Consider the following 57671-nt stretch of genomic DNA (forward strand, 5'->3'; position numbering starts at 1 on the left):
TCATTCCGACTATGGAAGGTGTTTTAAGAATTTTTGATCGTTATGGCGAACGTAAAAGTCGTGCCAAAGCACGTATGAAATTCTTAATTAAAGACATCGGTTTGGATGCTTTTAAAGAATTGGTGGAAACGGAGCAAAAAGCGATTGAGTTTAAAACGGTTGCTATTAATGCTGATGCTTATGAAGTTTCAAAACCAGTGTCCGTTGAAATTCCTAAAGTAGATATTAAAGACCAAAAAGCATTCGATTTGTGGAAATCAACAAACTTGATTCCGCAAAAACAAGCAGGCTATCTCGCTATTGGAATTAAAGTGTTATTAGGAGACTTTTATACAGATAAAGCACGTTTATTAGCCGATTTAGTTGAGAAATATGCTGCAGGAGAAATACGCTTATCATTACGTCAAAATATCGTAATTCCATTTGTTAAAGAAGACTTAGTACCTTTCTTCTACAATGAATTGGAGAAATTGGGATTTGTAGAAGCTGGTTATAATAAAGCAGTCGATATTACGGCTTGTCCGGGGACAGATACTTGTAATTTAGGTATTGCGAGTAGTACTGGAATCGCTGATGAGTTGGAGCGTGTTATAAAAACTGAATATCCACACTATTTAACGAAAGACGATTTAGTCATCAAAATTAGTGGTTGTATGAATGCTTGCGGGCAACATAATATGGCGAATATTGGTTTTCAAGGGATGTCCGTTCGTACACCAGATAAATTAGTGGCACCTGCTTTGCAAGTGTTGTTAGGTGGAAGTAATTTAAAAAATGGAAAAGGCGCTTTTGCCGATAAGGTTGTGAAAGTACCCAGTAAAAGAGGACCAGAAGCGTTGCGAAGAATTTTAAATGATTTTGAAGCGAATGCTAACGGAAAAACATTTTATGAGTATTACCAAGTAACTGGTGAGCGCTATTTTTATGATTTGTTGAATGACCTTCAAGATGTAACCAATTTAACCCAAGACGATTTTATTGACTGGGGAACCAATGAAGAATATGTTAAAGAAATTGGTATTGGTGAGTGTGCTGGAGTGGTAATTGATTTAATTGCAACGTTATTTTATGAAAGTGAAGAAAAAATAGCAAATGCCAAAGAATCATTCCATAACAAAGTGTATTCAAATGCTATTTACCATGCCTATAGTTCGATGGTTAATTCTGCAAAAGCATTATTGCTTGCTGAAAATAAAAGCACCAATACACATGCGGGTATTATCCGTCAGTTTGATGAACTGTTTGTTGAAAGCGAAAAAATAGATTTAGGAGTTTCTTTTTCGGAATTGATCTATCAAATAAATAACAATGCTCCATCACAAGATTTTGCTGCAAAATATATTGAGAATGCTAATCAGTTTTTAGAAAAAGTAAGAGTCTTTAGAGAGGAAGAAAATAACATTGAAAAGAAAGCTGTCTAAGCTATGGGTATAAATACTCCAAAATTAACGGTAGTAGGTGCAGGGCCAGGTGATGTGGATTTAATTACGATTAAAGCCATTAAAGCGATAGCATCTGCCGATGTCATATTATATGACGCACTCATTAATGAGGAGTTGTTAAAATATGCTTCTGAGCGTACAGAAATTATTTTTGTTGGAAAACGAAAAGGCTGTTATGCCTTTCAACAAGAACAAATCAATGAACTTATTGTTGCTAAAGCTAAAGAAAAAGGACATGTCGTGCGCTTAAAAGGTGGTGACCCTTTTATATTTGGTAGGGGTGCCGAGGAAATAGATTATGTACAAGCTTTTGGTTTAGAAACCTATATGGTACCTGGCATCTCATCTGCAATTGCTGTGCCAGCATATCAAGGAATTCCCTTAACAAAAAGAAACGCTGCCGAAAGTTTTTGGGTGATAACAGGAACGACTAAAAAACATCAATTGTCATCAGATGTTCATCTGGCAGCAAAGTCAACAGCTACGGTTGTTATATTGATGGGAATGGGGAAATTGGATGAAATTGTAGAAGTTTTTTCAGCAGAAAACAAGCAAGATATATCGGTTGCCATTATTCAAGAAGGCACAACGGAAAATGAAAAAATAGGAATTGGAACCATTGCGACCATTCAAAAAGTGGTTGAGGAGAAACAATTAACATCTCCCGCAATTATTGTGATTGGTGAAGTTGTGAAAGAACGTATGGAGCTGTCATCCTTGGTAGAGAATTTAAATAAAAATTTATTTTAGCATCGATGGAAGAAAGAAATAATTTATATCCTATTTTCTTAAAAATGAACCATCTAAAGGTGCTTATAGTTGGTGGTGGCAATGTGGCTGAAGAAAAACTGACTTTCATTTTAAAATCCAGTCCTGATGCTTCTGTAACAATAGTGTCACCAATGTTTAGGGAAGGTACTGTATCTTTGTCTAAACAAGGTGATGTTAAGTTAATAAAGAGTAGGTATAGTAAACGTTTTTTAAAAGGAAAACACATTGTGATAGTTACTACAGATGTCCCTGCTATCAATGTGAAAGTTTATAAACATTGTAGAAGACGCAGTATTTTAGTAAATGTAGCCGATAATCCCCCGTATTGCGATTTTTATATGGGAGGTATTGTCACAAAAGGGCATGTAAAAGTAGCTATTTCAACTAATGGACAGTCACCTACCATAGCCAAACGTTTACGTCAGTTTTTCGAGGATGTCATTCCAGAAAATGTGGACGATTTGGTTAAAAATTTGAATGAATATAGAAAAACAATAAAAGGTGACTTTGAACAAAAAGTGGAAACACTAAACGAATTTACCAAAGGATTAATTGAAAAAAAAGAGTAAAAGAGTCATAACATGATTAAAACAGATATACTAATTATCGGGGCAGGTCCAACAGGATTATTCGCTGTTTTTGAAGCAGGATTATTAAAATTAAAATGTCATTTAATTGATGCGTTGCCACAACCAGGTGGACAATGCTCAGAAATATATCCAAAGAAACCTATTTATGATATTCCTGGATTTCCAGAAATATTAGCGGGAGATTTAACCAGAAACTTATTAGAACAAGGTAAACAATTTGAGCCTGGTTTTACATTAGGGGAGCGTGCAGAAACGATTGAAAAACAAGATGACGGTTCGTTTATTGTAACAACTAATAAAGGCACTAAACATCAAGCTCCAGTAGTTGCTATTGCTGGCGGATTAGGTTCTTTCGAACCAAGAAAACCAGCGATTGATGGTATCGAGAATTATGAAGATAAAGGTGTAGAATACTTTATAAAAGATCCAGAAATTTATAGAAATAAACGCGTAGTTATTTCCGGGGGTGGTGACTCTGCTTTAGATTGGAGTATATTTTTAGCTGATGTGGCTTCAGAAGTCACATTAATTCATAGAAGAAATGAATTTAGAGGAGCTTTAGATTCTGTTGAAAAAGTAGGCGAATTAAGAGCTTTAGGAAAAATCAATTTAATTACCCCATCAGAAGTAACTGGTTTGATTGGTAAAGATAAATTGGAAGCCGTTGTTGTCACTACAGAAGGGGATGAGACTATATTGGAAACAGATCATTTTATTCCTTTATTCGGATTATCTCCCAAATTAGGACCTATAGCTGATTGGGGACTCGAAATTGAAAAGAATGCCATTAAAGTAGATAACTCATTAAATTATCAAACAAACATTCCTGGGATTTTTGCAATTGGTGATGTGAACATATATCCAGAAAAATTGAAGTTAATATTATGTGGATTCCATGAAGCTACTTTAATGTGTCAAGCAGCTTACAGAATTATCAATCCAGGCAAAAGGTATGTTTTAAAATACACAACGGTTAGCGGTATTGATGGTTTTGATGGTACTAGAAAAGAAGCACCGAAAGCTGTTGTACAATCCATTCAATAAAAAAGATTTTATCTAAATCTATTATTGTTGTAAATTTCAAGATTGAATAACGACAATCATTTAGATAATTAAAAGTATTTGATATGGATCCATGTAAAGAATTGAATGACAAATTGATTCAAAAAAAATATAATGTTCGTTTAAAAGATGTTGTTAAAACATTTACCAAGCGATTGTTTTATTACATTTTTGATGAACATGACAATGAGCTTCAGTCTTTAAAGAAAACCTTTTTAGAAATTGCCGATAATTTAAACATTGAAAATAGCGATGCCGTTTGGGGTGAGTTTAAAGGCAATTTTCAGTCTATTAGAGTAAAATTAGATATGGATGCAGTTGCTGTTATGAACTTTGACCCGGCAACAAAAAGCCTAGAGGAGGTGTATATGGCATGTCCGGGCTTTTATGCGATTTCTATCTACCGCTTAAGTCATCAATTGTATGTGCAAAAAGTGCCTATTCTCCCAAGAATGATGAGTGAATATGTACATGGTATTACAGGTATTGATATTCACCCAGGCGCGACTATTGGTGAATCATTTTTTGTTGACCACGGAACAGGAATTGTTATTGGAGAAACCTCCATCATCAAAAATAACGTAAAGATTTTTCAAGGGGTTACTTTGGGAGGGGTACAAGTTAAAAAGAGCATGGAATCTACAAAGCGTCACCCAACGATTGAGGATAACGTGATTATTTATGCCAATGCGACTATTTTAGGTGGCGATATTGTTATAGGAGCAAACAGTACTATTGGAGCGAACGTTTGGATAACTGAATCGGTTCCAGAAAATTCATTAGTTACGTATCAAACCGAAATAAAAATCAGACCCAAAAAAAATGGCATCCGTTAAAGGAATTTTAAATCAGATAGGAAATACACCACTAGTTGAGGCAAGTCATTTAATTTCAAAAAAAAGGGTTAAACTTTATTTGAAATTAGAAGGCGATAACCCAGGAGGCAGCGTTAAAGACCGTGCTGCTTTTAATATGATTAGTGAGGCCTTAAAACGTGGTGATCTTAAGAAGGGGGATTATTTAGTGGAGGCAACCAGTGGTAATACAGGTATTGCTTTAGCATTTATAGCCAATTTGTTGGGTTTGAATATGGTTTTAATAATGCCCGAAAACTCTACAGAAGAACGTGTTAAAACCATGCGAGCTTATGGTGCTGAGGTCATTTTAACGCCTGCTGATGTTGGTATAGAAGGTTCAAGAGATTTAGCGTTTCAATTAAGAGATGAAAAAGGGTATACCCTTTTAAATCAGTTTGAGAATGATGATAATTGGAAAGCGCATTACAAAACCACAGGGCCTGAAATTTGGAGAGATACAGACGGTGAAGTGACTCACTTTGTGTCTGCTATGGGAACTACGGGAACCATAATGGGAGTTTCAACATTTTTAAAAGAAAAAAATAAACATATTACTATAGTAGGTGCGCAACCGGCAGATGGTGCAAAAATTCCAGGAATAAGAAAATGGTCGCCAGATTATGTGCCAAAGTTTTTCGATCGTTCTAAAGTGGATATTGTGGTTGATGTTAATGAAGAAAACGCTAAAACTACGACACAAAGATTAGCTAAGGAAGAAGGTGTTTTTGCAGGAATGAGTAGTGGGGGGGCGGTTTATTGTGCCTTGCAAATTGCAGAAACCCTAGATGAGGGTGTTATTGTTGCCATTATTTGTGATAGAGGAGATAGATATTTGTCTTCAACTTTGTTTGAATAATAACAATGAATTTTCATCAAAATAATGTGAAATCGCCCATTGAAAAGAAGTTTCTTTAAGCAAATAAAAACAAAGGCGATTGCATATGACCAAAAAATAATCAATTTTGCTTATGAATTTAAAAAAATGTGAGGTATTTTTGCCCGCTAGTTCATAAACGTATTAATTGTGTTATCAAGAAAGGTAGAGGGAATAGACCCGTTGAAGCCTTGGCAACCCTTTATCTTTTAAAGAAGGTGCTACGTTCTACTGTTAGTCCTGAATTTTTTTCAGGAGCTATACAGAAAGATAACGAAAAGTGTTTTTTTACTTTTCTTGATGACATGCAGATATAAATTATCAAAGATGTCAAACATACAACAAGCTTTACAGCAACGTATTTTAGTGCTAGATGGTGCCATGGGAACCATGCTTCAGCAATATAAATTTACTGAAGACGATTTTAGAGGCGAACGCTTTAAGGACTATCCAACACCTTTACAGGGGAATAACGATTTATTGTCCATCACCCAACCTGAGGCTATTAAAACCATTCATGCCAAATATTTTGAAGCCGGAGCAGATATTGTTGAAACCAATACATTTTCGGGAACAACCATTGCTATGGCCGATTATCAAATGGAAGATTTGGTGTATGAACTCAATTACCAATCCGCTAAAATAGCAAAAGAAGTGGCGAATGAATTTACATCCAAAGAACCAAATAAACCTCGTTTTGTTGCGGGATCTATTGGGCCTACTAACCGTACGGCTAGTATGTCGCCAGACGTCAATGACCCCGGTTATAGAGCTGTGACGTTTGATGAATTGCGAATCGCATACAAACAGCAAGTGGAAGCGTTAATGGACGGAGGAGTTGATTTGCTTTTGGTTGAAACGGTGTTTGACACTTTGAATGCAAAAGCCGCATTGTTTGCCATAGAGCAAGTAAAGGAAGAACGGAATATTGATATTCCAATCATGTTAAGTGGAACGATTACCGATGCCTCAGGTAGAACCTTGTCTGGTCAAACAGCTGAAGCTTTTTTAATTTCAGTATCTCATATTCCATTATTATCCATTGGATTTAATTGTGCTTTAGGGGCAAATTTATTGCAACCCCATTTAGAAGCTATCGCCAATAAAACAGATTTTGCTATTTCAGCCCATCCCAATGCTGGTTTGCCAAATGCATTTGGCGAATACGATGAATCCCCAGAAGAAATGGGAGAACAAATTGAAGAATATTTAAAAAAGAATTTAATTAATATTATTGGAGGGTGTTGTGGAACAACGCCAGAGCATATAAAAGTGATTGCCAATATTGCCGCAAAGTATAAACCAAGAGAATTTGTTATTTCTGCGAAGGCAGTAATCTAATAAAAGAAGTAAAATGATTCTAGAAGTTGCTGTATTAAATATTAAAAAAGGATTTTCAAAAGACTTTGAAAATAGCTTTGAGGAAGCACAAAAAATCATTTCATCAATGAAAGGCTATGTATCTCATGAATTGAAGAAATCAATAGAACATGAAGATAAATATATATTATTAGTGAATTGGGAATCTATTGAAGACCATGAAATAGGATTTAGAAAGTCAGAAGAATATCAACAATGGAAAACATTATTGCATCATTTTTATGAACCCTTTCCCATCGTAGAGCATTATAGGTAGATGATAGTTTATGGTTTTTGGTTGATAGTTTTTAGGATTGAATAGATAATTTAAAAATGAATTATACAGAATTAGATGTTTGGATATGTTCTAGAAAATTGGTTAGGTTGATTTATAAATTAACAAAATCATATCCTCAAGAAGAGCTGTATGGTTTAATAAACCAAATAAGGCGAAGTGCTGTTTCTATACCATCCAACATTGCTGAAGGAGTGGGTAGACAATCAAATAAAGAAACTATTCATTTCCTTTTCATGGCTAAAGGTTCACTTAATGAAGTGGAAACCCAATTGTATTTGTCTTTTGATTTAGGATACATTTCAGAACAAGAACTAAAAGATATATTAGGAAAAGTGATTTCAAACAAAAAACTGTTATACGGTTTTATTAATTATTATAAAAAATTATGATTACTGAAACCAACAACCAACAATCAACAACCAACAACCAAAGAAAATACATGCGTTTGTCGGGATTAGAACCATTAATCCTGAATGAAAACAGTAATTTTATAAACGTTGGAGAACGTACGAACGTGGCTGGTTCACGTATGTTTTTGCGATTGATTAAAGAAGAAAAATTTGATGAAGCTTTAGCTGTCGCTCGTCATCAAGTGGATGGTGGAGCGCAAATAATTGACATTAATATGGACGACGGACTTATAGACGGCAAAGAGTCTATGGTGCGTTTTTTAAACTTAATTGCCTCCGAACCAGATATTTCTAGAGTTCCTATTATGATTGATAGTTCGAAGTGGGAGATCATTGAAGCTGGTTTACAAGTAGTACAAGGTAAATGCGTGGTGAATTCCATTTCACTAAAAGAAGGAGAAGAGAAATTTATTTGGGAAGCTAAACAAATAAAAAGGTATGGTGCAGCTGTCGTTGTCATGGCGTTTGATGAAGTGGGACAAGCCGATAATTACGAACGAAGATTAGAAATTAGTAAACGCTCGTATGATATTTTAGTCAACCAAGTAGGCTTTCCTTCCGAAGACATCATTTTTGATTTAAACATATTTCCTGTAGCAACGGGTATGGAAGAACACCGTAGAAATGCTATTGATTTTATTGAAGCCACCCGTTGGGTGCGTGAAAATTTACCAAACGTCAGCGTGAGTGGAGGTGTGAGCAATGTATCCTTTTCTTTTAGAGGCAATGATGGGGTTCGCGAAGCCATGCACTCTGTGTTTTTATATTATGCCATTCAAGCGGGCATGAATATGGGTATTGTAAATCCAGCACTTTTAGAAGTCTATGATAACATCCCAAAAGATTTATTAGATCGTGTTGAAGATGTTATTTTAGATAGAAGAGACGATGCTACCGAACGTTTATTGGACTTTGCAGAAACTGTAAAAGGCTCAAAAAAAGAAGTTGGTGTCGATTTATCATGGCGTGAAAATCCCGTTCAGGAAAGAATCACACATGCGCTTGTAAAAGGTATCGATGCGTTTATTATTGAAGATGTGGAGACTGCCAGATTGCAAGCAGAAAAGCCTATTGATGTAATTGAAGGCCATTTAATGATAGGGATGAACGTTGTGGGCGACTTGTTTGGCGCAGGAAAAATGTTCTTGCCGCAAGTGGTAAAATCAGCTCGAGTTATGAAAAAAGCAGTAGCTTATTTAAATCCGTTTATAGAAGCTGAAAAAGGGGATCTTCAAGAACCTGTTGGTAAAATATTAATGGCCACTGTAAAAGGGGATGTGCATGATATTGGTAAAAATATTGTAAGTGTTGTTTTAGCTTGTAATAATTATGAAATAGTCGATTTGGGGGTCATGGTACCACCAGAAAAGATTATTGAAACCGCCATACGAGAACGTGTTGATGCCATCGGTTTATCTGGTTTAATTACCCCATCACTTGATGAAATGGTGTATTTAGCTAAAGAAATGCAACGTAATAATTTAGAAATTCCGTTGTTAATTGGAGGTGCTACAACATCAAAAGCACACACGGCCGTTAAGATTGACACGCAATATAAAAATGCTGTAATTCACGTGAATGATGCATCTAGAGCAGTTACCGTTGTAGGCGATTTATTGAACAAAAAGACGGTGAATGAATATGTTCTTAATTTAAAGAAGGATTATGACGAATTTCGTACTAAGTTTTTAAAGCGAGGAAAGGAAAAATCATATATATCCATTATTGAGGCTCGTAAAAGAAAGTTCAAAATTGATTGGAATACTACTGAAATTGTAAAGCCTAAAGAACTAGGCATACAGATGTTGAAACAGTTAAGTCTAAAAGAGTTGGTGCCTTTTATAGATTGGAGTCCGTTTTTTAGAAGTTGGGATTTACATGGGAAATATCCAGATATTTTGACAGATGAGGTTATTGGTGAACAAGCGACCATCATGTTTAATGAAGCTCAAAAAATGATCGAAGATATCATTGCAAAACAGTTATTAAAACCAAGAGCTGTTTTCGGATTGTTTGAAGCTAATACCATCAATCAAGATGATATTTCTATTCAGAAGAAAGGAAAAGAAATCGCTGTTTTTAGAACCTTACGTCAGCAATTAAGCAAACGTGAAGGGATTCCAAATATAGCGTTAGCAGATTTTATTGCGCCAAAGGAAACAGGAAAAACTGATTATATGGGTGCTTTTGCTGTAGCTATTTTTGGAGCGCAAGAATTAGCCGATAGTTACAGAAAAAAAGAGGATGACTATAACGCCATTATGGCGCAAGCTATTGCCGATCGTTTTGCTGAAGCCTTAGCGGAGTATTTGCATAAGCAAGTAAGAATGAAACATTGGGGCTATGCTGAAAATGAAGATTTAACTAACGATGATTTAATTAAGGAAAGTTATAAAGGCATTCGTCCAGCTCCTGGCTATCCAGCATGTCCAGATCATTTGGAAAAAGAAACGATTTGGGAATTATTAGACGTTGAAAAAATTATAGGTGTCATATTGACCGAAGGTTTAGCGATGTGGCCAGCAGCTGCGGTTTCAGGGTATTATTTTGCAAATCCAGAAGCTAAGTATTTTGGTTTAGGAAAAATTACCGATGACCAAGTAACGGATTATGCTGTTAGAAAAGGCATCACAAAAGAAAAGGCAAGAAAGTGGTTGCATCCAACCATTGCAGATGAATAATAAGTCCACCTAACCTCTAAAAAGGGAAGGGGTAAGGTGTGATTCTCTTCTTTTAGATGGGACAGGGCAGGGAAAAATATATATAAAATGAAAGATAAATTTATAGAATTAACATTGGGCAGTTACATCATTTCCCATGGATATAATTCCAAAAATAAAGAGATGATGGAGCCTATTCCTTCTGACAATTTTTCAAAAAAAATCATACCTATTTCCAGAATAAAGTCGGTTAGTGAGAAATATATTTTAACCGATTATGTAGATGGACGATGGATTTATTGGGAATACCAAGAAGATTATGAAACCATTAAAAAGTTATTGCTTTAATTTGCGTAAGGGATTGAAGTGTCATCCTTTTTATGTGTCAGTTCGAGTGAATTTGTGAAGAATGAACAAATTTGTATCGAGAACAAACATAAAAAGATATAGAGAAAAGCCCGACCCTTGTGGTAACACCCAGAAATAATAAATAAAAGATACTGAAATAAATTCAGCATAGATGAAAGTAACAGATCACATAAAAAAAGCCAACGGAAAGACATTATTTTCTTTTGAAGTGATTCCACCTCAAAAAGGAAAAAATATTCAAGAATTGTATGATAATATAGATCCGTTAATGGAGTTTAAACCGCCGTTTATTGATGTCACCACTTCTAGGGAAGAATATGTTTATATTGATAAAGGTAACGGGCTTTTGGATAAACGCATGACACGTATGCGGCCAGGAACGGTTGGTATTTGTGCCTCTATTATGTATAAATATGGTGTGGATGCCATTCCGCATTTACTTTGTGGTGGCTTTACCAAAGAAGAAACCGAGTATGTTTTGGTGGATTGTCATTATTTAGGCTTGGATAATGTGATGGCTTTGCGAGGTGATTCTATGAAAGATGAAGCTTATTTTAAACCTGTTCAAGGAGGGAATGCCTATGCTAGTGAATTGGTGGAGCAAATAGCTAATTTGAACAAGGGTAAATATTTACATGATGATGTTATAGTAGAGCATAATTCCGATTTTTGTATTGGGGTAGCTGGATATCCAGAAAAACATATGGAAGCACCATCTATGGTAACAGATTTAAAACGGCTAAAGGCCAAAGTAGATGCAGGAGCAGATTATGTGGTAACGCAAATGTTCTTTGATAACAATAAGTTTTTTGAGTTTGTAGAGAAAGCCAGGGTTGCGGGTATTATAGTGCCTATTATTCCAGGTATTAAACCAATAGCTGTAAAACGACATTTGCAATTATTGCCACAAGTTTTTAAAATAGATTTGCCACAAGAACTTATTGATGCTGTTGAGGGTTGTAAAGATAATAATGCGGTTAGGCAAGTGGGCATTGAGTTTGCTATACAACAATCTAAAGAGTTGAGAGACTTTGGTGTACCCGTATTACATTATTATTCTATGGGTAAAAGTGATAATATAAAAGCTATAGCGTCTGCGTTGTTTTAATAGAAAACTTGCTGAAAAGTTTTTTAAAAGACTTTATTAAAAACCGTCTTCTATAACTTGATTTAGTTTTAAAGATAATTTTTTTGCACCTATTTTATTTAAATGAACACCGTCAAAATAATCTTTTGAATTAAAACCAATCCCTTTTGAATAATCTAAATAGATACATTTTTCGTAAGTTTTAGCTAGATCTTTACTTGAGTTAATAGAATTAATTAAAATATCTTTATCTATTTTGTCATAGTAGGTTTTATAAGTGGGAGCTGAAAAAAGCACTAAATTAATATTGTTTTTTCTACAAATATTTATTATTGAGTTTAAATTAGATAAATTTTCTGAAATTAATTTTTCATTTTTTTTGACTGTAGAGTTGTCTTCTATAGCTTGATCAAGACTTACGGCATCTATATCTGATATGTCTTTATTTAATGCGCTTGAAGTTTTACACCAACCTAATTCTGTGCAAAATATTAATGGATTATTAGGATCACGCTTGATGTAGTAAGAATACAAATATCCCTTATTAATAGAAAAATGAGTATTTAAAAGCTCACTGTTATATTTCAATTCAGAAAGTGTGTTTGCTTTTATACCAAAATATATTTTGTAATTTTTGAGAAGAGATTGAAAATCTAGTTCTATATTATCATATAAAGTTATATATGAAATGGGTAAAATTATTGTTTTCAAGTTTTTTAACTTATTCTCAAACTTTTTTAAAATTAATAAATCATAATTTAAATCTTGAGCAAAATAACTTGAATTAAAAGTATTGCTGATAAAATATTTAGGATCGAGCCCAAATGTTGCTTCAGAACTTCCCAAAATTAATGTTTCAATTTCAGTGGCGTGCTCAGTTAAATATTTATTTTTTACAGAATAATCATTAGGAATATTTCTTAATGCTATTTCCAGAATAATTCCTAGAATAATTATCGGAATTGACAAAAAGAAAATTTTCAATAGAATTTTTTTCATACACTTAAAATTTTAAATAAATAAAATTCTGGGAGCTTTTGCTAAAATTAATTATTAAAACAAAAATTAAGTAATATAATGACCAACGTAAATATTTATTATAACTATCAATTTGGAAATCATGTGTTTTATTTTTATTTATCCATTCAATTATAAAGAAAAAGACAAGAATACCTGTTGTTTTTATAAGTTGACCAGAAGAAATAATTTCAGAATTGTAACTAATAGTATTATTAATTTTGAAAATATTTATAATATACTCAAAAGCACCTATGATATTATCTGATCTAAAAAAAACATCGGTAAGTGCTATCAACAAAAATAGGGCAGCCATACTAATTAGTTCTTTTAGGGTTGGGAAATTTCTTCCTTTGGATAAAACCTGTGAAGTGTTCATCTTTCCAGAATATACTAAAGGGATAAAATACAGCCCATGAAATAGACCATAAACTATAAAAGTCCAGTTCGGTCCGTGCCAAAAACCAACCAAAATAAAAGTAGATACAATTGAAATTACGAGTCCCTTTTTCTTATAAGATCTTAAGCTAAAGGATAATGGTGTGAATACAAAATCCATCATCCATGTGGTTAGGGATATATGCCATTTTCTCCAATAATCACTAATGTTTGTAGAGAAAAATGGAGTTGAAAAATTACGCATTAGTTGAATTCCAAATAATTTTGATATACCTATGGCCATATTAGAATATCCTGAAAAATCAGCATACAACTGAACAGCATAAAATAAAGCTCCTATTAGTAAGGTAACGCCAGCTTCATTTTCATAATTATTAAATATTGGATCCACAATTACAGCGCAATTTTCTGCAATAACAATTTTAGCAAATAAGCCCCATAATATCTGTCTGAGGCCATCAACAAAAATGTTATACGAAAGATTTCTTTTTTCTTGAAGTTGAGGCATCATCTTTGATGCTCTTTCAATGGGGCCGGAGAGAATTTTAGGAAAGTAACTTACAAACACAGAAAATTCTAAAATGTTATTACTTGGTTCAATCTCTTCATTATAAACATCAATAAGATAACCTAATGTTTGAAATGTGAAAAAACTAATTCCTAAAGGGATTAATATAGTAAGTGTATTATAACTGGATGAACCACCAAAAATATTTAAAAGTTGTACAAAGCCTTCATAGAAAAAATTGAAGTACTTAAAATAAATTAAAAGACCAATATTGAATATTAGACCTAGGTATAGAAACCTCTTCTGTATTTTCTCTTTTTTTGCATTTCGTATATTTAATCCTAAATAATAATTAAGCAAAATGCTGGTAATTAGTAAAAATAAAAAACGCCAATCGGCAAAAGCATAAAAAAATAGACTGGAGATTAGCAGAAGTATGTTTTGAGAAATCTTATTTTTATTAAAAACGTACCAATATAGAAATAGTATGGGAATAATAAAATAAACAAAACTTAAGGAGTTAAATATCACGTATAATTAGATTTTACTTTGTATAACTGAAACCAGAGACCCCATATTTTTTAATTTATTTAAATCTCTAAGTTTAAATTTAATATTAAATGTCTCTTCTATGTTTGTAAGTATAATCATATGAGATAAAGAGTCCCACCCATCAACATCATTTGCAGTTAATTCATCATGCATCTCAAAATTATTATGCCCTAGTACAGAAATTAGAACATGGTTTATTTTTTCTTTAATTATATTAATTTCCATTTTACGCAGCTTTAATTGAATTAAATAATTCTTTTAGTTTATTTCTATCTGTTTTTCCATTGGTGTTTAAAGGAAAGGTATTTAGAAATCTGACCTGAGTAGGAATCATATAATTTGGGAGTTTACTTTTTAAATTATCTAATAGTTTTTTTGTGTCAAAAGTGTCAGATTCTAAGACTAAACCTATTTCCGAATTTTTGTTATTATTACTAACTGCTAAAGCTACCGCATTTATTTTATTTAAAGTAGTCTTGACATGAAATTCTATTTCTGATAATTCTACTCTAAAGCCTTGTATCTTTGCTTGAAAATCAATACGCCCTATGTAAAGGATATTGCCATCTTTTTCAGCACAACATAAATCCCCGGTTCTATAAAATCTAGTTTTTTTTCCTTTGTGCTTTTTATAGAAAAAGACTTCTCTGTTTTTGTCTTCGTTATTCCAATAACCGGTAGTTAGTTGCAAGCCACTAAGGCACAATTCTCCTTGCTCACCTACTTTTACTTCATTATTGTTTTTATCTACAATTATAGTTGATGTGTTGAGCATTTCTTTGCCAATAGTTAGAATCCCATTGCGATTTTTGTTTTCAGCATTTCTTTTATAGGTATATTCTGTGCAGTAAATAGTACATTCGGTTGGGCCATATACATTAACAATTGTTGCATTAGGTACACATTTACTCCACTCTTCGGTAATGTCTAATGGTAATGCTTCACCACAGAATAAACTATATTTCATAGAAGGGCAATTAATTTCATCAAAATATGGCCTTAAATATTGTAAAATAGACGGAACCATTAAAGCATAAGTTAGGTTGTAGTCTTCCATAAGCTGAAAAATATAACTATATTTAATCTCGTTTTTTGGTATAGTATATACACAGGCACCTTTAAGCAAAGGAACTAAATATGAAACCACAGATAAATCAAATGTTAACTCAAACATTTGCAAACATCTATCTTCTTTTGTTATTGTATAATCTAATGACCCATGTGCTTCAATAAATGCAGATAAATTGCCAAAATTAATTGGTACTCCTTTTGGAATTCCTGTTGTACCCGATGTAAAGAATATGTAGGCTAAGGTATCATTAGATATTTTAGCAGGAAATAAGTTGTTCTCTGTATTGCTTAAATTTTTAGTAAGTATTGAATTGTATGAATTAATGACTTTTTTATTTGAAGAATCGAGAATAGACCTTAAACTGGCTTGGTCAATTATATTTATATTTCTTTCAATGGGGAATTCAGGATTTATTGGCACATAAGCTTTTCCTTCAAACCACAAAGCTATTATAGAAGCGTAAGTCTCTATGTCATCATTAGTGATTAGACCAACAGCAGTTTCATCTTCATTGACTGAAGTTTTAATAACGGCTCTTATGTTACTTATTTTTTGTAATAATTCTTTATAAGTATAAAATCTGTTGTCTATACAAAAAGCATTATTATTTAAGTTGGTGGAGATAGAATTTAATAAGTTGTCAAGTATTTTCATTATTATTTAATTTCCATTAGTCTATAGTTATAGGCAAATTCAATATAAAAAATCACAAAATAAGCCTATTGAATTTATTTCAGGAGGGAATGAAATAATAATGGCGCAAATATATAATAATAAGGAAATGGAATGTTTAATAATCTATGAATTAATAATAAATTCGTTATAATGTTATTTTGGATAAGAGACTCCTATTTGTTTTATTTGACCGATTTGAATTTTTTATATCTTATAGATTGAATGGTTATTATATAATAATTCCTCTACATTTGTGAAATAAATAAAACCTTTAATGAGGCCATTTTTAACCTATGTATTTTGTTTTTTCTATGCGATATCTTTTTCACAGGAAAAACAATATACTTCTTATTTTGACATTAATTATTTCAAAGGAAATATTGCATTACACAATAATGATATTCTTCATTTAATCAAGGGGCATCCAGAAGGCGTGATTGTAAGTTGGAATAAAAAAACTTATGGATTTAATGATTGGGAACAACGTTATAATTACCCTGATTATGGGGTTTCTTTTATTTATCAGAATTTAAAGAATGATGTTCTAGGTAATAATTATTCACTTTATGGACATTACAATTTCTATTTTTTCAAACGGAATCTAATGATGCGTATTGGTCAAGGTTTGGCTTTAACAACAAATCCTTACGACAAAGAAACAAACTACAGAAACAATGCTTTTGGTTCTAAACTATTGAGTAGTACGTATGTGATGCTTAATTATAAGAAGGAAAAGATTATAGGTGATTTTGGCTTGCAAGCAGGACTGTCTTTAATACATTATTCTAATGCAAACGTAAAAGCACCAAATACCAGCATCAATTCCATGACATTTAATTTAGGTGTGACCTATAATTTAGATGAGGAAGAACCAGAATATGTCACCACGTTGTCTGAAATAGGAAAAGAAAAATTTACTGAACCATTAAAATATAATGTGGTTTTTAGAACGGGTATTAATGAAAGTGATGTTGTTGGCAGTGGTCAATTTCCATTTTATATATTTTCTAGTTATGTAGATAAAAGAATCAATAGAAAAAGTGCGTTTCAGTTGGGTGCTGATGTGTTTTTTTCGAATTTTTTAAAAGAATATATTTATTATAGATCGGTGTCTTTTCCTGAAGAATCCACAACAGGACATGAAGATTATAAACGGGTTGGAGTGTTTGTAGGTCATGAGTTGTTTGTAAACAAAACCTCATTAATCACACAATTTGGGTGTTATGTATATTATCCATTCGATTTTGAGGGGAGAACCTATATTAGAGCGGGTTTAAAACGGTATATTAATGATAAGTGGTTTGGTGCTTTAACGCTAAAATCGCATGGAGCAAAAGCAGAAGCTGTTGAATTTGGTATCGGAATAAGGTTATGAAAAAAATAATTTATATAATAATATTAATAGTTTTGTTTTCTTGCAATACCGAAAACACTGGTGATTGTTTCCAAACGACAGGAGCTATCATTCAGCAAGAAGTAACACTTTCGACATTTGATAAAATTTTAGTAAATCGAGATATTGAATTAATAGTAAAAGAAGGATCTGAACAAAAAGTTATTGTTGAAACAGGTGAGAATTTATTAAATGATGTTAAGGTGGTTATTACAGATGGAAAGCTTATCCTGACAGATAATAATAGTTGTAATTATGTTCGCAATTATGGGGTTACAAAAGTATATGTGACATCTCCAAATATTACTGAAATTAGAAGTTCTACACAGTATGATGTGCGTTCTGATGGTGTTTTAACGTATCCAACTTTGACTATTTTGTCTGAAGATTACAGTGCGCCAGATTCCTTTACGGTCGGAAACTTTCATCTACAATTAAATAATAATGCTTTCAACGTCGTATTTAATAATTTATCTAATTGTTATATTTCAGGAAATACAAATAGCTTAAATATCACTTTTGCATCAGGATTGTCAAGGTTTGAAGGAGAAAATCTTATTGCCCAAAATATAACGTTTTGGAACCGAAGTTCAAACGATATGATTTTAAATCCGCAACAATCCATCAGTGGAAAAATTTCAGGAACAGGCAATGTTATTTGTGTAAATCAACCACCTATTGTGAATGTTGAAGAACACTATAAAGGACGATTAATTTTTAATTAACTGCATCGCTTGTTTAGCAATTTCCAATTCTTCGTTAGTGGGAATTACCAAAATTTTCACTTTTGAATCTTTACTGTGAATAGCCCGAAGTTCTTTAGAGTTGGCTGCATTTTTTTCTGAATCTAAATGAATCCCTAGAAAATCTAAATCTTTACAGATCAACTCCCTTATTAAAACGGAATTTTCACCAATTCCAGCAGTAAATATGATAGCGTCCAATCCGTTTAATATAGCGGCATAACTGCCAAGATATTTTTTTATTCGATAGGCATTCATTTCGAGTGCCAACTGGCAATTTTTATTGCCTTTTTCGGCATGGTATTGTATATCCCTTAAATCGCTAAATCCGGTAAGCCCCAACATACCACTTTCTTTTTGTAATAACACATTTATGTCTTTTAATTTGTAATTTAGCTTATCTTTTAAATAAAAAATCACAGAAGGATCGATATCGCCAGAACGCGTTCCCATTATCAATCCACTAGCAGGCGAAAATCCCATAGAATGATCGATGCTTTTTCCGTTTTTTATGGCGGTCATGCTACAACCATTTCCCAAATGTAGGGTAATGATTTTCGATTTTTCTTTTCCTAAAAATGCAGTGGCTTTTTCAGAAACATATTTATGACTGGTGCCATGAAATCCATATAAACGAATATTGTGTTCGGTTAAGAGTTCATTAGGAATGGCATATTTATAAGCATGTTCAGGAATCGTTTGATGAAAAGCAGTATCAAAAATCGCAACCTGTTTAGCCTTAGGGAATATTTCTTCAGCAACTTGGATACCATCTAAATTAGGAGGATTGTGAAGTGGTGCTAAAGATGATAATGCTCTTATTTTTTCTTTGGCATCTTCAGTTATCAGTGTTGTCGAACTGAAATAGTTTCCACCATGTACGACTCGGTGTCCAACAGCAATAATGTCTTCTGGAGATTTAATAACGCCTGTTTGTTTATCTAAAAGTTGTTTGGCTAGGAGTTTCAATCCCGTTTTGTGGCTTATCATGCCCGTTTCAACTTCAATGGTATGATGATCCGATTTGTATATGAAATTAGCATCACTAAAACCAATCCGTTCTATGATGCCAGAACACATGATGGTTTCTTGTGGCATGTTGAACAATTGGAATTTTATGGAAGAACTTCCTGAATTTAAAACGAGTATTTGCATAATATATTAAATGTCTTGTGCTTGAATGGCTGTTATAATTACGGTACTGTAAATATCGTCTACGGTACAACCTCTACTTAAATCGTTTACGGGTTTATTTAATCCTTGTAAAACGGGGCCAATAGCCAATGCACCGGTTTCACGTTGTACGGCTTTGTAAGTATTGTTACCCGTGTTTAGATCTGGAAAAATCAACACACTAGCATGTCCTGCTACTTCAGAATCTGGCATTTTGCTTTTTCCAATGCGTATATCTACTGCGGCATCGTATTGAATTGGACCTTCGATTTTTATACTAGGATCTAACTTTTTGACTATCTCTGTAGCTTCTCTAACTTTTTCAACTTCGGCTCCTTTTCCTGATTCACCAGAAGAATAAGAAAGCATAGCTACTTTGGGTTCTATGCCAAAATCTTTTGAGGTTTGGGCAGATGAAATAGCTATTTCCGCTAGTTCTTGAGCGTTTGGGTTTGGATTGATAGCACAGTCACCAAAAACGGAAATACGGTCTTCTAAGCACATAAAGAAAATAGAAGACACAATATTAACGCCTGGTTTTGTTTTTATAAATTGTAATGCAGGTCTCAAAGTATGTTGTGTAGTATGTACGGCACCAGACACCATACCATCGGCATGACCTTTGTAAATCATCATGGTTCCAAAATAAGAAACGTCGGCCATAGTATCTCTAGCGATATCCAAATTGACATCTTTGTGCTTTCTAAGTTCATAAAACGTATTAACGTAATCCTCAAAATATGGGGATTTTGTAGGAGAGATAATATTTACTTTGTTTAAATCCAATGAAATATCAAGTTTTTCGATGCGTTCTTTTATTTTATCTGCTTCTCCAATCAGTGTTAAATTTACAACACGTGAATCAATTAATCTTGCTGCAGCACGTAAAACACGTTCATCATAACCTTCTGGTAAAACAATATGTTTCTTGTTTTTTAAAGCTCGTTGTAATAAGTTGTACTGAAACATTCTTGGAGTAAATATTTCCGACTGAAAAGTAATCAATTTATCTGCAAGTTTATCAGTGTCTACATGCTTTTCAAAAGTGGAAATGGATGTTGTTATTTTTTCGGTATGATCAGCATATATTTTTGGCTTAATAGTGCCAATACTATTAGTGACAGAATAGGTGCCACCTTTAACACTAATTATAGGAACAATGCTAGACAAACCTTCAATAAGTTTTAATATGGATTCTTCAGGAATAAGTCCGCCGGTTAAAATAATACCAGCAATTTTAGGGTAGTTTTTTGAGATGTTGGCTTGTAAAGCACCAAGAATAATATCGGCACGATCTCCAGGAGTTATTACCAAAGCGTTGTCTTTTAAATGCGTTAAATAATTACGCAGTTGCATAGCACCAACACTGAAATTTTCCGAAAGATTGTGTAACATATCATTTCCAAAAAGCACTTGTCCGTCTAATGATTTTACAATTTCCTTTATGGTTGGACTTGATAAACTATGAATTATAGGGATAACTGTAATATCTGTATCGTTGTTTATGCGTTCTTTTAATAAATGTTTTAATTCTTTAAGATTGTCAACATTAACTTTGTTGGTCATTATAGAAAGTACATCTGCTTCTTGTTTAAAAGTGTCGTAAGCCAATTGTACATTGTCAACAATTTCCTTTAAGTCATTTTTATCGCCTCTTGTTACGATAATTACAGGGAGTCCCAAATTTTTTGAAATCAGCATATTAATATCTAATTCCAAGCTTGAGTTTTCGTGAGAAAAGTCTGTACCTTCAACTAAAACAATATCAAATAAATCTTCTAAATATTTATATTTTCTAATTATTTCGTCAATAACGTCGCCTGCTTTACCTTGATTGTATAGGTTAAGAACTTCATTTCTAGTAAAAGCAAACGTTTTTTTGTAATCAATATTAATTTCAAAGTATGAGAGTACGGTGTTGATATGATTATCCATGTCACCCTCATCTGGATCATCAATGATGGGCCTAAAATATCCTACTTTTGCAGTTTTGCCTAAGAGCATACGCATTAAGCCCAAAACAACGACAGATTTACCACTTCTTGGTTCAATGGTAGTAACGTAAATTCCTTTACTCATAGTTTTATATGTTTAAAATATGCTGCAAAATTAGTATCTTCATATATTTGTAAATCTGATTTATATCATAACTTTAAAAAAAATCAAGAAGAAAAGCTCATTATTTCGAAGTTAAATCTCTAAAAAGAGACTCTAAACTAGCATTTTTTTGATTGAGTTGTAAAATTTTCAATTCATTATCATGTGCAAAATCAAACACATGAGAGCGCATGTCTTCTGAAGTCGAAAAGGTGATTTCATATATAAAATCTTTAGTGTTTATTACGCTTTTTACTTTAGGTAATTTTAATAAAAAAGCATCTTCAACTCTATAATCAAATTCAACAACAACAATTTGTTCTTTGGTTTCCCGAAGTTCCTGTAATTTTTTGTCGGCAACAATCTCTCCTTTATTAATTATGATAACGCGGTCGCACATAGCTTCTACTTCTTGCATGATATGTGTAGAAAGAAAAACAGTTTTTTTCTTGCCAATAGTTTTAATTAAGTTTCTAATGTCTACCAATTGGTTAGGGTCTAAGCCAGTTGTAGGTTCATCAAGTATTAAAACTTCCGGGTCATGCAACAAGGCGTTTGCCAAACCCACACGTTGACGATACCCTTTAGATAATTGGCCTATCTTCTTATGAGCTTCGGATGTTAATCCAGTTTGTTCAATAACTTCATTAATTCTGCTTTTGGAAATTTTAAAGATATTGGCATTAAAGGTTAAATATTCTTTTACATACATCTCCAGATATAATGGATTGTTTTCAGGTAAATAACCAACACTTTTTTGAACACCTTCAATATCGCTAACAATATCAAATCCATTAACTTTAGCAGAACCAGAATCTTTATGAAGAAAGGTTGTTAAAATTTTCATCATAGTGGATTTTCCAGCGCCATTCGGACCCAAAAAGCCAACTATTTCTGGGTTTTTTACTTTAAATGATACATTGTTTAAAGCTTTTTGGCTTCCATAAAGCTTAGAAATGCCCTCAACTTCTATAGACATACTTAAATTGTTTGTTCAAAAATAATGATTATATAGTGTAAAGTTATATTTGCTGTAAAATCTTTAAAATTTTTAATAAAAATGAAAAAAACTAAATATTCAATTTTGATTTATTAAAATATTAATTACTTTAGCGGCTCAATTATGAAGCCTTCATAGCTATTTTTTAACACCTAACGGAATGATTAAATGAAGGTTGCATGTGATAACTGAGAAAACAGTAAACAGATCAAATGAAAACAGCAGTATATTATACATATTTTAAAAACTTTTATTTCTTTTTTAGCAAAGGAATCGAGGCGTTGTATGTATAATTTATAAGTTATAAATTTAATATAAGTCTCGATGAAAATCGGGACTTTTTTTATGTATGATAAAAACGGTTGCCATACAAGGAATTAAAGGATCATTTCATCATATTGTTTCATTACAATATTTTGAAAAACCTGTGGATGTTATAGAATGCATGACTTTTGATGGATTAGTTAATTCTTTAGTCACTAAGGAAAGTGATGCAGGTATTATGGCTTTAGAAAACTCTATTGCTGGATCTATCCTTCCTAATTATGCTTTAATAGATAATAATGGATTGCATGTCGTGGGAGAGCATTATTTAGATATTCAACACAATTTAATGGCGTTGCATAATCAAAGTATGGAGGATATTAAAGAAGTGTATTCGCACCCCATGGCATTGTTACAATGTAAAGAATTCTTTAGGGATTATCCACATATAAAACTTATTGAAGATAAAGATACTGCAGAGGTTTCTGAACGTATTCAAAAACAACAACTTAAAGGTGTTGGAGCTATTGCTAGTGGGATGGCTGCCGAAATTTTCCAGTTAAATATTTTGGCACATAGTATTCAAACTATAAAGCATAATGAAACCAGATTTGCTATCGTAAAAAGAACAAATTCTGAGGTTTCAGAAAAAGACATAAATAAAGCTTCCATAAAATTTGAAGCAGACCATAAGCGAGGAAGTTTGGCAACTTTGTTGAATGTGATGAGCGATTGTAAATTGAGTTTAACAAAAATTCAATCTATGCCAATCATAGAAACGCCTTGGAAATATGCGTTTTTTGTTGATATAACTTTTGAAATGTATGAAGATTTTAAAAAAGCGAAATCTATAATGGATATTATGGCGATTAATTTTAAAGTATTGGGTGAATATAAAAATGCCAAATTATGATTGAGGTAGCAGACAGATTAAATACCGTTGAAGAATACTATTTCTCAAAAAAGCTAAGAGAAGTTGGTTTGCTTATTGCTAGTGGAAAGCCAGTAATAAATCTAGGTATTGGCAGTCCAGATATGCAACCCCCACAAAAGGTTGTTGATGCTTTAATAGATGGGATGTTAGATGCTAAGGCGCATCAATATCAAAGTTATCAAGGGCTTCCTGCTTTAAGGGAAGGTATGGCCAAATTTTATAAACAATATTTTAATGTGTCTTTAAGTCCGACCTCAGAGATTTTACCTTTGATGGGAAGTAAGGAAGGCATTATGCATATTTCTATGGCCTATTTAAATGAAGGTGATGGTGTGTTAATTCCAAATCCAGGATATCCAACATACCAATCTGTTTCAAACTTAGTAGGAGCTAAAACAGTGCTTTATGAATTAGATGAGGCGAATAATTGGTTGCCAGATTTAAAAGCTATTGAAAAACAAGATTTAAGTAATGTAAAGTTAATGTGGATAAATTATCCACACATGCCAACAGGCGCAGGGGCAACAGAACAGCTTTTTAAAGATTTAATAGCATTTGCTAAAAAGCACAATATATTGATTGTAAATGACAATCCTTATAGTTTTGTGCTGAATGATTCACCAAAAAGTATCATGAGTATTCGAGGTGCAAAAGATGTTTGTTTAGAGCTTAACTCGTTAAGTAAAACCTTTAATATGGCTGGATGGCGTGTTGGGATGGTTGTGGGCGATCCTAATTATATCAACAATATTTTAAAGGTTAAAAGTAATATGGATTCTGGGATGTTTTATGGCATTCAAAAAGGAGCTATTGAGGCTTTAAAATGTTCAAGTATGTGGTTTAGTACATTAAATAATGTTTATAAACAGCGTAGAGATTTGGTTTGGAAATTGGCTAAAGCATTAAACTGTACCTATGATGAAGAAGCCACAGGCCTTTTTGTTTGGGCGAAATTACCATCCCATGTCAAGTCGGAAGAATTTATAGACATGGTGTTAAAAAACAATCACATATTTATTACGCCAGGAACTATTTTTGGAAGTAAAGGAGAAGGCTACATCAGGTTTTCTTTATGTGCCACAGCCGAAGAATTAGAAGAGGCCATAGCAAGAGTAAAATAATAAAAGTTCTTCCAGTAGGGAAGATGTCTTGGAAAAGATACATGGTAATGAAGAATATATACATCATAGGGGTTGGATTAATAGGCGGAAGTTTAGCTTTAGAACTTAAAAAACTAAATCCTAGCGTAACTATTTATGGTATAAGTAGAAAAGAGACAACACTTGATGAAGCATTGTCACTTAATTTAATTGATAAAAAAGCAACCATAGATGATATTCCTAATGCAGATTTAGTGATTTTATCCATTCCAGTGGATGCAACAGTTAAGCTGCTGCCAACACTTTTAGATAAGATCTCGGAAACAGGATTGGTGATTGATGTAGGTTCAACCAAACAAGCTATTTGTAAAGCGGTTGAGAATCATCCAAAAAGAAAGCATTTTTTAGCGATGCATCCTATTGCAGGAACAGAATATTCAGGGCCTAAAGCGGCTATTTATAATTTGTTTAAAAACAAAACGAACATCATTTGTGAAGAAGAAAAAACAGATGAAAAACTAAAAAATGAAGTTTTGGGTTTTTTCACTACTATCGGCATGAAATTGAGACGTATGAATCCTGAATCTCATGACAAACATATTGCCTATGTGTCTCATTTGTCGCACATAAGTTCATTTATGCTGGGTAAAACGGTTATTGAAAAGGAAAAAAATGAACGCAATATTTTTGACATGGCTGGTAGTGGATTTGCTTCTACAGTAAGGCTTGCAAAAAGTTCACCAGAAATGTGGACTCCTATTTTTAAAGAAAATAAAGACAATGTTATTGAGTCTTTAGAAGAGTATATTATAAATCTCACTCATTTTAGGGATATGATGAAACAAGATGATTTTGAAACCATCTATAATGAGATGAAAAACACCAATCATATAAAAGACATTTTAAACGGAATTAGTTAAGTATTAATATTATGGAAAACAAGAAAGAATTAAGAAACTGGTTAGATGATTTAAAATTAGATCATCCATTGGTAATTGCAGGTCCTTGTAGTGCTGAGACAGAAGAACAAGTTTTAAGAATAGCTCACGAGCTTAAAGATACAGACGTAAATTATTTTAGAGCAGGTATTTGGAAGCCAAGAACTCGACCAGGGATGTTTGAAGGAGTTGGTGCTTTAGGTTTAAAATGGTTACAAAAAGTAAAAGCTGAAACAGGGATGAAAACAGCAACAGAAGTTGCTAACGCTGCCCACGTTAAATTAGCTTTAGAACATGATATTGATTTATTATGGGTTGGTGCACGTTCTACTGTAAGTCCTTTCATTATGCAAGAAATCGCAGATGCTTTACAAGGAACAGATAAGCCCGTACTTATTAAAAATCCTGTAAACCCAGATTTAGCGTTATGGCTAGGTGGAATAGAAAGAATATATAAATCTGGAGTTAAAAATATTGGAGCCATCCATAGAGGATTTTCAACCTATGAAAAAACTAAATATAGAAACAATCCAGAATGGCAGTTGGCTATAGAATTTCAAAATAAATATCCAGATATTCCTTTCATTAATGATCCATCGCATATTACAGGCAAACGTGATATGATTTTTGATGTATCTCAAACGGCATTGGATTTGAATTTTGATGGATTAATGATTGAAACACATTTCGATCCAGATAATGCGTGGAGTGATGCCTCTCAGCAAGTAACGCCTAAAACACTTATTCAAATTATGAAAGATTTAAAAATAAGAAAAGAGAGCGATCCTGAAGCAGATTACAATAAATCACTAGATAATTTAAGAGCACAAATTGATGTGATTGATAATCAGATTATTGATTTGTTAGGTAAGCGTATGAAAGCTGCTGATGGAATTGGAGCGCTTAAAAAACAAAAGAACGTAGCTGTTTTACAATCTAAGCGTTGGAACGAAATTTTAGGTAAAATGGTGCTTGAAGGAGAATCGAAAGGTTTAAGCGAAGAGTTTATTTTAAAAATGTTTAAAGCAATTCATCAAGAATCTATTAACCATCAAGAGAAGATTATAAATAGTTAAAAAAAAGAGCCTCATATTGAGGCTCTTTTTTTTATTTGTTTCTTTTAAAAATATATCGCGTAATAAAAATACCCTGACCATCACCTTTGCCAGCATCACTTTCAACTGCACTAGTAACAAATGCTAGTTCCCAACCTTCTTCAATCATAGTATTGATTTTAGAGGTTATTAAAGCATCATTGGCAGCTATATTCTGAAAACGAATTCCGGCAATATTGTAAAAATTCAACAATTTTGTTTCGTCAAAATCCTTGACTCTTATATCTGAGCGGTCAGATTTATTGCGTTCATTATCATCTTCTGTTTGTGTACTCGTATAATCTTTATAATTTTTTACTTCATTCGCACTAATAAGTCTTGAACGTCCTAAGCCGTTTGGAACAATAGATTCTACACTTGTAATAACTTTATATTCAACTTGAGCTTGAGCATCAATAAAAGATACTAATGACAAAATAGATACTAATAAAATTTTTTTCATGTTGTTGTTGATTTTTGTTTATAATCGCAATATATGGTTTTTTCTCACGCTATATTATATCTAAATGTTGTTAATTTGTATAAGTAATTATTAAATCTTTAATGACAGGACTTGTTTATAAATCTACTGGGAGTTGGTACACCGTTAAAACCGATTTGGGTGACACTTACGAGTGCAGAATAAAAGGTAAATTCCGAATCAAAGGAATTAAAAGTACCAATCCAATTGCTGTTGGAGATATAGTGGATTTTGAATTGGAAACCGATAATAACCAAGTGTCTGGTATTATTAATTATATTCATGATAGGAAAAATTATATCATAAGAAAATCGGTTAACCTATCCAAGCAAACGCATATTATTGCCGCTAATATTGATCAAGTTTTTTTATTGATTACTATAAACAATCCGCCCACTTTATCTAGTTTTATTGATAGGTTTTTGGTTACTGCCAATGCCTACCAGATAAAAACCATTTTACTTTTCAATAAAATAGATACTTATGATGAAGAAACCCTAAATGAGGTGAAATATTTGGCTCATGTATATAGAAAGATAGGTTATGAGTGTATTGGAGTTTCGGCTAAAACAGGTAAGAACGTAGATAAGGTAAAGGCATTAATGCACGATAAAGTAAGTATGTTTTCTGGGCATTCTGGTGTTGGAAAATCGACGCTTGTTAATGCTATTGAACCAACATTAGATATAAAAACTAAAGAAATATCAACCTTGCATATGCAGGGTCAACATACTACCACATTTGCTGAAATGTTCGATTTAAGTTTTAAGGCAAAAATTATAGATACCCCGGGGATTAAGGGTTTTGGTATTGTTGATATGGATAAAGAAGAAGTTGGAGACTATTTTCCTGAATTTTTTGCTCTTAAGCAACAATGTAAATTTAATAATTGCTTACACGTACAAGAGCCGCATTGTGCTGTTAAAAAAGCTTTGGATAATGACGAGATAGCATTTTCGCGTTACCGTAGCTATATTCAAATACTGGAAGGTGAAGATGAACATTATAGAACCGATAATTGGGATAAAGAATGAAGGTTGTAATTCAAAGAGTTTCAATAGCAAGTGTCACTATTGAAGGGGAAAAAGTAGCTTCTATAGAAAATGGACTTTTAATCCTTTTAGGAATTGTTGATGAAGACACCACAGAAGATATTGTTTGGTTGTCTAATAAAATCACTAATCTTCGGATTTTTGAAGATGAAAATGGTGTTATGAATAAATCTATTATGGAGAGTAATGGCGATGTTATTGTGGTGAGCCAGTTTACTTTGCATGCTTTAACCAAAAAAGGAAATCGCCCAAGTTATATAAAAGCGGCTAAGCCAAATGTAGCTATTCCTCTATATGAAGCTTTTATAAATCAAGTAGAGTTAGATTTAAATAAAAAAATACAAACAGGTCAATTTGGTGCAGATATGAAAGTAGCATTGGTTAATGACGGTCCTGTAACAATTATCATAGATTCAAAAAATAAGGAATAATATAATGGACATAAAAAACGCACAAATAATAGTAGATAATTGGATTAAAGACCACGGGGTTCGTTATTTTAATGAGCTAACAAATATGGCGCAACTTACAGAAGAAGTAGGTGAGGTGGCAAGAATTATAGCACGCCGCTATGGCGAGCAAAGCGAAAAAGAAAGTGATAAAGACAAAGATTTGGGGGAGGAATTAGCAGATGTTTTGTTTGTAGTGTTGTGCTTATCTAACCAGACTGGGGTCGATTTACAAGATGCTTTTGATAAAAGAATGGACAAGAAAACAAAACGAGATCATGATAGGCATCATAATAATGAAAAATTAAAATAATTTATAAGTATCTTTGAACGCTTCTTTTAAGAAGCGTTTTTTAATACATTATAATGGATATTACACTTCACAAATCCCAAATAGAAAATAAAAAATCGAAAGTTATAATAACAGGTTCTAAAAGTGAATCTAATAGGTTGCTGTTATTAAAAGCTTTATACCCAGAGTTTATTTTAGAAAATATATCAAATTCAGATGACAGTAATTTGATGACCCAAGCATTAATATCAAGTTCGGATATTATAGATATTCATCATGCTGGAACCGCCATGCGTTTTTTAACTGCTTTTTTATCAATTCAAGACGGAAAGGAAGTCATCATTACAGGTTCTCAACGCATGAAAGAACGACCTATTAAAATTTTGGTTGATGCATTAAATGAGCTGGGGGCCGATATAAGCTATACCGAAAACGAAGGTTTTCCGCCATTAAAAATAAAAGGGAAGATACTAACGAAAAGCAAAGTATCCCTTCAAGCAAATGTAAGTAGTCAATATATTTCTGCTTTATTGTTAATAGCTTCTAAACTTGAAAATGGTTTGGAATTGACTTTAGAAGGAGAAATTACGTCTATTCCATACATAAAAATGACATTGGCACTTTTGGACGATATTGGAATTGAAACATCTTTTATTGGACATACCATTAAGGTAAAGACATCAGCCCAAAACCAACAACCAAAAACTTTAACGGTGGAATCTGATTGGTCTTCAGCATCCTATTATTTTAGTATTGTTGCTTTATGTGAAGCTGGTACAGAAATCACATTGTCTTCTTATAAAGAAAACTCATTACAAGGGGATTCTGTTTTGGTAGATATTTATAAACACTTTGGAGTTGTTTCAACGTTTGAAAATAATTCGGTTACTTTAAAAAAGGAATCTAAAAAGTTAGAACCTTTAACTTTAAATCTTCAAAATGCACCAGATATAGCCCAAACTATAGCTGTAACTTGTTTTGGTTTAGGGTTGGCTTGCGATTTGACAGGACTTCATACATTGAAAATAAAAGAGACAGATAGATTAGTGGCTTTAAAAACTGAAATTGAAAAACTTGGGGGTGACGTTAAAATCACTAATGAATCTTTGCATCTATCCCCTTCAGATAAAATGAATAAAAATGTACCTATTGCGACTTACCATGACCATAGAATGGCTATGGCATTTGCACCTTTGGCTTTAAAGACATCTATTATAATTGAAGATTTTAATGTGGTTTCAAAATCTTATCCAGCCTTTTGGGAAGACTTGCAATCTATTGGTTTTAAAATAACTAAATAATAAACCCCCATTTACTTGACAAGGCCTATCTTAAGATTGTATATTTGCTGCCTTGTGAAAAACAATAAAAAGGAACAAATGAACCATTCAATAAGACTATAGTTTATTTTTTATCTAGATTACACTATTGAATGCAACATTTGACAATTAAAAAACAATAAAAACGAACAAATGAACCATTCAATACCACTATAATTTATTTTTATCTAGATTAACCTATTGAATGCAACATTTGACAATTAAAAAACAATAAAAACGAACAAATGAAATTATCACACTTTGGTTTCAATTTACCAGATGAATTATTGGCAGAATATCCAGCAGAGAATAGAGATGAATCTCGTTTAATGGTTTTAAACAGAAAAACTCAAACTATAGAGCATAGAATGTTTAAAGATATTCTGGATTATTTTGATGAAGGTGATGTCATGATTATCAATAACACAAAAGTATTTCCAGCGAGGCTTTATGGGAATAAAGAGAAAACAGGTGCTAGAATTGAAGTGTTTTTGTTGAGGGAATTAAATGAGGAGCAACGTCTTTGGGATGTTTTGGTAGATCCTGCTAGAAAAATAAGGATAGGTAACAAATTATATTTTGGTGATGATGATACACTTGTTGCTGAGGTTATAGATAACACAACATCAAGAGGACGTACCTTGCGTTTTTTATATGATGGTTCTTATAAGGAATTTAGAAATAAACTAACTGAATTAGGAGAAACACCACTTCCTAAATATATTAGAAGAGAAGTACAGCCAGAAGATGAAGAGCGTTATCAAACTATTTATGCCAAAAATGAAGGAGCCGTTGCGGCACCAACAGCCGGGCTTCACTTTTCTAAACAACTTTTAAAACGATTGGAAATTAAAGGAATTAATTTTGCTGAAGTTACTTTACATGTTGGCTTAGGAACATTCAATCCAGTAGAGGTTGAGGATCTGTCTAAGCATAAAATGGATAGTGAAGAGTTAATTATTGATTCTAAAGCGGTGGAAGTTGTTAATACTGGTATTAAAAACAAAAAACGTATTTGTGCCGTTGGAACGACTGCTATGAGAGCTATTGAAAGTTCGGTATCTTCTAATGGTATGTTAAACGAAATGGAAGGTTGGACTAATAAATTTATTTTCCCTCCATACGATTTTAGTATTGCTAATTGTATGATTACAAACTTTCACACACCAAAATCTACTTTGCTAATGATGGCATCCGCTTTTGGAGGTGTCGATTTCGTTAAAAAAGCATATCAAGAAGCCATTAAAGAAAAATACAAATTCTACAGTTATGGTGACGCCATGCTAATTATATAAATTTCAAAGCCTTGTTTTTAACAAGGCTTTTTTTTCATTCCTGCGAAACCGGAGATTCACAAATATATGTCCTAAAACAAGAATCAAAGAGTAAAGCAGAAATCTATTTTTAAAAATTTCAGTGATTTTTTAGATAAGAGTTTCTCTCATTTGGAGAGATTAAGGGAAGATATTTTCCCTATTTTTGCAAAACTTATGGCAACAACTAAAAAAGACATTCGAGCTTTATCAAAAGAAGATCTTAGAGATTTCTTTGTAAAACAAGGGGATAAAGCCTTTAGAGGTAATCAGGTTTATGAATGGCTTTGGCAAAAATCTGCTTATACTTTTGAGAGCATGACCAATCTTTCAAAAGAAACCAGAGAACTTTTACAAAACAATTTTGTTATCAATCATATTGAGGTTGATACCATGCAACGTAGCAAAGATGGGACGGTTAAAAATGCGGTTAAATTGCATGATGGTTTAATAGTAGAATCTGTTTTAATACCAACAGCAACTAGAACTACTGCGTGTGTTTCCAGCCAGGTTGGGTGTAGCTTAGACTGTAAATTTTGTGCTACCGCAAGATTAAAACGTATGCGTAATTTAAATCCTGATGAGATTTACGACCAAGTTGTTGCAATAGATCGAGAAAGTAAATTATATTTTAACAGACCCCTTAGTAATATTGTTTTTATGGGTATGGGCGAACCACTCATGAACTATAACAATGTGATTAAAGCCATTGATAAAATTACCTCGCCAGAAGGTTTGGGCATGTCTCCAAAACGCATTACATTATCGACATCTGGAGTGCCAAAAATGATTAAAAAAATGGCAGATGACGACGTTAAATTTAATTTAGCAGTTTCATTACATTCAGCGATAGATGAGGTTAGGAACTCCATTATGCCTTTTAACGAAACGTTTCCGTTACAAGATTTAAAGGAAGCTTTAGAATATTGGTACATGAAGACCAATAGAAAAATCAGTTATGAATATGTAGTTTGGAAAGACATTAATGATAGCCAAAAAGATATAGATGCGTTTGTGAAATTTTGTAAGTATGTGCCTTGTAAAGTGAATATTATAGAATACAACCCCATTGATGATGGCGATTTTCAGCAAGCATCAAGCGACGCCATAGATAATTATATTTATCATTTAGAAAAAAATAGAATTGTAGTGAATGTTCGTCGAAGTAGGGGCAAGGATATTGATGCCGCTTGCGGACAGCTAGCTAATAAATCTTAAAATAATGTTTTTGTTATTTCTAAAAAGCCAGGGTAATCCGCTTTAAATAATAATAAACTTTTAATTTAATTGATTTGAAATAGAATATTTAAATTTTTAATGAAAATAGTAGAGCAAATAAAACAACCCATAGCTTATGAAATGGATCTTTTCGAGCAAAAGTTCCTGTTGTCTATGTCTAGTAAAGTGGCTTTGCTGAATAGAATTACCACCTATATTGTCAATAGAAAGGGTAAACAAATGCGCCCTATGTTTGTATTTTTGGTTGCCAAAATGGTGTCCAATGGAGAGGTTAGCGAACGGACATATCGAGGTGCTTCGGTCATTGAATTGATACATACTGCTACTTTAGTGCATGACGATGTGGTTGATGATAGTAATCGTAGACGTGGTTTTTTCTCGGTAAATGCCTTATGGAAAAATAAAATAGCGGTTTTAATAGGAGATTATTTATTATCAAAAGGATTGTTGTTGTCTATTGATAATAATGATTTTGACTTACTTAAAATCATTTCAATTGCGGTGCGTGAAATGAGTGAGGGCGAATTACTTCAAATTGAAAAAGCTAGAAAGCTAGATATTACTGAGGATATTTATTACGAAATCATCCGTCAAAAAACAGCAACGCTCATTGCCGCTTGTTGTAGTTTAGGAGCCGCTTCTGTTAAACCGGAATCAAACCATGTAGAAGACATGCGTAAGTTTGGTGAATTGATTGGAATGGCATTTCAAATTAAAGACGATTTGTTTGATTATGGTAATACCCAAATTGGTAAACCAACAGGTATAGATATCAAAGAACAGAAAATGACATTGCCTTTAATTTATGTGCTTAATCGCGTATCTAAAGAAGATAAAAAATGGCTGATTAATTCTATTAAAAATCATAATAAAAATAGTAAACGAGTTAAAGAAGTTATTTCCTTTGTAAAAAACAATGGTGGTTTAGATTATGCCATTGATAAAATGAACCAATTTCAAGAAGAAGCTCTAAAATTACTCGATAATTTCCCAGATTCAGAATACAAAAAGTCCCTCATATTAATGGTGAATTATGTGATTGATAGGAAAAAGTAATTAGGTCATTTTAAACGTTCTAATCTCCCTTTTCGCTTTACCATATTTTTATAATCCCATTGGATATTTCGTGCTTTTTCAATCCAGCGTTCTAAATCAATATGGTTTATTTGTTCCAAAGATGTGTAAAGTATGGAAGCGTCTTTAAATTTACCAGTGCCTAATTCTAGTTGTTCTTCATTAAAACTTGCACCGCTCCAAAACATTAGCCGAATGCCTTTTTTTAATTTACTGTAACCTACAATAGGATTTTCTTCTATAAACCAAACGGGATGTTTGTGACAAATTTTGCTTTCTACTTCGGGCAATTGTCTGTAAATAAAAACGGCTAAAAAATCACATATTTGGCATTCTTCAAATTCCAGAAGGTCATTATATGCAGCAATTTCTTGATTCATATTACTTTTGATTATTCTCATTAACTCGGAAAATAACAATATCTGTTATCAAGTCCATGGGCAGTGCTTCCTTTAATGGAAATTGAACAGAACCTTTCCCTTGTTTGTATTTAGAAAGTTGAGATTTGAATTTTTCATATCCCGTAGGTGTGGCATAAAACCCAATATGTTTGGAAAATCCTCCAAAATAAACTAGCGGTTTTTTATTCAATTTATAAGCAGGCATGGCATAAGAGATATTTTCTATGGCATGGGGTGCGTGTTTTAAAACACTGTTCCGTACTAGACGTAATTTATTCTGTATGTCTTTAGGGAATTCAGCAATATATTCATTAACAGTAATAATTTCCTTTTTCATAATTCATATATAATATTGCTATCTAAGAGGAACGACATGATTAATTTATTACTTAATTCGAATAGCTTTTGTAGTAAAAGAGAGTCCTTGCTGACCCATTGTTGAATTCATAACGCCTTCAAATAAAGGTTCAGAGGATCCTTTGGGGATATACCATTCAAATAAAAAATTAGAACCTGTTCCACCAGTTGTATCAAATTCATCTATAATGATTTCGGCTGTCTCCATAGGTGATAAAAATATAGGATGTTCGAAATATTTCCTAATTAACTTGCCGTGGGTGTCATAATATTCAGCTTTTGTAATATAAATAGTGTCTAAATCACTGGTATTTCTCAAGCTAACCATAGCAGTTAAGTTGTGGGTTTTGTGTTCAGATAAGCTATAGATCTGGGAATAAATTGAAAGATATGATTTGCCAATTTCAAGACTGTCTTTTAGACTAATATCTATCATTCTTTTAGACCAATTTTCTGTATTTATGGAGCTAACTTCTTTTTGCTCGTTGTTACAGTTTAATAAGCTTAAGGCAACTATTGTTAATATGAAATTGTATCTCATTATCTAATTTTTGTTTAAAAAAATATCTTACTAAGATAATGAAATTTCATAAAAAGAGTTTACCCTTTATTGCTGTTGTTGCTGTTGTTGCTGTTGTTGATGCTGAATGATTTCTAGATTTTGTAAATAGCTATTAGTTGTTGTTGGTACAAAATCTTTTGTAGATGGATAATCTAAATAATTGTTTTTTGTGGTGCTAACCTCTACTTTAACGAACAAAGATTCTTCGACATTCCCTTTAAAAACACCTTTAACGGGGGCACAGTCGTCATAACTTCTTCCAACAGCTAAGCGCACATGGTTTTCGTTTGCAATGGCATTGTTTGTTGGGTCTACACCAAACCAGCCATAAAAAGGAATATAAGCTTCAATCCATGCATGTGTAGCGCCTTCTCCTCGTGTTATAGCTTCGCTTGGGCATATATACCCACTCACATAGCGAGCAGGAATTCCAATAAGTCTAACTAGTTGCAATAAAACATTGGTGAAATCTTGGCAAACGCCTGCTTTTAAGTTCCAAACTTCATCTAAAGTAGAGTTTACCGTAGTAATTCCTTGAATGTATTTAAAGTTTTTATATACATATTCGCAAAGCTGTAAAACCACTTTATAAGGGGAATGATTAGTAGTGTCAATAGTTTCTATTAAATTTAAAACATCTTGAGTATTAGCAAAAGCTTTATTATGTAAGATGAAATCAATAAAATCTATTTGCTTTTGCATGGGTTTTAATGCTTCCCATTGTTTGTCGATGGCTACGTTGTCGTCTGGAAAAATTTTATCAAAAGTTACCACTTCAACTTCAGATTCAATAAGAAGTTCTTTATGAGGTTCGGCTATCATAAAAGTTCCGAACGTATTATTATAAAAATCTTTAAATGTTTGAATATAAGCATTATTGGTAACGGCTATGGTATGAGACAATACTTTTTGATAGTCATCATTTATAGGATGAAGCCTGACTAAATTTGCAGCGTCAATTACGTTATCACTATAGGTGTATTTGGTAAGATGTTTAATATAGAACTTTGCCATAATTTATTGAATCAATTATTTTGTGAAAAATAGACGGCATTAATATTTAACGATATATCACGAATATCAGTTTTAATATCGTTTATAAAGTTTTGTAAACCTTGCTTGTTAATGTTTTCAATAGTCGTGTATTTAATAGTACTCTCTAATTTTCCAAGTAAAAATTCAATATTATTTTTTTCGAGTTCACCGCTTTCAATAAGTTGGTTAATGTGCCTGTTTAATTTGTTTACACAATAATAGACCGATCTAGGGAACAATTTATCTTGAAATACCATTCTAATCACATGATCTTCATTAAAAGTAGATTTATGGGTCTTTAAATATAACTGATAACCACCAATGGATAACAATAAATTTTTCCAATAAAAGCTTTGTTCTAAACTATCAGATGTTTTTCCAATTTCAACAAGCTTAATGGCTGTAAAATCTGAAATTTGAATAACACGCTCTAAAAATTTCCCAACATTCATGAAATAATAAGAAGCACCTCTTTCTTGGGTAATATCGGAAGTTCCATTATATATTAAATGATAATTTCTAAGATCTTCCAAAAATTCTATAGGATCATCTTCTCGAAGTTTTTTAGGTAAATCTTTATTGGTTAGATATAGGTAATAATTATTTATACATAGCCATAATTCCCGAGAAATATGTTCTTGAACGCTTCGTGCATTTTCTCTGGCTTTGGTGATAATGTTTATAATAGAGTTTGAATTTTCATAACTAAACACCATAAATTCAATACACTCTATGGCATCTTCGGTGTAAAACTCATTATCTGAAGTTGTAAAATTTTTAATGATTGGTGTCCAGGAAAAAAGCTCAGGAGAGTCTTGATTGGCATAAAAATTCACTTTAAGTAAATTTAAAATACCGCTTCCACGTTCCATATACCTGTCCAACCAAATAAGATTATTCGCTACTCTACTTAACATATGTATGTTTTTCTAATTTTTATTGAATTACCCAAGTGTCTTTACTGCCGCCTCCTTGAGAACTATTTACTACTAACGAGCCTTTTTTTAAGGCGACCCTCGTAAGACCTCCAGGGCAAATATCTATCCCGTCTCGACCAGATAAAGCAAAGGGCCTTAAATCGATACAGCGCGGAGATAATTGACCATTTATGTAGCATGGTGCTGTAGATAATCTTAATATAGGCTGTGCTATAAAGTTTCCAGGTTTTTTCTTGACATTATCTAGATAGTCTTTTATTTCTTCGTCAGACGCTTCATGCCCCATTAGCATGCCATAGCCACCACTACCATCCGTTTTTTTAATAACCATGTCTTTTATGTTTTTTGTGACATATTCGAGTTCATCTGGTCGTCCTAATTGATAGGTTTCTATATTTTTTAAAATGGGCTCTTCACCTAAATAATATTTTATCATATCTGGTACATAGATATAGATGGCTTTATCATCTGCTATGCCTGTTCCTGGAGCATTTACTATATTAACATTGCCTTTTCTGTAAACATCCATAATACCAGCAACTCCTAAAACACTTTTGGCGTTAAACTCTAAAGGGTCTAAAAAATCGTCATCTACACGCCTGTAAATAACATCTACTTGTTTTAGTCCATTAGTGGTTTTCATGTAGACAAAATGATTCTTAACAACCAAATCGCTGCCCTCAACCAATTCGATACCCATAAGTCTGGCTAACGTGGTGTGTTCGTAATATGCTGAATTATAAATACCTGGAGTTAAAAGGACAATGTTAGGGTTTAAATTATTGGAAAGTTCCTTTAATTTTTTGTAAAGCATGTTAGGGTAATTAGATACCGATCGTACACCACTTTTTGGTAAAATGCCAGGAAATAAGCGCTTAGATATTTCCCTGTTTTCTAGCATATAGCTAACCCCAGAAGGTGTGCGTAAATTATCTTCAAGCACATAGAACTCACCATCATTATTACGAATTAAATCGACACCAGATATATGTACATACACATCATAAGGAACTTTCACGCCTTTCATTTCACGTAAAAAATTGGGGCAAGAATAAATTAATTCTCCGGGTATAATACCGTCTTTAATAATGAACTGTTCGTTGTATATATCCTTAATAAAAAGGTTTAAAGCTTTAAGACGTTGTTTTATGCCTTTTTCTATTTTATCCCACTCATTAGCCGTTATAATTCTTGGAACAATGTCAAAAGGAAATATTTTTTCTATACCTTCATTGTCACTGTATACCGTAAAGGTAACACCTTGACTCATGAATAAGTGCTTAGAGAGTTCTTCTTTTTTGGTTAGTTTTTCGGGAGATGTGTTTTTTAAATATTCAATAAACCCCTCATATTGAGCTCGTAATTTTGAATCTGTGCAGTACATCTCATCCCAGGTGCTTGGTAGTTGGTTGTATGATGAAAAAAGATTGTTGTTTTCCATAAGTTTTTATGTCTCTAAACAAATGTAAAAAAATGCTGAAAAATATTCAATGAATCAGCATTTTAAGTAAATAAAATTCAGTATTTATTTGTTTTTGTTAAAAATATCGTCACTAAAAAATTAAATATATAGATTTAGCATAACTTAATTGATTACTTCATAATGTATGTGAAAAGTTAAGGAAATAAATTTTCTTTAATTTATAATATTGCGCTATTATTTTACATGATTATTTTTTTTTAAACATCAGGCAACCTTTTAAACACTATTAGCGTCTTTATAAATAGAACACATATGAAGCCACTTTTGAAAGTCATTCAACTTTATAAAAACGAAACCACCCTCATTAAAAAAGCTGCGGATAATAACCGTGAAGCCCAGCAGGCATTATTTGAAATACATGCACCCAAAATGCTCAGTGTTTGCCGGTATTATATTACCGATTTACAATATGCTGAAGACACCATGTTAAATGGGTTTTTTAAAGTATTTGCCCATTTAAAGAGTTTTAAAAATGAAGGCAGTTTTGAAGGTTGGATACGGCGTATTATGGTTAGAGAAAGCATATCGTTTTTACGCCAACAAAAACAAATTGAATTTTCAATTGAAGACGTTGCATATGAAAATGATTATGACGATAGCATAAACACAACTATTGAAGTAGCGGAGATACAAAAACTTATAGATGAATTACCAGAAGGTTATAAAATAGTATTTGTTATGTATGCTATAGAAGGCTATAAGCACCATGAAATTGCAAGTATGCTTAAGATTACTGAAGGCACATCAAAATCGCAATTATTTAAAGCTAGAAAATTATTGCAAGAAAAAATTAAAAAGATAAATACTACAAGTTATGGCACCAAATAAATTTGAAGAACATATAAAAGAAAAGTTAGAGAATAGAACACTGCAGCCATCTCAAGATGCATGGAAAGCATTATCTGAACGCTTAGATAACCAATCCCAAAAAAACAAAAACACATCTTATTGGTGGTTAGGTTTAGCTGCGAGTATGGTTGGCATTTTATTAGTTACAACGTTATTTTATAAAAAAGATGTAGACGCTAATCCTGTTATAGTTAATAATCCGAATAGCATTGAACAAAATGATAGTGAAAAAGAATTTAAGATTAAAGTTGTAACACGTGATTCTAATAAAAGCCTAGAGCCAGAATTAAAAAAAGAAATAATAAATAACAAGAAGGTTGTTGTAGCAAATAATAGTGATACACAATATAAAGAGTTAAAAAAAGAACCGGTTAAACTTGCTGAAGTAGCCACAAATGAATTGACATTTGAAGAAGAAAAAATCAATGCAGTTGTTGCACAAATTAAATCATTAAAGGATAATAATTTAGAGGTTACAGATTCAGAAATTGATATCTTATTGCTCAAAGCACAAAAAGAAATCAATTTACATAAATTAATCGACAAAACCACAGGCGTGGTTGATGCCAGATTGTTACTTCAAGAGGTTGAAACAGATATCGATCAATCATTCAGAAGGAAAGTTTTTGAAGCTTTAAAAGAAGGGCTTGGTACTGTGAAATCGGCTGTAGCCAATCGGAATAATTAAAATTCATCATTAATCAAAATTAAATCAAAAAACGAACAGTTATGCAAACAATTACAAAGAATTTAGTACTGTTGGTACTTATATTCAGCATGCAATTAATCAATGCGCAGGACACCATTCCAACAATTAAAAATCAACGAGATATAGAATTGCTGGAAAAAACTAAAATCAATATTCAAGAAGAGGAGAAACAAAAATTAAAAGTTGAAGTAGAAGCTATTAATAAGAAACTTGATAATGGGGATATTACAGGTCAAGAGGCTGAGAATCTAAAAATGGAGGCTGCAAAAAAAACCACTATGAATATTGAAAACAGAATAGCAATAGTTGATAATACAATAGCGCTTTTAGAAAGAAATCAAAAGATTGATAATGATATTAGAGAAGATAAGTTAACATTTAGAATTGGAGGAAGTGAAGGTGGCGATGTTGGTTTTATTTATTTAGGGAAAGAGGAAAATGACAAGCCTAAAATAAGAAAATATGATAGACGTACTTCAAGCGATTTTGTATTAGCTTTCGGTTTCAACAATGCCATTATAGAAGGTGAGAGCTTAAATGATTCGCCTTATAAGTTTGGGGGCTCACGTTTTTTTGAAATGGGTTGGGCTTGGAAAACTCGTGTGTTTGATAATAGTAATTTTATGAGGTTGAAGTATGGTGTGTCCCTTCAAATAAACGGATTAAAGCCAAATGACAATAATTATTTTGTTCAACAAGGCAATCAAACCGTTCTTGAAAACTTTCCTTATGAATTGAAAAAAGCAAAATTATCTGTTTCTAACTTAGTATTTCCAGTTCATTTTGAGTTTGGGCCTTCCAAAAAAATAGAAAAAGATGATTATATGAGATATTCCACTAACAATAAATTTAAAATAGGCTTGGGCGGTTATGGTGGGTTTAATATAGGGACACGCCAAAAATTAAAATATGAAATTGATGGGGAGCGCACAAAGGAAAAACAAAAACGAGGTTTTAACACCACTAATTTAGTATATGGAGTTAGTGGCTATATAGCTTTTGGTGATACAGCATTATATGTTAAATATGATTTATCACCCATTTTTAACAATCAAGCTATTAAACAAAATAATATTTCTATTGGAGTAAGATTTGATATGGATTAAATGAACTCATAAATGAAGAAGCAAAAAAGCGATGGAATTTTTTCCATCGCTTTTTTTACTAAAAAAAACATCCTAAAAACTTTATGAAAAAAGAGGTTTGTACTTTTTACTATTATTGATTAGTAGTATAATATTTAAAAAGGCAACAACTACAGCTGGCCAAAATTTACTAATATCATTGTTAGTCATATTGAAAATCAAGAACGATACTGTTAAAGGAAATAATACAATCACTATAAATGGGGTCCATTTATTTGTAACCAGAAGTAAACCAATTACCATTTCAAAAATATATAAATAAGGTAAGTACATGGCAATGGCATCAATAAAATACCTCGAGTCTTCTGGCATTTGTCCGTAGGAAGTTGGTAAAAAATGTAAAAATTGATTTAAGGCATATATCATTAGAAATAATCCTAAAACAATTCGCGACCATTTATAAACATTGGATTTCATAATATCATGATTACTAATTCAAAAGTATTATGATTTCATGAAAGAAAATATGACGAATATCATAAAGTCTTAAATGTCAGTAATTTTTCAATTTTCAATATAAACCTGTCCTCTATGAGGTTTTAAAGCATCTCTAATAGGTTTCATTTGGTCTTCATTTACGACTAAAAAAGCTGTGCTATGGGTGTCATTTAAAATTTCGGTGCCAGTAATTGAAATAGTTAGTTTTTCAGTAAGTATATACTCTTTTAAATGTTTTTCATGATGTTGTGCAATTTTATAGGCATCAGGTCCACGAAAATCCCAAATAAGCTTTAATTTGCGCATTGTTTTGTATTTTGAAAAGCAAATATAAAACTTCATTTTATTAGAGATCCCATAATAATATAAAAGCTTTTTAAACGTTTGTTAATGCAACTTGCATTATAGGTTAATATTAGTATTTTTGTCACTATTCTAAAATTTAAAACATTACATGAAGCTGAAGTATTTTTCTGTTTTTTTATTGACATTGTTTTTATTAGAAGGTCAAGCGCAATCAAAAAATAAGGAAGTTCTCTTTAGTGTTGATGGAGACTCTATTTATACCTCTGAATTTATTAGGGTTTATAATAAGAATTTGGATTTGGTTCAAGACGAATCGCAAAAAAATGTTGATGAATATTTAAATATGTTTATCAATTATAAGCTAAAGCTTAAAGAAGCTAAATCATTGGGGTTTGATAAAAAACCATCCTATAATAGAGAATTAACAAGTTACAAACAACAACTTGCACAAAATTTTGTAACCGATACCAATGTGACCGAAGCTTTGGTAGAAGAAGCTTATAATAGAGTTTCAAACGAAGTAAAAGCGTCCCATATATTAGTGAAAATAAACCAGAATGCCACTCCACAAGATACTTTAGAAGCGTATAATACTATTTTGAAGTTTCGAGATAGAGCATTGAAGGAAGGGTTTGAAACCGTTAGGAAGGAAGTACACAATGGTCAAACTGTTTTTGGTGAAAACTTGGGCTATTTTTCAGCTTTTAAAATGGTTTATCCATTTGAAACCGCAGCTTATAATACGAATATAGGCGAGATATCTCAACCTTTTAGAACCCAATTTGGTTACCATGTTGTTTATGTGTTAGATAAGCGTAAGTCTCGAGGGGAACGCACCGTAGCCCATATTATGGTAGTTGATAAAAAAGGAGATAGCATTGCTAATAATTCTGAAATTAGAATTCAAGAAATTTATAAAAAGCTCAATCAAGGCGAAGCTTTTGAAGCATTGGCAAAACAATTTTCCGATGATACAAGTTCAGCTTCCAAGGGAGGTCTGTTATCGCCTTTTACTGCGGGTCAGTTAAGCTCTCAAGAATTTGAAGATGTAGCTTTTGGTTTAACTAATGTAGGAGACGTGTCAAAACCATTTAAAAGTAATTTTGGTTGGCATATTGTTAAGCTTTATGACAAAAAACCAGTAGAGACTTTTCAAAATTTAAAATCCCAATTAGAAGCTCAAGTAAAACGGGATGACCGTTCTAAAATAATTGATGAAGCATTATACAATAAACTAAAAGTAAAGTATCATGTTAGCGACGAGCAACCTGCGTTAGCTTATTTTGCTTCTATTTTAGATGGACATTATTTTAAGCGTTCTTGGCAATTGCCGCAAGGTTTTGATGGAGAGAAACCTTTATTTAAAATTGGAAACAAACAAATCACGTATAAAGATTTTGGCGATTTTTTAGTAAAAAACCAACATAATGCGTCTATAAAAGAAACGTATATAGATATTATTACAAAAGCATATCATTCATTTTTGAATGCCAGTTTGGTGCAATACCAAGAAGATAACCTGGAATATGAAAACGAGGATTTTGCCAATATAGTTAGTGAATATAGAGATGGGTTGTTATTGTTTGATTTGATGGAAAATGCTCTTTGGAATACTTCAAAATCAGATTCTTTGGCCATTCAAAATTATTACGAAAACCATAAAGAAAAATACTTTTTTCCAGAAAGAATAGAGGCTATTGTAGCATCTTCCGCAAAAAAAAATGTGATAAAAAGAGTCTCTAAATTATTGGCTTCAAATATGAGTTTGGAAGATATAAAAACTCTTGTAAATAATAATGGTGAAATTCAGGTGCTTTTTACTGCAGATGTTATGGATGCCAGACATCAAGCACTTCCTGATAATTTTCAATTTAAAGAAGGCATTTCTAAAATATATAAACATCATGATGCCTTCGTTATTGTTCAAGTTAAAGATATACTGCCAAAACGATTAAAAAGTTTTGAGGAAGCTAGAGGTGAAGTGATTTCAGATTATCAAGTTGTTAAAGAGAACAACTGGCTTGATGAATTAAAAGCAAAATATAAAGTAATAGTGAATCAAGAATCATTAAATAAAGTAAAAAATCAAATTAACAACAAGTAGGTGCGTTTTAGAATCATTATAATATTTGTATTAGTTACATCCTGTCACTTTTTTAAAAAAGTTGACGACAGAAAAGTTGTTGCGCGAGTTAATGATAGCTATTTATATTTTGATGATATTAAAGATTTAGTATCTGAAGATACCAGTAAAGAAGACAGTATTCTTTTAGTTCAAAATTTTATTAATAAATGGGCCACCCAACAATTATTTGTAGATGGTGCCATGCGAAATTTAAGTGAAGAAAAACAAGAAGCGTTCGATAAGTTAGTCGTGCAGTATAAAAACGATTTATACACAAAAGCCTATATTGAAGCTTTGGTTAAAAGAAGTATAGATACTGTGGTAACAACACAAGAAGCTGAGAAATATTATGATTTAAATAAAGATGTTTTTAAATTAAATGAAGATCTTCTTAAGTTTCGTTATATTCATGTAAAAGAAAATATTATTAATTATAAAGATATTGAGCAAAAGTTTAAACGCTTTAATTTAAAAGATAGAGAAGAGTTGGATTCTTTATCCATTCAGTTTAAATCCTATTCTTTAAAAGATTCTATTTGGGTTAAAGCAAGCCAGGTAGTTGCCAAAATTTCAGTCATCACACCAGAAAACAGAAACGAACTGTTAAAAAAATCTAATTTTATACAGCTCAAAGATTCATTAGGAGTATATTTGATGCAAATTAATGATGTATTATTGCGTAATGATACCGCTCCATTAGAATACGTAAAACCTACTATAGACCAAATCGTTATTAATAAAAGGAAGTTGGAAATAATTAGAGAATTAGAAAAGGACATTACTAAAGATGCTATTAAAAATAAACAATTTGAAATTTACAATTAATTTGAAACACATAATCACATTAAGCTTAACATTGTTCTTTATAAATGTTATATCAGCTCAAGAAATTATTGAGGATGAAAAGGTTGAAAAGCCTGTAGAGGTAAAAGTAGATTCTTCAGAGGTATTCAAACCTCGTAAAATAGACGGCGTTGCGGCTGTGGTAGGTGATTTTATTGTTCTAGAATCCGATGTGCCGAAAGAAAGAGAACAATTAATAGCTGGAGGTGCAGATTTAGAAGATGTAACAGATTGCCAATTATTTGGAAAAATATTAGAATCTAAACTATACGCACATCACGCCATTCAAGACAGTATTATAGTTTCTGATGCTGAAGTTCGGGCAGAAGTAGATTATACGCTTGAACGATTTCTACAGTCAACAAACGGATCTATGGAGCGTCTTTTGGCAATTTATAAAAAGGAAGATGAAAAAACGCTCAGAGAAGAAATGTTTGAAGCTATAAAAAACAACAAGCTTTCTAGTAAAATGCAAGAGAAAATTGTAGAAGAGGTTGAAATAACACCAGAAGAAGTAAGACAGTTTTTTAATAAAATTCCAAAAGAACAAAGACCAACATTTGGTACCGAACTAAAAGTTGCTGAAATAGTTGTAGAACCCAAAATATCTGCTGAAGAGAAGCAAAAGATTATTGACCGATTAAATGAGTTTAAAAAAGATGTTGTTGAAAATGGTGCCAGTTTCCGTACAAAAGCCGTATTGTACTCTGATGATAAAGAATCGGCTCGATTGGGAGGTAAATTAGGTACCATGAACAGGGATAAACCTAGAATGGTTAAAGAGTTTAGGGAAGTTGCATTTTCAATGCAAGAGGGAGATATTTCAGACCCGTTTGAAACAGAGTTTGGGTTTCATATTATATACCTTGAGAAAGTAAGGGGAAAAGAATATGACGTAAGCCACATTCTTTTGATTCCTAAAGTGTCTGATGAGGCTTTAAAAGAAGCGAAAGAACGTATTGATAAAATAAGACAAAGTATCGTTTCTGGAGATATTACTTTTGCTGAAGCTGCCAGAGAGTCTAGCGATAGAAAAGAAACCAGGGGCGATGGCGGACAAATGATTAATCCGAAAACTCAAGATTATAAATTTGAGTTGACTAAAATGGATACAGAATTGTACACTCAAATTCAGAATTTGAAGGATAATGAGGTGAGTCCTGTGGTAACAGAAACCGAAAGAACAGGTCAAGTGAAATTTAAAATATTAACGGTAACGGATAGAATAGATGATCATGAAGCAGACTATGCTAAAGATTATTTGAAAATTAAAGAACTTGCTCTTAATGAGAAACGAATCAAAGCGATTGAAAAGTGGCAGGAAGAGAAAATCATGGATACCTATATTAAGATTGGCGATAGCTATAAAGATTGTGATTTTTCTAGTAATTGGTTAAAAAAGTAAGCATATGTCAGATGTCACTGCTGTAAAACAATTTGTAGAAAAATATAAAGAACTTAAAAAAGAAATAGCCAAAGTTATTATTGGTCAAGATGAGGTAGTAAACCAAATATTAATTTCTATATTTTCTGGTGGACATTCATTACTTATAGGCGTGCCAGGTTTGGCGAAAACCTTAATGGTGAACACCATAGCTCAAGCGTTGGGCTTAGATTTTAAACGCATTCAATTCACACCCGATTTAATGCCAAGTGATATTCTTGGTAGCGAAATTCTTGACGAAGACCGACATTTTAAGTTTATAAAAGGCCCTATTTTTGCTAATATTATCTTAGCAGATGAGATAAATAGAACTCCACCTAAAACTCAAGCAGCGTTGTTGGAAGCTATGCAAGAACGCTCGGTTACTGTGGCGGGACACCATTATAAATTAAGCTTGCCTTATTTTGTGTTGGCAACACAAAACCCTATAGAACAAGAAGGAACCTATCCATTACCTGAAGCGCAATTAGATCGTTTTATGTTTGCTATTAATTTAGACTATCCTTCTTTTGAAGAAGAGGTTCAAGTGGTAAAAGCAACAACAAACGATGAACAATCAAAAATAAATGCTTTGTTTTCAGCTGAAGAAATAGTGGGATTTCAGCATTTAATACGTCGTATTCCTGTGCCAGATAATGTGATTGAATATGCCGTATCCATGGTTGGTAAAACAAGACCAAATAGCGATGCAGCAAATAATTTAGTAAAAACTTATATTGATTGGGGAGCAGGCCCAAGAGCTTCACAAAATTTAATATTGGCTGCGAAGACTCATGCGGCTATCCTCGGGAAGTTTTCACCTGATATAGAAAATGTTCAAGCTGTAGCACATAGTATATTAAGGCACAGAATTATAAAAAACTACAAGGCAGAAGCAGAAAGCGTTACTGAAGAACAAATTATAAAGAGTTTGTTTTAAATAATAATCATTATTTCCCCAGAAAAAGTATTAAAAACCTAATCATATTAATTTATTATGTTACTATAATAAATTAATATGGCAGCTTTTTGTATTGAAGCGTTTATTTTTAAAACTTTACATTAATTTTGTAATTTGCAATATTAAAAACCGAAATAAATAATATAGAATTATGGCATTTGACATAGACATGATTAAGGGTGTTTACACCAAAATGGCAGAGCGTGTAGATAAAGCCCGTGAAGTAGTAGGAAAACCGCTAACGCTTTCTGAAAAAATATTATACAATCACCTATGGGATGGAACTCCAACGAAGGCTTTTACTAGAGGAAAGGATTATGTGGATTTCGCTCCAGACCGTATTGCTTGTCAAGATGCTACAGCACAAATGGCGTTATTACAATTTATGCAAGCTGGTAAAAGTAAAGTAGCAGTGCCAACTACAGTACATTGCGATCACTTAATTCAGGCTAAAGAAGGTGCGGCGGTAGATTTAAAACATGCTAACAGCGTAAGTAGTGAGGTTTTTGACTTCTTAGAATCCGTTTCAAATAAATATGGTATTGGTTTCTGGAAACCAGGTGCTGGTATTATTCACCAAGTGGTGTTAGAAAATTATGCCTTCCCTGGAGGTATGATGATCGGTACAGATTCTCACACAGTAAATGCTGGTGGTTTAGGCATGGTTGCTATTGGGGTTGGTGGAGCAGATGCTGTTGATGTGATGGCAGGTATGGCTTGGGAATTAAAATTCCCTAAATTAATCGGTGTGAAGTTAACGGGAAAATTATCTGGTTGGACAGCACCAAAAGATGTGATTTTAAAAGTAGCTGAAATTCTTACTGTTAAAGGTGGAACGGGTGCTATTGTTGAATATTTTGGACCAGGTGCCACAGCGATGTCTTGTACTGGTAAAGGAACCATTTGTAATATGGGTGCTGAAATTGGCGCTACCACATCGACATTTGGTTATGATGACTCTATGGAGCGTTATTTACGTTCTACGGATAGAGCCGATGTTGCTGATGCTGCTAATAAAGTAAAAAGTTATCTTACTGCGGATGCTGAGGTATATGCAAACCCAGAACAGTATTTCGATCAAGTTATAGAAATCAATTTATCGGAATTAGGGCCTTTGTTGAACGGTCCTTTTACTCCAGACTTATCAACGACTGTTGGTAAAGATATGAGTGAAAAAGCTAAAGCTAATGATTGGCCAATTGCTGTGGAATGGGGATTAATTGGGTCTTGTACCAACTCATCTTACGAAGATTTATCTCGTGCAGCTTCCATTGCACAACAAGCATTAGATAAAGGTATTAAGATGAAATCTGAATTGGGTATCAACCCTGGTTCTGAACAGGTAAGATATACTGCTGAACGTGATGGTATTCTTCAAGTGTTTGAAAAATTGGATGCTAAAATATTCACAAATGCTTGTGGGCCATGTATTGGTCAATGGGCGAGATATAGCGATCCTAAAAATGCACCAAAAAATAGCATTGTGCATTCATTCAATAGAAACTTTGCGAAGCGTGCCGATGGAAACCCAAACACACATGCGTTTGTAGCGTCTCCAGAGATCACCGCTGCGATTGCTATAGCTGGTCGTTTGGATTTTAATCCGATGACTGACAAGTTAATTAACGAAGATGGTCAAGAAGTGATGTTTGATGAACCAACTGGATGGGAATTACCACCAAAAGGTTTTGAGGTGAAAGATAATGGCTATTTAGCTCCAGAGGCCGATGGAAGTCATGTGGAGGTAAAAGTAGCAGAAGATTCTGAAAGATTACAATTATTAGAGCCGTTTGAGCCTATTGGGAATACCATTACAGGTGCTAAATTATTAATTAAAGCATTTGGAAAATGTACCACAGACCATATTTCTATGGCTGGACCTTGGTTACGTTTCCGTGGACATTTAGATAATATTTCTAACAACTGTTTGATAGGTGCTGTAAATGCATACAATCAAAAAACAAACTTTGTTAAAAATCAATTAACTGGAGAATATGGTGGTGTGCCAGATGTACAGCGTCAATATAAAGCGAAAGGCATTAAAACGATTGTTGTAGGTGACCATAACTATGGAGAAGGGTCTTCAAGAGAGCATGCGGCAATGGAACCAAGATTCTTAGGGGTTGCTGCGGTTATTGTAAAATCGTTTGCACGTATCCACGAAACAAACCTTAAAAAACAAGGGATGTTAGGATTGACGTTTGCTAATGAAACTGATTACGATTTAATCCAAGAAGATGATACATTTAACTTCTTAGATTTAAATGAATTTGCTCCAGATAAACAATTAACGTTGGAAGCTGTACATGCTGATGGAAGTAAAGATTTAATTAAACTAAACCATACATATAACGATGCTCAAATTGGTTGGTATAATGAAGGATCTGCTTTAAATTTAATTAAAATACAGAATGCATCATAGATTTATGATGTTATAAATTAGAAAAAATCCAGCCTTAAGCTGGATTTTTTAATTTATAATGTATAAGATTTATATTGACTAATCTCTTAATTGTAAGCTAATTTCAATTAATTTTTCTAAATATAATTTACTTGTATTATCTGCTTTATCGTGGGGTTTATCAAAAACGAGGGTTTGGGTTTTGTTACCCTTTTTGATATGAATAAAAAAATCAACATCTGCATAAATTTGTTGGTCAAGTACGGTGTTTTCTAATTTGAATAAGCCTTCAGGAATTTCTAAAAGAACCTTAGCAAGTTCAAATTTTTCATTTGGCAAGGGTTTTTTTTCAAAAGTCGTATTTTCCCAATCACTGAGTTCTATAAATTCACCAAATGTATCGGTGTTAGAGTCTTCATAAATATTTGTATTGGTTAATAAAAATAAATTTCGACAATCTCCACCGCATAGTCCGGAAATTTCACCGAATATAATTTCGTTTTTTGTTTCTAAAGTATCACTGGAACTGCAATTAAGCATTAGAATTGACAAAAAAATAAGTGTGGAAGTTTTTTTCATTTTAATGTGTTTATTATTAGATGGTTTAATGTGAATTTGGTTGCGTGAAATAATTCAATAAATTTATATAATCGTATTTTTACCAAAACACGTTTTATGAATACAAGAGAACATCAGCTAAAAGCTTTCGACAGATTATTAACCATTATGGATGAGTTAAGGGCGCAATGTCCATGGGATAAAAAACAGACTATGGAAACCTTACGTCATCTCACCATTGAGGAAACCTATGAATTGGGGGATGCGATTTTGGATAATGATTTAGAAGAAGTTAAAAAGGAATTGGGTGATGTGCTATTGCACATTGTATTCTATTCTAAAATTGGCAGTGAAACCAACGATTTTGATATTGCCGATGTCTGCAATAGTATTTGCGACAAATTAATTCACAGGCATCCTCACATTTATGGTGATGTAAAAGTGGAAAATGAAGAAGATGTCAAACGTAATTGGGAAAATTTAAAATTGAAGGAAGGTAAAAAAAGTGTTTTAGAAGGCGTGCCGAAAAGTTTGCCAGCATTGGTAAAAGCCAACAGGATTCAAGAAAAAGTAGCAGGCGTTGGGTTTGATTGGGAACAACCAGAACAAGTTTGGGAAAAGGTACAAGAAGAACTAAATGAATTTAAAACAGAAGTAGAATTGGGAGATAAAAACGCTATGGAAAGTGAATTTGGTGATGTGTTGTTCTCTATGGTTAACTATGCCAGATTTTTAAAAATAAACCCAGAAAACGCCTTAGAACGCACCAACAAAAAGTTTTCAAAGCGGTTTCAATATCTTGAAGAAAAAGCTAAGGCGATTAACAAATCACTAAAGGATATGACGTTGGCAGAAATGGATGTCTTTTGGGAAGAAGCTAAAAAATCTGATGCCTAATTATGGACAAAAGCAAAATAAAAAACATTGTTTTTTTGGTCATCTTGGTTGTTTTAATCATTCCGCAGACGAGAAAACCCATTCAAGTGTTGTTGCAAAAAGGCATGATGCTAATCAACAAACCTTCTGTTGAAGAAAAAGAAACAACAGCTAGGTTAACAGACTATAACTGGAACTTAAGGAATGGAAATAATACGATTTACAATCTCAAAGAAGCCAAAGGGAGAATTATATTAATCAATTTTTGGGCTACGTGGTGTCCGCCATGTATTGCCGAAATGCCCAGTTTACAAAAGCTTTATGATGATTATAAAGACAAAATAGTATTTCTTTTTGTGACGAATGATGGATTGAATGAAATCAATCCTTTTTTAGGGAAGCACGGTTATACCTTCGACACATATCGTCCCATCAGTAATTATTCTGAAATTTTTGATGTTACTTCCATTCCTAGAACGTTTTTAATTGATAAAGAAGGAAACATCATTGTCGACGAAAGTGGTGCTGTTAATTGGAGTAGTGATATCGTTAGAAATACCATTGATGGTTTATTGAAATAATTTTTATTAGAATATTTCTCTAAAGCAGTAATTATATAAAAGTTAAGACAATGAAAATAGTGGTTTTAGATGGGTTCACTTTAAATCCGGGCGACTTAACGTGGGATGGCCTAAAACAATTTGGTGATTTAAAAGTTTACGATCGTATGGATTTTAATTCCGAAAAAGTCATTGAAGCTATTGGTGAAGCCGAAGTGGTATTTACCAACAAAGTGCCTCTGGAGAAAGAGATCCTTGACAAAGTTCCTAACCTTAAATACATAGGGGTTTTGGCAACTGGCTATAACATTATAGATATGGAAACCGCCAATAAATTAAATGTTTTAGTTACAAATGTACCCGATTATAGCACCGCTTCTGTATCACAGTTTACAATGGGTCTATTGCTGGAAATGTGCCATCACATTGGCGATCATAACAGAGCGGTCAAAGAGGGAGAATGGACAAAATCATTGGACTTTTGCTTCTGGAATACACCACTTATGGAACTTGCGGGAAAAACGATGGGGATTATTGGATTTGGACGTATAGGTCAGACTACAGCAAAATTGGCACAGGCTTTTGGTTTAACTATAATAGAAGTAAGGATTTTTCTTTGGAATCTGATACCTGTAGGTACGTGGAACTGGAAGAATTATTTGAAAAATCAGATATTATAAGTTTACATTGTCCTTTGACTGAAAGCACAAAAGGCATCATCAATAAACAAAATATTTCCAAGATGAAAGACGAAGTGATGCTCATCAACACGTCTAGAGGTGGTTTAATTGTTGAAGAAGATTTAAAAAATGCTTTGAACTCCGGTAAAGTTGCGATGGCTGCGATGGATGTGGTGTCTTCCGAACCAATGCTTGAAAACAATCCATTACTAAAAGCGAAAAATTGCATCATCACACCTCATATTGCTTGGGCCACTAAGGAATCGCGAACGCGTATGATGGCTATTGTTACTAATAATCTGAAAGCCTATATAAACGGAACGCCCGTAAATGTTATAAAATAAATTAAAGTGTTTTAAAAAAGGCTTTTATAAAGGACCAAGAAAATAAGGACCACATAATTTTAAGTTCTTCTGTAAAAGTAGATTCTTCATCTAAAAAGCGAAATATAGTTTGTGTGGAATTTTTATCATAAAATTGTTGAAAAATCCATTCGCCTTTGTGATTTTCATCTTTTAAAACTTTCAAGAATACTTTGTCATAAAATTTAAACTTTCTTTTGAATAATTTATGTGAAGCATCTTTGTTTGCTTTCAAGTTCGTTAAAATTAAAGCAACCTTTTTTTCAGTATGCTTAAATGAATACCCTGTAGAGCCTTTTACCCAACCTCCACCAGTGCCAATTTTTGTGATGCCTTTGGTGTTGAAATCTTCAAATGGGAAATTCGTCATGGGGATTATACCTTTTTCGGTTTCAGTAATAGTATAAGTATCAATTTTAAGGAAATTTTTAATATATGTATTTATGAAATGGTCGTAAACAGTTTCATTCACGATGTTTTCCGTGAAATAAGTGAACTCCACCAAAGCTTCGGTTTCAGAAAAAGGTAATACATAAGTAAAGGTAGTTTGTTCGCCATCCTTTAATCTATAATCCATCATAATGATAGAATCTTTATCAAAAGTGGGTGCCTTAGTTTTAATTATCCAGCCTTTGAAATGTTGTTTGATGCTAGTGTGTTTTGAAGCAGTTTTTAGGAAGGTTTCAGGGATTCGACTATCAAAAACATGCGAAGCTGTGTAAATATGTTTATCGGTTTTTACAAGCACATGGAAAGTTTCTTCCGTGTATTCAACGGTTTCTAAAATAAAATGAATGTTTTTGTGTTGGTTTAGCAGCGTTTTGGCATGGTTGTAAAAATCAATACCTCGAATGGTTTTATAGGTATAAGGTTGGAGATTTAATGCTATTGTTTTCTTTGAGGTTTTTATTGTGGCACGAGACCATGATTTGTAAACAATACTATCCCATTGCGATGGAAGTTTTTCCCAAAAGCTCCATGTTTTGTCATTGCTGTTTTTTTTAGAAGGATCAATTAAAGCGATTTTCTTGTCATTAAAAAAGGAATCGGACGCAAATTTTAGGGCTAGTTGTAAACCTGCCAAACCATTTCCAATAATGATATAATCGAAATGGGTGTAGTTTGTCATTCTAAAGTTAGAAAAATCTATTTCTTGAAATATTTAAAAGGCACGAAAAGCATACCGAAGCATTCTCCATCTTCTTTTCCAATATGCTTATGGTGCATTTTGTGGGCACGCCTTACACCTTTCGCATACCAATTATTGGCATTTCTAAAGATTTTAAAGCGTTGATGAATAAAAATATCATGTACCATGAAATAGGAGAGACCATAAGCAAATATGCCTAAGCCTATCGGTAAACCAGGCCAAAAACTGGTGTGTTTCCATAGTAAAAAGAAACCAATGCTTACTATGGCATAAAAAATAAAAAAAGCATCATTGCGTTCGAACCAACCGTCATGGTCTTTTTTGTGATGGTCTTTATGCAAGCTCCATAAAAAACCATGCATGATGTATTTATGGGTAAACCAAGCCATAAACTCCATAAAGCAATATGTTCCTAAAAAAATAAGTATCCAGAATATGGTTTGCATTTTTGATTTATAAGTTACATTAAATTTAATTGATATTTTACATAACTACGCATTAAAAGTTCTACTTTTTTAGGATCTGAAACTCTAATCCTCGTATTTTTAATATGTAATGCTGGTGTTTTTTTTAATTTTTTCAATAACTGACTATAATATCTGTAGGCCATAAAAACACCAAATTTAGCTTCAATGGGCAATTTTTTTATGCCGCTTAGACCTTTTTCAAAATCGGATTCAATATCGTTTATAATATCTTGTTTCGAATTTTCATCTAAATTATTTAAATCTGCTTTTGGGAAATAGCTTCTGTTCAAATCGTCAAAATCTGCTTTTAAATCTCGTAAAAAATTAACTTTTTGAAATGCAGAACCCAAAGCCATTGCTGAATCCTTTAGTTCATTATACTTTTCATCGTTACCGTTTACAAATACCTTTAGACACATCAAACCAACCACGTCTGCAGATCCATAGATATAGGTTTTAAACTCTTCTTCAGTTAGATATTTTGATTTGTGTAAGTCCAATGTCATACTTTTCATAAAGGCATCGACTAAAGCCTTGTCGATATTGTATTTATGAAATGTATATTGAAACGAATTAAGAATGGGGTTTAAACTAATTTTATTTTTTAAAGCTTTTTCTAACTCAATTGAAAAATCATTGAATAAATTTTCTTTGTCATAATCGTGAAATGAATCTACTATTTCATCTGCAAAACGGACAAAACCATAAATATTATAAATATCACTTCTAATGGATTTATATAACATTTTTGTAGCCAATGAAAAGGATGTGCTATAAGTTTTTGTTACCAGCTTGCTGCAATCATAAGAAACGGTGTCGAATAGTGTTTTCATAAGGTTTGATTATGATATTTTAATACTAAATCGGCTACTAACTTTCCTGAAATTAAAGATGGAGGCACACCTGGACCAGGAACCGTTAATTGACCTGTAAAAAAGAGATTTTTTACTTTTTTACTTTTTAATTTGGGTCTTAAAAAGGCAGTTTGTGTTAATGTATTTGCCATTCCGTAGGCGTTTCCTTTATAAGAGTTATAATCTTTAATAAAGTCATTAATACAAAAGGACTCTTTAAATATAATATGATTTTTTGCTTTTTGCGATGTTAAAGTCTCAAAACGTGTTATTATTTTGTCAAAATATACGTCTCTAAGTTCTGGAGTATCATTTAATCCTGGAGCTAACGGAATTAAAAAAATACCAGCTTCTTTGCCTTCAGGCGCAGCATGATTATCTGTTTTGCTGGGAAAGCTTGCGTAAAATAAAGGATTTTCCGGCCATTTTGGGTTATCGTAAATAGCTTCTGCATGGACATCAAAATCGACATCAAAAAACAGGGTATGATGATTTACATTGATTAATTTTTTATCAAACCCAATATAAAAAAGTAGGGATGAAGGTGCGAATGTTTTTTTCTTCCAATAGTTTTCTGAATATTGCCTGTAAGTTTTATCTAAAAGCGTTTCGGTATGATGGTAATCAGCACCACTAATGACAATGTCTGAATGATAGGTTTTTCCGTTTGAAATAATACCCTTTGATGTGCCGTTTTCGACAATAATTTTTTCTACGGATTCGTTGGTTTTTATGGTAATCCCCAGTTCTTCAGCTAAATTTTCAAGCGCCAAAACGACTTCATACATGCCTTTCTTTGGATGAAAGGTACCTAAACCAAAATCGGCATAATTCATAAAATTATAAAATGATGGTGTGTCGCTTGGTTTTGCACCTAAAAAAAGTACCGGAAACTCAAGGATTTTTACCAATTTTTCATTTTTAAATTCTTTTCTAACATCTTTTTGAATGTTGCTAAAGAATTGATTTAGTTTTTTAATAGTAGCAGGAGTCACTAATTCTAATGGAGACATTCCAGGATTGTAAACCAAATCCTTTATAGCGATATCGTAATTACTTTTTGCCTTTTCAATAAATGTCCTTAGTTTTTTAGAGCTTCCTTGTTCTTCTTTTTCAAAAGCAACAATTATTTTTTCTAAAGTGTCTTCAATAGTGATGTAATCATCCTTTCCGAAGTAAACACGGTATGCTGGATTCAGTTTTTCAAGTTGATAATAATCTGAAGGGAATTTTCCAAAATCAGAAAAAAAGCGTTCAAAAACATCTGGCATCCAATACCATGTTGGGCCTATGTCAAAAGTAAACCCTTCTTTAATTAGTTGCCTGGCTCTTCCACCAATAGTTTTATTTTTTTCAAATAGGGTTACAGTATAGCCCTGTTTAGCTAAATAGCATGATGCCGCTAGAGAAGAAAAACCTGAACCGATTATTATAACTGATTTTTTCATATTGTTTAACAAATATAAAAAAAAGTTAAACAAAAATAATTTATTTATAAATCTTTAACTAAGTTTTCTATAGAGTTAAATGTAGTGACTTTTTTAGGAAGAACTAAAGTTTCAAGATTTATAAGCTTATTGCCCAAAAGAAATAATTTGGTATTTTCTTTATGAAGAAGCAACAGATTAAATTTATTTATATAATCAGGAATATCTTCTGCTTCAGGAAATACCGTGAAATAGGATATGAATGTTATGTCCTTAAAAAATTCCAGCAAATCTTTTAGACTTTCCATGGGTACACTTTCTCCTAAAAAAAGAGTATGATAGCCTTTGCTTCTTAATTGATAATTTATAAAGAGCAATCCGATGTCATGAATTTCGTTTTCTGGTAAAAAAAGAACAAATGTTTTTGATGAGGGCTTAGGTTCAAGACTTTGTATCCTTTCAATATTTATTAATATTTTTTGTTTGATGTGTACAGACAAAAAATGTTCATGGGCAGGAGTAATGGTATTGGTTTGCCATAATAAACCAATCTCATTTAACAAAGGTAAAAACACTGTATAGAATATCTCGCTAAAAGATTTTGTTTCTATCAGTTGATTGTAGGTATTATAAAACGAAATTTGATCAAAATTCATCATAGCCATTTTTAAGGCATTGAGAGCATGATCTTCAATTTTAGACCTAGACGCTATTTCTCTAACCTTTGCAGGAATTTCATCTTCTGTTAAATTGGCAATTTTAGAAATTTTAATGCCGTGATTGTTTAGGTAAGAAATGTTTAAT

Annotated in this window: 57 protein-coding genes, 1 pseudogene and 1 riboswitch (2 of these 59 cut by a window edge); of the genes and pseudogenes, 36 read left to right on the forward strand and 22 right to left on the reverse strand. The window is 32.5% G+C overall.

Annotation, left to right across the window (positions count from 1 at the left end):
• The 12 genes from DKT72_RS07595 to metF form a co-directional block, all read left to right on the forward strand.
• Positions 1-1421: the 3' portion of a ferredoxin-like domain-containing protein gene (locus DKT72_RS07595; protein WP_111308137.1), read on the forward strand. 682 nt of this gene lie to the left of the window's left edge; only the last 1421 of its 2103 coding nucleotides appear in the window; its start codon lies off the left edge, out of view; its stop codon occupies positions 1419-1421.
• Between the two features lie 3 nt (positions 1422-1424).
• The gene (gene cobA, locus DKT72_RS07600) at positions 1425-2192 is read left to right on the forward strand and encodes a uroporphyrinogen-III C-methyltransferase (protein ID WP_111308138.1); all 768 of its coding nucleotides are present in this window, start codon (positions 1425-1427) and stop codon (positions 2190-2192) included.
• Positions 2193-2197: 5 nt separating this feature from the next.
• A complete protein-coding gene (locus tag DKT72_RS07605; protein WP_111308139.1) occupies positions 2198-2782 on the forward strand; it encodes a precorrin-2 dehydrogenase/sirohydrochlorin ferrochelatase family protein in 585 nt (194 codons plus the stop codon).
• Positions 2783-2794: 12 nt separating this feature from the next.
• On the forward strand, positions 2795-3847 hold the full coding sequence (locus DKT72_RS07610) for an NAD(P)/FAD-dependent oxidoreductase (RefSeq protein ID WP_111308140.1): 1053 nt from the start codon (positions 2795-2797) through the stop codon (positions 3845-3847).
• 83 nt (positions 3848-3930) lie between these two features.
• Positions 3931-4701, forward strand: coding sequence for a serine O-acetyltransferase EpsC (epsC, locus tag DKT72_RS07615; RefSeq protein ID WP_111308141.1), 771 nt, complete (start codon positions 3931-3933; stop codon positions 4699-4701).
• Positions 4688-5578 carry a cysteine synthase CysM gene (gene cysM / locus DKT72_RS07620; protein WP_111308142.1) on the forward strand — a complete coding sequence of 297 codons (891 nt, stop codon included), beginning with the start codon at positions 4688-4690 and terminating at the stop codon, positions 5576-5578. The genes epsC and cysM overlap by 14 nt, the downstream gene beginning before the upstream one ends.
• Positions 5579-5746: 168 nt before the next feature.
• Positions 5747-5873, forward strand: a riboswitch (SAM riboswitch).
• A 50-nt stretch (positions 5874-5923) separates the two neighbouring features.
• The gene (locus tag DKT72_RS07625) at positions 5924-6937 is read left to right on the forward strand and encodes a homocysteine S-methyltransferase family protein (protein ID WP_111308143.1); all 1014 of its coding nucleotides are present in this window, start codon (positions 5924-5926) and stop codon (positions 6935-6937) included.
• A gap of 13 nt (positions 6938-6950) precedes the next feature.
• Positions 6951-7232, forward strand: coding sequence for an antibiotic biosynthesis monooxygenase family protein (locus tag DKT72_RS07630; RefSeq protein WP_111308144.1), 282 nt, complete (start codon positions 6951-6953; stop codon positions 7230-7232).
• Between the two features lie 56 nt (positions 7233-7288).
• Positions 7289-7642, forward strand: a complete 354-nt coding sequence (locus tag DKT72_RS07635; protein WP_111308145.1) for a four helix bundle protein — start codon at positions 7289-7291, stop codon at positions 7640-7642.
• A complete protein-coding gene (metH, locus tag DKT72_RS07640) occupies positions 7639-10344 on the forward strand; it encodes a methionine synthase (RefSeq protein WP_111308146.1) in 2706 nt (901 codons plus the stop codon). Before DKT72_RS07635 ends, metH begins: the two co-directional genes overlap by 4 nt.
• A gap of 87 nt (positions 10345-10431) precedes the next feature.
• Positions 10432-10671 carry a hypothetical protein gene (locus DKT72_RS07645; protein WP_111308147.1) on the forward strand — a complete coding sequence of 80 codons (240 nt, stop codon included), beginning with the start codon at positions 10432-10434 and terminating at the stop codon, positions 10669-10671.
• 172 nt (positions 10672-10843) lie between these two features.
• Positions 10844-11800, forward strand: a complete 957-nt coding sequence (gene metF, locus DKT72_RS07650; protein WP_111308148.1) for a methylenetetrahydrofolate reductase [NAD(P)H] — start codon at positions 10844-10846, stop codon at positions 11798-11800.
• 36 nt (positions 11801-11836) lie between these two features.
• Here the strand turns inward: metF and DKT72_RS07655 are convergent, their stop codons facing one another.
• The 4 genes from DKT72_RS07655 to DKT72_RS07670 form a co-directional block, all read right to left on the reverse strand.
• Positions 11837-12778 carry an SGNH/GDSL hydrolase family protein gene (locus DKT72_RS07655; protein WP_111308149.1) on the reverse strand — a complete coding sequence of 314 codons (942 nt, stop codon included), beginning with the start codon at positions 12776-12778 and terminating at the stop codon, positions 11837-11839.
• 4 nt (positions 12779-12782) lie between these two features.
• The gene (locus DKT72_RS07660) at positions 12783-14063 is read right to left on the reverse strand and encodes an MBOAT family O-acyltransferase (RefSeq protein WP_162623264.1); all 1281 of its coding nucleotides are present in this window, start codon (positions 14061-14063) and stop codon (positions 12783-12785) included.
• Positions 14064-14240: 177 nt separating this feature from the next.
• A complete protein-coding gene (locus DKT72_RS07665; protein WP_111308151.1) occupies positions 14241-14480 on the reverse strand; it encodes an acyl carrier protein in 240 nt (79 codons plus the stop codon).
• A gap of 1 nt (position 14481) precedes the next feature.
• The gene (locus DKT72_RS07670) at positions 14482-15981 is read right to left on the reverse strand and encodes an amino acid adenylation domain-containing protein (RefSeq protein ID WP_111308152.1); all 1500 of its coding nucleotides are present in this window, start codon (positions 15979-15981) and stop codon (positions 14482-14484) included.
• A gap of 295 nt (positions 15982-16276) precedes the next feature.
• Here DKT72_RS07670 and DKT72_RS07675 point away from each other — a divergent pair, with 295 nt between their 5' ends.
• A complete protein-coding gene (locus DKT72_RS07675) occupies positions 16277-17377 on the forward strand; it encodes an acyloxyacyl hydrolase (protein ID WP_111308153.1) in 1101 nt (366 codons plus the stop codon).
• Complete coding sequence (locus DKT72_RS07680; RefSeq protein ID WP_111308154.1) at positions 17374-18120, forward strand: head GIN domain-containing protein; 747 nt, start codon at positions 17374-17376, stop codon at positions 18118-18120. The genes DKT72_RS07675 and DKT72_RS07680 overlap by 4 nt, the downstream gene beginning before the upstream one ends.
• On the opposite strand, the gene DKT72_RS07685 is transcribed toward DKT72_RS07680, so the two are convergent.
• From DKT72_RS07685 to gldA, 3 genes are all read right to left on the reverse strand, one after another.
• A complete protein-coding gene (locus DKT72_RS07685) occupies positions 18106-19293 on the reverse strand; it encodes an acetate/propionate family kinase (RefSeq protein ID WP_111308155.1) in 1188 nt (395 codons plus the stop codon). The genes DKT72_RS07680 and DKT72_RS07685 overlap by 15 nt on opposite strands.
• A 6-nt stretch (positions 19294-19299) precedes the next feature.
• Positions 19300-21390, reverse strand: a complete 2091-nt coding sequence (gene pta / locus DKT72_RS07690) for a phosphate acetyltransferase (RefSeq protein ID WP_111308156.1) — start codon at positions 21388-21390, stop codon at positions 19300-19302.
• 100 nt (positions 21391-21490) lie between these two features.
• A complete protein-coding gene (gldA, locus tag DKT72_RS07695; protein ID WP_111308157.1) occupies positions 21491-22387 on the reverse strand; it encodes a gliding motility-associated ABC transporter ATP-binding subunit GldA in 897 nt (298 codons plus the stop codon).
• A 370-nt stretch (positions 22388-22757) separates the two neighbouring features.
• Between gldA and DKT72_RS07700 the strand changes: the two genes are divergently transcribed.
• Genes DKT72_RS07700 through DKT72_RS07715 form a run of 4 tightly spaced genes read left to right on the forward strand, consistent with a single transcriptional unit; the run spans position 22758 to position 26720 of the window.
• The gene (locus DKT72_RS07700) at positions 22758-23585 is read left to right on the forward strand and encodes a prephenate dehydratase (RefSeq protein WP_111308158.1); all 828 of its coding nucleotides are present in this window, start codon (positions 22758-22760) and stop codon (positions 23583-23585) included.
• Positions 23582-24727: a pyridoxal phosphate-dependent aminotransferase gene (locus DKT72_RS07705; protein ID WP_111308159.1), complete on the forward strand. Its 1146-nt coding sequence runs from the start codon at positions 23582-23584 to the stop codon at positions 24725-24727. Before DKT72_RS07700 ends, DKT72_RS07705 begins: the two co-directional genes overlap by 4 nt.
• A 47-nt stretch (positions 24728-24774) precedes the next feature.
• A complete protein-coding gene (locus tag DKT72_RS07710; RefSeq protein ID WP_111308240.1) occupies positions 24775-25626 on the forward strand; it encodes a prephenate dehydrogenase in 852 nt (283 codons plus the stop codon).
• A gap of 11 nt (positions 25627-25637) precedes the next feature.
• A complete protein-coding gene (locus tag DKT72_RS07715) occupies positions 25638-26720 on the forward strand; it encodes a bifunctional 3-deoxy-7-phosphoheptulonate synthase/chorismate mutase type II (protein WP_111308160.1) in 1083 nt (360 codons plus the stop codon).
• Positions 26721-26751: 31 nt separating this feature from the next.
• Here DKT72_RS07715 and DKT72_RS07720 read toward each other — a convergent pair whose 3' ends face one another.
• Entirely contained in the window at positions 26752-27201 is a 450-nt protein-coding gene (locus DKT72_RS07720) for a hypothetical protein (protein ID WP_111308161.1), read from the reverse strand.
• A gap of 101 nt (positions 27202-27302) precedes the next feature.
• On the opposite strand from DKT72_RS07720, the gene rsgA reads away from it, so the two are divergent.
• The 7 genes from rsgA to DKT72_RS07755 all read left to right on the forward strand — a co-directional run bounded on the left by rsgA (position 27303) and on the right by DKT72_RS07755 (position 33939).
• The gene (gene rsgA / locus DKT72_RS07725; protein ID WP_111308162.1) at positions 27303-28253 is read left to right on the forward strand and encodes a ribosome small subunit-dependent GTPase A; all 951 of its coding nucleotides are present in this window, start codon (positions 27303-27305) and stop codon (positions 28251-28253) included.
• Complete coding sequence (dtd, locus tag DKT72_RS07730; protein WP_111308163.1) at positions 28250-28702, forward strand: D-aminoacyl-tRNA deacylase; 453 nt, start codon at positions 28250-28252, stop codon at positions 28700-28702. The genes rsgA and dtd overlap by 4 nt, the downstream gene beginning before the upstream one ends.
• A gap of 4 nt (positions 28703-28706) precedes the next feature.
• Positions 28707-29033 (forward strand): nucleotide pyrophosphohydrolase, encoded by a 327-nt coding sequence (locus DKT72_RS07735; RefSeq protein ID WP_111308164.1) that lies wholly within the window; start codon positions 28707-28709, stop codon positions 29031-29033.
• Between the two features lie 53 nt (positions 29034-29086).
• Complete coding sequence (locus DKT72_RS07740) at positions 29087-30313, forward strand: 3-phosphoshikimate 1-carboxyvinyltransferase (protein ID WP_111308165.1); 1227 nt, start codon at positions 29087-29089, stop codon at positions 30311-30313.
• A gap of 263 nt (positions 30314-30576) precedes the next feature.
• Positions 30577-31626, forward strand: coding sequence for a tRNA preQ1(34) S-adenosylmethionine ribosyltransferase-isomerase QueA (queA, locus tag DKT72_RS07745; protein WP_111308166.1), 1050 nt, complete (start codon positions 30577-30579; stop codon positions 31624-31626).
• A gap of 195 nt (positions 31627-31821) precedes the next feature.
• The gene (gene rlmN, locus DKT72_RS07750; RefSeq protein ID WP_111308167.1) at positions 31822-32862 is read left to right on the forward strand and encodes a dual-specificity RNA methyltransferase RlmN; all 1041 of its coding nucleotides are present in this window, start codon (positions 31822-31824) and stop codon (positions 32860-32862) included.
• Between the two features lie 99 nt (positions 32863-32961).
• Entirely contained in the window at positions 32962-33939 is a 978-nt protein-coding gene (locus DKT72_RS07755; RefSeq protein ID WP_111308168.1) for a polyprenyl synthetase family protein, read from the forward strand.
• A gap of 5 nt (positions 33940-33944) precedes the next feature.
• On the opposite strand, the gene DKT72_RS07760 is transcribed toward DKT72_RS07755, so the two are convergent.
• The 6 genes from DKT72_RS07760 to DKT72_RS07785 all read right to left on the reverse strand — a co-directional run bounded on the left by DKT72_RS07760 (position 33945) and on the right by DKT72_RS07785 (position 38691).
• Positions 33945-34337, reverse strand: a complete 393-nt coding sequence (locus tag DKT72_RS07760) for a DUF1801 domain-containing protein (protein WP_111308169.1) — start codon at positions 34335-34337, stop codon at positions 33945-33947.
• A 1-nt stretch (position 34338) separates the two neighbouring features.
• The gene (locus DKT72_RS07765; RefSeq protein ID WP_111308170.1) at positions 34339-34695 is read right to left on the reverse strand and encodes an iron chaperone; all 357 of its coding nucleotides are present in this window, start codon (positions 34693-34695) and stop codon (positions 34339-34341) included.
• A gap of 48 nt (positions 34696-34743) precedes the next feature.
• A complete protein-coding gene (locus DKT72_RS07770) occupies positions 34744-35256 on the reverse strand; it encodes a DUF3124 domain-containing protein (protein ID WP_111308171.1) in 513 nt (170 codons plus the stop codon).
• A gap of 66 nt (positions 35257-35322) precedes the next feature.
• On the reverse strand, positions 35323-36291 hold the full coding sequence (locus DKT72_RS07775; protein WP_111308172.1) for a transglutaminase family protein: 969 nt from the start codon (positions 36289-36291) through the stop codon (positions 35323-35325).
• Between the two features lie 11 nt (positions 36292-36302).
• Positions 36303-37229 (reverse strand): alpha-E domain-containing protein, encoded by a 927-nt coding sequence (locus DKT72_RS07780; protein WP_111308173.1) that lies wholly within the window; start codon positions 37227-37229, stop codon positions 36303-36305.
• 19 nt (positions 37230-37248) lie between these two features.
• Positions 37249-38691, reverse strand: coding sequence for a circularly permuted type 2 ATP-grasp protein (locus DKT72_RS07785; RefSeq protein WP_111308174.1), 1443 nt, complete (start codon positions 38689-38691; stop codon positions 37249-37251).
• A gap of 294 nt (positions 38692-38985) precedes the next feature.
• Between DKT72_RS07785 and DKT72_RS07790 the strand changes: the two genes are divergently transcribed.
• Genes DKT72_RS07790 through DKT72_RS07800 form a run of 3 tightly spaced genes read left to right on the forward strand, consistent with a single transcriptional unit; the run spans position 38986 to position 41397 of the window.
• A complete protein-coding gene (locus tag DKT72_RS07790) occupies positions 38986-39561 on the forward strand; it encodes an RNA polymerase sigma factor (RefSeq protein ID WP_235841642.1) in 576 nt (191 codons plus the stop codon).
• Positions 39548-40270 (forward strand): hypothetical protein, encoded by a 723-nt coding sequence (locus DKT72_RS07795; protein ID WP_111308175.1) that lies wholly within the window; start codon positions 39548-39550, stop codon positions 40268-40270. Before DKT72_RS07790 ends, DKT72_RS07795 begins: the two co-directional genes overlap by 14 nt.
• Positions 40271-40311: 41 nt before the next feature.
• Entirely contained in the window at positions 40312-41397 is a 1086-nt protein-coding gene (locus DKT72_RS07800) for a hypothetical protein (protein WP_111308176.1), read from the forward strand.
• A gap of 81 nt (positions 41398-41478) precedes the next feature.
• On the opposite strand, the gene DKT72_RS07805 is transcribed toward DKT72_RS07800, so the two are convergent.
• Together DKT72_RS07805 and DKT72_RS07810 are read right to left on the reverse strand one after the other, a co-directional pair.
• Complete coding sequence (locus DKT72_RS07805) at positions 41479-41853, reverse strand: hypothetical protein (RefSeq protein ID WP_111308177.1); 375 nt, start codon at positions 41851-41853, stop codon at positions 41479-41481.
• Positions 41854-41940: 87 nt separating this feature from the next.
• Positions 41941-42180 (reverse strand): hypothetical protein, encoded by a 240-nt coding sequence (locus tag DKT72_RS07810; protein ID WP_111308178.1) that lies wholly within the window; start codon positions 42178-42180, stop codon positions 41941-41943.
• Positions 42181-42328: 148 nt separating this feature from the next.
• Here DKT72_RS07810 and DKT72_RS07815 point away from each other — a divergent pair, with 148 nt between their 5' ends.
• From DKT72_RS07815 to DKT72_RS07835, 5 genes are all read left to right on the forward strand, one after another.
• Positions 42329-44284 (forward strand): peptidylprolyl isomerase, encoded by a 1956-nt coding sequence (locus DKT72_RS07815; RefSeq protein WP_111308179.1) that lies wholly within the window; start codon positions 42329-42331, stop codon positions 44282-44284.
• Positions 44285-45130 (forward strand): peptidyl-prolyl cis-trans isomerase, encoded by an 846-nt coding sequence (locus tag DKT72_RS07820; protein WP_220628096.1) that lies wholly within the window; start codon positions 44285-44287, stop codon positions 45128-45130. It abuts the gene before it with no gap.
• Positions 45093-46553, forward strand: a complete 1461-nt coding sequence (locus DKT72_RS07825; RefSeq protein WP_111308180.1) for a peptidylprolyl isomerase — start codon at positions 45093-45095, stop codon at positions 46551-46553. The genes DKT72_RS07820 and DKT72_RS07825 overlap by 38 nt, the downstream gene beginning before the upstream one ends.
• A 4-nt stretch (positions 46554-46557) precedes the next feature.
• The gene (locus tag DKT72_RS07830) at positions 46558-47511 is read left to right on the forward strand and encodes an AAA family ATPase (RefSeq protein ID WP_111308181.1); all 954 of its coding nucleotides are present in this window, start codon (positions 46558-46560) and stop codon (positions 47509-47511) included.
• Between the two features lie 172 nt (positions 47512-47683).
• On the forward strand, positions 47684-49954 hold the full coding sequence (locus tag DKT72_RS07835) for an aconitate hydratase (RefSeq protein ID WP_111308182.1): 2271 nt from the start codon (positions 47684-47686) through the stop codon (positions 49952-49954).
• Between the two features lie 78 nt (positions 49955-50032).
• Here the strand turns inward: DKT72_RS07835 and DKT72_RS07840 are convergent, their stop codons facing one another.
• Positions 50033-50512 (reverse strand): hypothetical protein, encoded by a 480-nt coding sequence (locus tag DKT72_RS07840; RefSeq protein ID WP_162623265.1) that lies wholly within the window; start codon positions 50510-50512, stop codon positions 50033-50035.
• A gap of 96 nt (positions 50513-50608) precedes the next feature.
• Here DKT72_RS07840 and mazG point away from each other — a divergent pair, with 96 nt between their 5' ends.
• From mazG to DKT72_RS18510, 3 genes and pseudogenes are all read left to right on the forward strand, one after another.
• Positions 50609-51388: a nucleoside triphosphate pyrophosphohydrolase gene (gene mazG / locus DKT72_RS07845; RefSeq protein WP_111308184.1), complete on the forward strand. Its 780-nt coding sequence runs from the start codon at positions 50609-50611 to the stop codon at positions 51386-51388.
• Positions 51389-51390: 2 nt separating this feature from the next.
• The gene (locus tag DKT72_RS07850; protein WP_111308185.1) at positions 51391-51948 is read left to right on the forward strand and encodes a TlpA family protein disulfide reductase; all 558 of its coding nucleotides are present in this window, start codon (positions 51391-51393) and stop codon (positions 51946-51948) included.
• 50 nt (positions 51949-51998) lie between these two features.
• A pseudogene (locus DKT72_RS18510) lies at positions 51999-52951 on the forward strand (D-2-hydroxyacid dehydrogenase).
• Position 52952: 1 nt separating this feature from the next.
• Here DKT72_RS18510 and DKT72_RS07860 read toward each other — a convergent pair.
• The 5 genes in view from DKT72_RS07860 to DKT72_RS07880 are tightly spaced (at most 44 nt apart) and all read right to left on the reverse strand, a layout consistent with a single transcriptional unit that may run on beyond the window.
• Positions 52953-54098: a lycopene cyclase family protein gene (locus DKT72_RS07860; protein WP_111308186.1), complete on the reverse strand. Its 1146-nt coding sequence runs from the start codon at positions 54096-54098 to the stop codon at positions 52953-52955.
• Positions 54099-54115: 17 nt separating this feature from the next.
• Positions 54116-54565 carry a sterol desaturase family protein gene (locus DKT72_RS07865; RefSeq protein WP_111308187.1) on the reverse strand — a complete coding sequence of 150 codons (450 nt, stop codon included), beginning with the start codon at positions 54563-54565 and terminating at the stop codon, positions 54116-54118.
• A gap of 14 nt (positions 54566-54579) precedes the next feature.
• The gene (locus DKT72_RS07870; RefSeq protein WP_111308188.1) at positions 54580-55419 is read right to left on the reverse strand and encodes a phytoene/squalene synthase family protein; all 840 of its coding nucleotides are present in this window, start codon (positions 55417-55419) and stop codon (positions 54580-54582) included.
• Entirely contained in the window at positions 55416-56888 is a 1473-nt protein-coding gene (gene crtID / locus DKT72_RS07875; RefSeq protein ID WP_111308189.1) for a bifunctional phytoene desaturase/3,4-desaturase, read from the reverse strand. The genes DKT72_RS07870 and crtID overlap by 4 nt, the downstream gene beginning before the upstream one ends.
• A 44-nt stretch (positions 56889-56932) precedes the next feature.
• Positions 56933-57671: the 3' portion of a MerR family transcriptional regulator gene (locus DKT72_RS07880; RefSeq protein WP_111308190.1), read on the reverse strand. It continues 161 nt past the right edge of the window; the window shows 739 of its 900 coding nt (coding positions 162-900); the start codon falls outside the window, past its right edge — the gene reads right to left on this strand; its stop codon occupies positions 56933-56935.

Source organism: Confluentibacter sediminis, assembly GCF_003258355.1.
Classification (GTDB): domain Bacteria; phylum Bacteroidota; class Bacteroidia; order Flavobacteriales; family Flavobacteriaceae; genus Confluentibacter; species Confluentibacter sediminis.

What these genes read in the sequence shown, in the direction of transcription:
- DKT72_RS07860 (WP_111308186.1), bottom strand. Translation starts at nt 54,098, where the DNA reads ATGACAAACTACACCCATTTCGATTATATCATTATTGGAAATGGTTTG.
- DKT72_RS07765 (WP_111308170.1), bottom strand. Translation starts at nt 34,695, where the DNA reads ATGAAAAAGGAAATTATTACTGTTAATGAATATATTGCTGAATTCCCT.
- DKT72_RS07655 (WP_111308149.1), bottom strand. Translation starts at nt 12,778, where the DNA reads ATGAAAAAAATTCTATTGAAAATTTTCTTTTTGTCAATTCCGATAATT.
- DKT72_RS07645 (WP_111308147.1), top strand. Translation starts at nt 10,432, where the DNA reads ATGAAAGATAAATTTATAGAATTAACATTGGGCAGTTACATCATTTCC.
- metH (WP_111308146.1), top strand. Translation starts at nt 7,639, where the DNA reads ATGATTACTGAAACCAACAACCAACAATCAACAACCAACAACCAAAGA.
- DKT72_RS07665 (WP_111308151.1), bottom strand. Translation starts at nt 14,480, where the DNA reads ATGGAAATTAATATAATTAAAGAAAAAATAAACCATGTTCTAATTTCT.
- DKT72_RS07675 (WP_111308153.1), top strand. Translation starts at nt 16,277, where the DNA reads ATGAGGCCATTTTTAACCTATGTATTTTGTTTTTTCTATGCGATATCT.
- DKT72_RS07755 (WP_111308168.1), top strand. Translation starts at nt 32,962, where the DNA reads ATGAAAATAGTAGAGCAAATAAAACAACCCATAGCTTATGAAATGGAT.
- rsgA (WP_111308162.1), top strand. Translation starts at nt 27,303, where the DNA reads ATGACAGGACTTGTTTATAAATCTACTGGGAGTTGGTACACCGTTAAA.
- DKT72_RS07720 (WP_111308161.1), bottom strand. Translation starts at nt 27,201, where the DNA reads ATGAAAAAAATTTTATTAGTATCTATTTTGTCATTAGTATCTTTTATT.
- DKT72_RS07865 (WP_111308187.1), bottom strand. Translation starts at nt 54,565, where the DNA reads ATGCAAACCATATTCTGGATACTTATTTTTTTAGGAACATATTGCTTT.
- DKT72_RS07685 (WP_111308155.1), bottom strand. Translation starts at nt 19,293, where the DNA reads ATGCAAATACTCGTTTTAAATTCAGGAAGTTCTTCCATAAAATTCCAA.
- DKT72_RS07735 (WP_111308164.1), top strand. Translation starts at nt 28,707, where the DNA reads ATGGACATAAAAAACGCACAAATAATAGTAGATAATTGGATTAAAGAC.
- DKT72_RS07760 (WP_111308169.1), bottom strand. Translation starts at nt 34,337, where the DNA reads ATGAATCAAGAAATTGCTGCATATAATGACCTTCTGGAATTTGAAGAA.
- DKT72_RS07605 (WP_111308139.1), top strand. Translation starts at nt 2,198, where the DNA reads ATGGAAGAAAGAAATAATTTATATCCTATTTTCTTAAAAATGAACCAT.
- DKT72_RS07635 (WP_111308145.1), top strand. Translation starts at nt 7,289, where the DNA reads ATGAATTATACAGAATTAGATGTTTGGATATGTTCTAGAAAATTGGTT.
- rlmN (WP_111308167.1), top strand. Translation starts at nt 31,822, where the DNA reads ATGGCAACAACTAAAAAAGACATTCGAGCTTTATCAAAAGAAGATCTT.
- cysM (WP_111308142.1), top strand. Translation starts at nt 4,688, where the DNA reads ATGGCATCCGTTAAAGGAATTTTAAATCAGATAGGAAATACACCACTA.
- pta (WP_111308156.1), bottom strand. Translation starts at nt 21,390, where the DNA reads ATGAGTAAAGGAATTTACGTTACTACCATTGAACCAAGAAGTGGTAAA.
- DKT72_RS07870 (WP_111308188.1), bottom strand. Translation starts at nt 55,419, where the DNA reads ATGAAAACACTATTCGACACCGTTTCTTATGATTGCAGCAAGCTGGTA.
- DKT72_RS07830 (WP_111308181.1), top strand. Translation starts at nt 46,558, where the DNA reads ATGTCAGATGTCACTGCTGTAAAACAATTTGTAGAAAAATATAAAGAA.
- metF (WP_111308148.1), top strand. Translation starts at nt 10,844, where the DNA reads ATGAAAGTAACAGATCACATAAAAAAAGCCAACGGAAAGACATTATTT.
- DKT72_RS07770 (WP_111308171.1), bottom strand. Translation starts at nt 35,256, where the DNA reads ATGAGATACAATTTCATATTAACAATAGTTGCCTTAAGCTTATTAAAC.
- mazG (WP_111308184.1), top strand. Translation starts at nt 50,609, where the DNA reads ATGAATACAAGAGAACATCAGCTAAAAGCTTTCGACAGATTATTAACC.
- DKT72_RS07610 (WP_111308140.1), top strand. Translation starts at nt 2,795, where the DNA reads ATGATTAAAACAGATATACTAATTATCGGGGCAGGTCCAACAGGATTA.
- gldA (WP_111308157.1), bottom strand. Translation starts at nt 22,387, where the DNA reads ATGTCTATAGAAGTTGAGGGCATTTCTAAGCTTTATGGAAGCCAAAAA.
- DKT72_RS07780 (WP_111308173.1), bottom strand. Translation starts at nt 37,229, where the DNA reads ATGTTAAGTAGAGTAGCGAATAATCTTATTTGGTTGGACAGGTATATG.
- DKT72_RS07785 (WP_111308174.1), bottom strand. Translation starts at nt 38,691, where the DNA reads ATGGAAAACAACAATCTTTTTTCATCATACAACCAACTACCAAGCACC.
- DKT72_RS07840 (WP_162623265.1), bottom strand. Translation starts at nt 50,512, where the DNA reads ATGAAAAAAACTTCCACACTTATTTTTTTGTCAATTCTAATGCTTAAT.
- DKT72_RS07740 (WP_111308165.1), top strand. Translation starts at nt 29,087, where the DNA reads ATGGATATTACACTTCACAAATCCCAAATAGAAAATAAAAAATCGAAA.
- DKT72_RS07715 (WP_111308160.1), top strand. Translation starts at nt 25,638, where the DNA reads ATGGAAAACAAGAAAGAATTAAGAAACTGGTTAGATGATTTAAAATTA.
- DKT72_RS07825 (WP_111308180.1), top strand. Translation starts at nt 45,093, where the DNA reads ATGCTATTAAAAATAAACAATTTGAAATTTACAATTAATTTGAAACAC.
- DKT72_RS07700 (WP_111308158.1), top strand. Translation starts at nt 22,758, where the DNA reads ATGATAAAAACGGTTGCCATACAAGGAATTAAAGGATCATTTCATCAT.
- DKT72_RS07805 (WP_111308177.1), bottom strand. Translation starts at nt 41,853, where the DNA reads ATGAAATCCAATGTTTATAAATGGTCGCGAATTGTTTTAGGATTATTT.
- DKT72_RS07810 (WP_111308178.1), bottom strand. Translation starts at nt 42,180, where the DNA reads ATGCGCAAATTAAAGCTTATTTGGGATTTTCGTGGACCTGATGCCTAT.
- DKT72_RS07815 (WP_111308179.1), top strand. Translation starts at nt 42,329, where the DNA reads ATGAAGCTGAAGTATTTTTCTGTTTTTTTATTGACATTGTTTTTATTA.
- DKT72_RS07625 (WP_111308143.1), top strand. Translation starts at nt 5,924, where the DNA reads ATGTCAAACATACAACAAGCTTTACAGCAACGTATTTTAGTGCTAGAT.
- DKT72_RS07670 (WP_111308152.1), bottom strand. Translation starts at nt 15,981, where the DNA reads ATGAAAATACTTGACAACTTATTAAATTCTATCTCCACCAACTTAAAT.
- DKT72_RS07800 (WP_111308176.1), top strand. Translation starts at nt 40,312, where the DNA reads ATGCAAACAATTACAAAGAATTTAGTACTGTTGGTACTTATATTCAGC.
- DKT72_RS07795 (WP_111308175.1), top strand. Translation starts at nt 39,548, where the DNA reads ATGGCACCAAATAAATTTGAAGAACATATAAAAGAAAAGTTAGAGAAT.
- DKT72_RS07835 (WP_111308182.1), top strand. Translation starts at nt 47,684, where the DNA reads ATGGCATTTGACATAGACATGATTAAGGGTGTTTACACCAAAATGGCA.
- epsC (WP_111308141.1), top strand. Translation starts at nt 3,931, where the DNA reads ATGGATCCATGTAAAGAATTGAATGACAAATTGATTCAAAAAAAATAT.
- DKT72_RS07850 (WP_111308185.1), top strand. Translation starts at nt 51,391, where the DNA reads ATGGACAAAAGCAAAATAAAAAACATTGTTTTTTTGGTCATCTTGGTT.
- DKT72_RS07680 (WP_111308154.1), top strand. Translation starts at nt 17,374, where the DNA reads ATGAAAAAAATAATTTATATAATAATATTAATAGTTTTGTTTTCTTGC.
- DKT72_RS07630 (WP_111308144.1), top strand. Translation starts at nt 6,951, where the DNA reads ATGATTCTAGAAGTTGCTGTATTAAATATTAAAAAAGGATTTTCAAAA.
- DKT72_RS07775 (WP_111308172.1), bottom strand. Translation starts at nt 36,291, where the DNA reads ATGGCAAAGTTCTATATTAAACATCTTACCAAATACACCTATAGTGAT.
- DKT72_RS07790 (WP_235841642.1), top strand. Translation starts at nt 38,986, where the DNA reads ATGAAGCCACTTTTGAAAGTCATTCAACTTTATAAAAACGAAACCACC.
- queA (WP_111308166.1), top strand. Translation starts at nt 30,577, where the DNA reads ATGAAATTATCACACTTTGGTTTCAATTTACCAGATGAATTATTGGCA.
- dtd (WP_111308163.1), top strand. Translation starts at nt 28,250, where the DNA reads ATGAAGGTTGTAATTCAAAGAGTTTCAATAGCAAGTGTCACTATTGAA.
- crtID (WP_111308189.1), bottom strand. Translation starts at nt 56,888, where the DNA reads ATGAAAAAATCAGTTATAATAATCGGTTCAGGTTTTTCTTCTCTAGCG.
- DKT72_RS07705 (WP_111308159.1), top strand. Translation starts at nt 23,582, where the DNA reads ATGATTGAGGTAGCAGACAGATTAAATACCGTTGAAGAATACTATTTC.
- DKT72_RS07710 (WP_111308240.1), top strand. Translation starts at nt 24,775, where the DNA reads ATGAAGAATATATACATCATAGGGGTTGGATTAATAGGCGGAAGTTTA.
- cobA (WP_111308138.1), top strand. Translation starts at nt 1,425, where the DNA reads ATGGGTATAAATACTCCAAAATTAACGGTAGTAGGTGCAGGGCCAGGT.